The sequence below is a fragment of the Pseudomonas sp. 09C 129 genome, from assembly GCF_002843625.1.
GTDB classification, from domain to species: Bacteria; Pseudomonadota; Gammaproteobacteria; order Pseudomonadales; family Pseudomonadaceae; genus Aquipseudomonas; species Aquipseudomonas chlororaphis.
The window spans coordinates 1-55037 of sequence record NZ_CP025261.1 but is presented as its reverse complement, the minus strand read 5'-3'; the positions used below and the strand labels follow the sequence as shown (position 1 = coordinate 55037).

General features: G+C 64.3%; 51 protein-coding genes and 10 pseudogenes (1 of these 61 running past the window's edge). 26 read left to right on the top strand and 35 right to left on the bottom strand.

Features of this window, described 5'->3' with window-relative positions:
• The 4 genes from CXQ81_RS00300 to CXQ81_RS00285 all read left to right on the top strand — a co-directional run.
• A protein-coding gene (locus CXQ81_RS00300; RefSeq protein ID WP_101336210.1) for a putative 2-aminoethylphosphonate ABC transporter permease subunit crosses the window boundary here: on the top strand, positions 1 to 226 show its 3' end. Its footprint begins 1499 nt before the window's first position; the window shows 226 of its 1725 coding nt (coding positions 1500-1725); its start codon lies beyond the left edge, outside the window; it ends in the stop codon at positions 224 to 226.
• 50 nt (positions 227 to 276) lie between these two features.
• Positions 277 to 1302: a putative 2-aminoethylphosphonate ABC transporter substrate-binding protein gene (locus tag CXQ81_RS00295; protein ID WP_007921284.1), complete on the top strand. Its 1026-nt coding sequence runs from the start codon at positions 277 to 279 to the stop codon at positions 1300 to 1302.
• Between the two features lie 120 nt (positions 1303 to 1422).
• On the top strand, positions 1423 to 2556 hold the full coding sequence (locus tag CXQ81_RS00290; protein WP_101336209.1) for a TIGR03364 family FAD-dependent oxidoreductase: 1134 nt from the start codon (positions 1423 to 1425) through the stop codon (positions 2554 to 2556).
• Entirely contained in the window at positions 2556 to 3110 is a 555-nt protein-coding gene (locus CXQ81_RS00285) for a phosphonate degradation HD-domain oxygenase (RefSeq protein ID WP_101336208.1), read from the top strand. The genes CXQ81_RS00290 and CXQ81_RS00285 overlap by 1 nt, the downstream gene beginning before the upstream one ends.
• A 111-nt stretch (positions 3111 to 3221) precedes the next feature.
• On the opposite strand, the gene CXQ81_RS00280 is transcribed toward CXQ81_RS00285, so the two are convergent.
• Positions 3222 to 4610 (bottom strand): GTPase/DUF3482 domain-containing protein, encoded by a 1389-nt coding sequence (locus CXQ81_RS00280; protein WP_101336207.1) that lies wholly within the window; start codon positions 4608 to 4610, stop codon positions 3222 to 3224.
• On the bottom strand, positions 4603 to 5982 hold the full coding sequence (locus tag CXQ81_RS00275; RefSeq protein WP_101336206.1) for a DUF2868 domain-containing protein: 1380 nt from the start codon (positions 5980 to 5982) through the stop codon (positions 4603 to 4605). The genes CXQ81_RS00280 and CXQ81_RS00275 overlap by 8 nt, the downstream gene beginning before the upstream one ends.
• A 96-nt stretch (positions 5983 to 6078) precedes the next feature.
• Here CXQ81_RS00275 and CXQ81_RS00270 point away from each other — a divergent pair, with 96 nt between their 5' ends.
• Positions 6079 to 6591 carry a dihydrofolate reductase gene (locus tag CXQ81_RS00270; protein ID WP_101336205.1) on the top strand — a complete coding sequence of 171 codons (513 nt, stop codon included), beginning with the start codon at positions 6079 to 6081 and terminating at the stop codon, positions 6589 to 6591.
• A gap of 172 nt (positions 6592 to 6763) precedes the next feature.
• On the opposite strand, the gene CXQ81_RS00265 is transcribed toward CXQ81_RS00270, so the two are convergent.
• Complete coding sequence (locus CXQ81_RS00265; protein ID WP_101336204.1) at positions 6764 to 8155, bottom strand: L-cystine transporter; 1392 nt, start codon at positions 8153 to 8155, stop codon at positions 6764 to 6766.
• A gap of 240 nt (positions 8156 to 8395) precedes the next feature.
• Here CXQ81_RS00265 and CXQ81_RS00260 point away from each other — a divergent pair, with 240 nt between their 5' ends.
• Positions 8396 to 9451, top strand: coding sequence for a phosphorylcholine phosphatase (locus CXQ81_RS00260; protein WP_101336203.1), 1056 nt, complete (start codon positions 8396 to 8398; stop codon positions 9449 to 9451).
• A gap of 169 nt (positions 9452 to 9620) precedes the next feature.
• Here CXQ81_RS00260 and ilvD read toward each other — a convergent pair whose 3' ends face one another.
• On the bottom strand, positions 9621 to 11462 hold the full coding sequence (ilvD, locus tag CXQ81_RS00255) for a dihydroxy-acid dehydratase (RefSeq protein WP_101336202.1): 1842 nt from the start codon (positions 11460 to 11462) through the stop codon (positions 9621 to 9623).
• Positions 11463 to 11772: 310 nt separating this feature from the next.
• On the opposite strand from ilvD, the gene CXQ81_RS00250 reads away from it, so the two are divergent.
• Positions 11773 to 12336 (top strand): hypothetical protein, encoded by a 564-nt coding sequence (locus CXQ81_RS00250; RefSeq protein ID WP_101336201.1) that lies wholly within the window; start codon positions 11773 to 11775, stop codon positions 12334 to 12336.
• 78 nt (positions 12337 to 12414) lie between these two features.
• On the opposite strand, the gene CXQ81_RS00245 is transcribed toward CXQ81_RS00250, so the two are convergent.
• Positions 12415 to 13611: a class I SAM-dependent rRNA methyltransferase gene (locus CXQ81_RS00245; RefSeq protein ID WP_007921262.1), complete on the bottom strand. Its 1197-nt coding sequence runs from the start codon at positions 13609 to 13611 to the stop codon at positions 12415 to 12417.
• A 275-nt stretch (positions 13612 to 13886) separates the two neighbouring features.
• On the opposite strand from CXQ81_RS00245, the gene CXQ81_RS00240 reads away from it, so the two are divergent.
• Together CXQ81_RS00240 and mutM are read left to right on the top strand one after the other, a co-directional pair.
• Complete coding sequence (locus CXQ81_RS00240; RefSeq protein ID WP_164485824.1) at positions 13887 to 14699, top strand: HDOD domain-containing protein; 813 nt, start codon at positions 13887 to 13889, stop codon at positions 14697 to 14699.
• A gap of 34 nt (positions 14700 to 14733) precedes the next feature.
• Positions 14734 to 15546, top strand: a complete 813-nt coding sequence (gene mutM / locus CXQ81_RS00235; protein ID WP_007921258.1) for a bifunctional DNA-formamidopyrimidine glycosylase/DNA-(apurinic or apyrimidinic site) lyase — start codon at positions 14734 to 14736, stop codon at positions 15544 to 15546.
• A gap of 128 nt (positions 15547 to 15674) precedes the next feature.
• Here mutM and CXQ81_RS00230 read toward each other — a convergent pair whose 3' ends face one another.
• From CXQ81_RS00230 to CXQ81_RS00210, 5 genes are all read right to left on the bottom strand, one after another.
• The gene (locus CXQ81_RS00230) at positions 15675 to 15926 is read right to left on the bottom strand and encodes a YfhL family 4Fe-4S dicluster ferredoxin (protein ID WP_007921257.1); all 252 of its coding nucleotides are present in this window, start codon (positions 15924 to 15926) and stop codon (positions 15675 to 15677) included.
• A gap of 157 nt (positions 15927 to 16083) precedes the next feature.
• The gene (gene coaD / locus CXQ81_RS00225; RefSeq protein WP_003229157.1) at positions 16084 to 16563 is read right to left on the bottom strand and encodes a pantetheine-phosphate adenylyltransferase; all 480 of its coding nucleotides are present in this window, start codon (positions 16561 to 16563) and stop codon (positions 16084 to 16086) included.
• Positions 16564 to 16678: 115 nt separating this feature from the next.
• A complete protein-coding gene (locus tag CXQ81_RS00220) occupies positions 16679 to 18274 on the bottom strand; it encodes a GMC family oxidoreductase (RefSeq protein WP_007921255.1) in 1596 nt (531 codons plus the stop codon).
• A 156-nt stretch (positions 18275 to 18430) separates the two neighbouring features.
• Complete coding sequence (locus CXQ81_RS00215) at positions 18431 to 18976, bottom strand: twin-arginine translocation pathway signal protein (protein WP_101336200.1); 546 nt, start codon at positions 18974 to 18976, stop codon at positions 18431 to 18433.
• Between the two features lie 26 nt (positions 18977 to 19002).
• Positions 19003 to 20433: a coniferyl aldehyde dehydrogenase gene (locus tag CXQ81_RS00210; protein ID WP_053263000.1), complete on the bottom strand. Its 1431-nt coding sequence runs from the start codon at positions 20431 to 20433 to the stop codon at positions 19003 to 19005.
• A 145-nt stretch (positions 20434 to 20578) separates the two neighbouring features.
• Between CXQ81_RS00210 and CXQ81_RS00205 the strand changes: the two genes are divergently transcribed.
• Positions 20579 to 21250, top strand: a complete 672-nt coding sequence (locus tag CXQ81_RS00205; protein ID WP_101336199.1) for a TetR/AcrR family transcriptional regulator — start codon at positions 20579 to 20581, stop codon at positions 21248 to 21250.
• A gap of 39 nt (positions 21251 to 21289) precedes the next feature.
• Positions 21290 to 22144, top strand: coding sequence for a sulfurtransferase (locus CXQ81_RS00200; protein ID WP_101336198.1), 855 nt, complete (start codon positions 21290 to 21292; stop codon positions 22142 to 22144).
• 121 nt (positions 22145 to 22265) lie between these two features.
• Here CXQ81_RS00200 and CXQ81_RS00195 read toward each other — a convergent pair whose 3' ends face one another.
• The 5 genes from CXQ81_RS00195 to CXQ81_RS00175 form a co-directional block, all read right to left on the bottom strand.
• A complete protein-coding gene (locus CXQ81_RS00195) occupies positions 22266 to 23099 on the bottom strand; it encodes an AraC family transcriptional regulator (protein WP_053262997.1) in 834 nt (277 codons plus the stop codon).
• Positions 23096 to 24100, bottom strand: coding sequence for a hydrolase (locus tag CXQ81_RS00190; protein ID WP_007921225.1), 1005 nt, complete (start codon positions 24098 to 24100; stop codon positions 23096 to 23098). Before CXQ81_RS00190 ends, CXQ81_RS00195 begins: the two co-directional genes overlap by 4 nt.
• A gap of 63 nt (positions 24101 to 24163) precedes the next feature.
• Positions 24164 to 24784 (bottom strand): 16S rRNA (guanine(966)-N(2))-methyltransferase RsmD, encoded by a 621-nt coding sequence (rsmD, locus tag CXQ81_RS00185; protein ID WP_101336197.1) that lies wholly within the window; start codon positions 24782 to 24784, stop codon positions 24164 to 24166.
• On the bottom strand, positions 24784 to 26274 hold the full coding sequence (locus CXQ81_RS00180) for a pitrilysin family protein (RefSeq protein WP_007921222.1): 1491 nt from the start codon (positions 26272 to 26274) through the stop codon (positions 24784 to 24786). The genes rsmD and CXQ81_RS00180 overlap by 1 nt, the downstream gene beginning before the upstream one ends.
• On the bottom strand, positions 26267 to 27622 hold the full coding sequence (locus CXQ81_RS00175) for a pitrilysin family protein (protein WP_007921220.1): 1356 nt from the start codon (positions 27620 to 27622) through the stop codon (positions 26267 to 26269). The genes CXQ81_RS00180 and CXQ81_RS00175 overlap by 8 nt, the downstream gene beginning before the upstream one ends.
• 356 nt (positions 27623 to 27978) lie before the next feature.
• Here CXQ81_RS00175 and ftsY point away from each other — a divergent pair, with 356 nt between their 5' ends.
• The 4 genes from ftsY to rpoH all read left to right on the top strand — a co-directional run bounded on the left by ftsY (position 27979) and on the right by rpoH (position 32204).
• Positions 27979 to 29547, top strand: coding sequence for a signal recognition particle-docking protein FtsY (gene ftsY, locus CXQ81_RS00170; protein ID WP_101336196.1), 1569 nt, complete (start codon positions 27979 to 27981; stop codon positions 29545 to 29547).
• The gene (ftsE, locus tag CXQ81_RS00165; protein WP_007921216.1) at positions 29544 to 30215 is read left to right on the top strand and encodes a cell division ATP-binding protein FtsE; all 672 of its coding nucleotides are present in this window, start codon (positions 29544 to 29546) and stop codon (positions 30213 to 30215) included. Before ftsY ends, ftsE begins: the two co-directional genes overlap by 4 nt.
• Positions 30212 to 31234: a permease-like cell division protein FtsX gene (gene ftsX / locus CXQ81_RS00160; RefSeq protein WP_009046038.1), complete on the top strand. Its 1023-nt coding sequence runs from the start codon at positions 30212 to 30214 to the stop codon at positions 31232 to 31234. The genes ftsE and ftsX overlap by 4 nt, the downstream gene beginning before the upstream one ends.
• 115 nt (positions 31235 to 31349) lie before the next feature.
• Positions 31350 to 32204: an RNA polymerase sigma factor RpoH gene (gene rpoH, locus CXQ81_RS00155; RefSeq protein ID WP_007921212.1), complete on the top strand. Its 855-nt coding sequence runs from the start codon at positions 31350 to 31352 to the stop codon at positions 32202 to 32204.
• A 148-nt stretch (positions 32205 to 32352) separates the two neighbouring features.
• Here rpoH and mtgA read toward each other — a convergent pair whose 3' ends face one another.
• Entirely contained in the window at positions 32353 to 33075 is a 723-nt protein-coding gene (gene mtgA / locus CXQ81_RS00150; RefSeq protein WP_101339363.1) for a monofunctional biosynthetic peptidoglycan transglycosylase, read from the bottom strand.
• A gap of 73 nt (positions 33076 to 33148) precedes the next feature.
• On the opposite strand from mtgA, the gene CXQ81_RS00145 reads away from it, so the two are divergent.
• From CXQ81_RS00145 to trmB, 4 genes are all read left to right on the top strand, one after another.
• Positions 33149 to 33520, top strand: a complete 372-nt coding sequence (locus tag CXQ81_RS00145) for a DUF423 domain-containing protein (protein ID WP_101336195.1) — start codon at positions 33149 to 33151, stop codon at positions 33518 to 33520.
• A 90-nt stretch (positions 33521 to 33610) separates the two neighbouring features.
• On the top strand, positions 33611 to 33811 hold the full coding sequence (gene thiS / locus CXQ81_RS00140; protein WP_007921206.1) for a sulfur carrier protein ThiS: 201 nt from the start codon (positions 33611 to 33613) through the stop codon (positions 33809 to 33811).
• A gap of 67 nt (positions 33812 to 33878) precedes the next feature.
• Positions 33879 to 34673, top strand: coding sequence for a thiazole synthase (locus CXQ81_RS00135; protein WP_007921204.1), 795 nt, complete (start codon positions 33879 to 33881; stop codon positions 34671 to 34673).
• Between the two features lie 9 nt (positions 34674 to 34682).
• The gene (gene trmB, locus CXQ81_RS00130) at positions 34683 to 35408 is read left to right on the top strand and encodes a tRNA (guanosine(46)-N7)-methyltransferase TrmB (protein WP_016704842.1); all 726 of its coding nucleotides are present in this window, start codon (positions 34683 to 34685) and stop codon (positions 35406 to 35408) included.
• Positions 35409 to 35529: 121 nt separating this feature from the next.
• Here trmB and CXQ81_RS00125 read toward each other — a convergent pair whose 3' ends face one another.
• The 10 genes from CXQ81_RS00125 to CXQ81_RS00080 form a co-directional block, all read right to left on the bottom strand.
• Positions 35530 to 35853, bottom strand: coding sequence for a DUF3392 domain-containing protein (locus tag CXQ81_RS00125; protein WP_007921199.1), 324 nt, complete (start codon positions 35851 to 35853; stop codon positions 35530 to 35532).
• 22 nt (positions 35854 to 35875) lie between these two features.
• A complete protein-coding gene (gene hemW, locus CXQ81_RS00120; protein ID WP_101336194.1) occupies positions 35876 to 37078 on the bottom strand; it encodes a radical SAM family heme chaperone HemW in 1203 nt (400 codons plus the stop codon).
• Entirely contained in the window at positions 37075 to 37671 is a 597-nt protein-coding gene (gene rdgB, locus CXQ81_RS00115) for an RdgB/HAM1 family non-canonical purine NTP pyrophosphatase (RefSeq protein WP_101336193.1), read from the bottom strand. The genes hemW and rdgB overlap by 4 nt, the downstream gene beginning before the upstream one ends.
• Positions 37668 to 38102: a DUF4426 domain-containing protein gene (locus tag CXQ81_RS00110; protein ID WP_007921193.1), complete on the bottom strand. Its 435-nt coding sequence runs from the start codon at positions 38100 to 38102 to the stop codon at positions 37668 to 37670. Before CXQ81_RS00110 ends, rdgB begins: the two co-directional genes overlap by 4 nt.
• Before the next feature lie 24 nt (positions 38103 to 38126).
• Positions 38127 to 38747, bottom strand: a complete 621-nt coding sequence (gene metW / locus CXQ81_RS00105; RefSeq protein ID WP_007921185.1) for a methionine biosynthesis protein MetW — start codon at positions 38745 to 38747, stop codon at positions 38127 to 38129.
• Between the two features lie 7 nt (positions 38748 to 38754).
• Entirely contained in the window at positions 38755 to 39894 is a 1140-nt protein-coding gene (locus CXQ81_RS00100; RefSeq protein ID WP_007921181.1) for a homoserine O-acetyltransferase, read from the bottom strand.
• 209 nt (positions 39895 to 40103) lie between these two features.
• A complete protein-coding gene (locus CXQ81_RS00095; protein WP_053262984.1) occupies positions 40104 to 40397 on the bottom strand; it encodes a DUF167 domain-containing protein in 294 nt (97 codons plus the stop codon).
• Positions 40398 to 40410: 13 nt separating this feature from the next.
• Positions 40411 to 41001, bottom strand: a complete 591-nt coding sequence (locus CXQ81_RS00090) for a YggT family protein (protein WP_007929986.1) — start codon at positions 40999 to 41001, stop codon at positions 40411 to 40413.
• A gap of 10 nt (positions 41002 to 41011) precedes the next feature.
• A complete protein-coding gene (proC, locus tag CXQ81_RS00085) occupies positions 41012 to 41830 on the bottom strand; it encodes a pyrroline-5-carboxylate reductase (protein ID WP_101336192.1) in 819 nt (272 codons plus the stop codon).
• Between the two features lie 34 nt (positions 41831 to 41864).
• Complete coding sequence (locus CXQ81_RS00080; protein ID WP_101336191.1) at positions 41865 to 42563, bottom strand: YggS family pyridoxal phosphate-dependent enzyme; 699 nt, start codon at positions 42561 to 42563, stop codon at positions 41865 to 41867.
• A gap of 57 nt (positions 42564 to 42620) precedes the next feature.
• On the opposite strand from CXQ81_RS00080, the pseudogene CXQ81_RS00075 reads away from it, so the two are divergent.
• Positions 42621 to 43654, top strand: a pseudogene (locus tag CXQ81_RS00075) (type IV pilus twitching motility protein PilT).
• Between the two features lie 76 nt (positions 43655 to 43730).
• On the opposite strand, the gene CXQ81_RS00070 reads toward CXQ81_RS00075, so the two are convergent.
• Positions 43731 to 44363 carry a C40 family peptidase gene (locus CXQ81_RS00070; protein ID WP_007929981.1) on the bottom strand — a complete coding sequence of 211 codons (633 nt, stop codon included), beginning with the start codon at positions 44361 to 44363 and terminating at the stop codon, positions 43731 to 43733.
• A 250-nt stretch (positions 44364 to 44613) separates the two neighbouring features.
• Between CXQ81_RS00070 and CXQ81_RS31385 the strand changes: the two are divergent.
• Positions 44614 to 45032 (top strand): annotated as a pseudogene (locus CXQ81_RS31385) (NINE protein); the annotation flags it as partial.
• A gap of 105 nt (positions 45033 to 45137) precedes the next feature.
• Here CXQ81_RS31385 and CXQ81_RS00060 read toward each other — a convergent pair.
• The 8 genes and pseudogenes from CXQ81_RS00060 to gshB all read right to left on the bottom strand — a co-directional run.
• Positions 45138 to 46305, bottom strand: a pseudogene (locus tag CXQ81_RS00060) (dihydroorotase); the annotation flags it as partial.
• Between the two features lie 52 nt (positions 46306 to 46357).
• Positions 46358 to 46768, bottom strand: coding sequence for a hypothetical protein (locus tag CXQ81_RS31380; RefSeq protein ID WP_256593447.1), 411 nt, complete (start codon positions 46766 to 46768; stop codon positions 46358 to 46360).
• Positions 46702 to 47235: a hypothetical protein gene (locus CXQ81_RS31375; RefSeq protein ID WP_256593494.1), complete on the bottom strand. Its 534-nt coding sequence runs from the start codon at positions 47233 to 47235 to the stop codon at positions 46702 to 46704. The genes CXQ81_RS31380 and CXQ81_RS31375 overlap by 67 nt, the downstream gene beginning before the upstream one ends.
• Before the next feature lie 119 nt (positions 47236 to 47354).
• Positions 47355 to 47602, bottom strand: a pseudogene (locus CXQ81_RS31370) (bifunctional pyr operon transcriptional regulator/uracil phosphoribosyltransferase); the annotation flags it as partial.
• A 335-nt stretch (positions 47603 to 47937) separates the two neighbouring features.
• Positions 47938 to 48105: pseudogene (ruvX, locus tag CXQ81_RS00045) on the bottom strand (Holliday junction resolvase RuvX); the annotation flags it as partial.
• Positions 48105 to 48674 (bottom strand): YqgE/AlgH family protein, encoded by a 570-nt coding sequence (locus tag CXQ81_RS00040; protein WP_053262979.1) that lies wholly within the window; start codon positions 48672 to 48674, stop codon positions 48105 to 48107. The pseudogene ruvX and the gene CXQ81_RS00040, both read right to left, overlap by 1 nt.
• A gap of 224 nt (positions 48675 to 48898) precedes the next feature.
• A pseudogene (locus CXQ81_RS00035) lies at positions 48899 to 49797 on the bottom strand (TonB family protein).
• A gap of 189 nt (positions 49798 to 49986) precedes the next feature.
• Positions 49987 to 50959: pseudogene (gene gshB, locus CXQ81_RS00030) on the bottom strand (glutathione synthase).
• A gap of 235 nt (positions 50960 to 51194) precedes the next feature.
• On the opposite strand from gshB, the gene pilG reads away from it, so the two are divergent.
• From pilG to CXQ81_RS31650, 5 genes and pseudogenes are all read left to right on the top strand, one after another.
• Positions 51195 to 51602 (top strand): twitching motility response regulator PilG, encoded by a 408-nt coding sequence (gene pilG, locus CXQ81_RS00025; RefSeq protein WP_007929962.1) that lies wholly within the window; start codon positions 51195 to 51197, stop codon positions 51600 to 51602.
• 43 nt (positions 51603 to 51645) lie between these two features.
• A complete protein-coding gene (pilH, locus tag CXQ81_RS00020) occupies positions 51646 to 52011 on the top strand; it encodes a twitching motility response regulator PilH (RefSeq protein ID WP_007929961.1) in 366 nt (121 codons plus the stop codon).
• Positions 52012 to 52022: 11 nt separating this feature from the next.
• Positions 52023 to 52558 (top strand): annotated as a pseudogene (locus tag CXQ81_RS00015) (chemotaxis protein CheW); the annotation flags it as partial.
• 98 nt (positions 52559 to 52656) lie between these two features.
• A pseudogene (locus CXQ81_RS00010) lies at positions 52657 to 54738 on the top strand (methyl-accepting chemotaxis protein).
• A gap of 11 nt (positions 54739 to 54749) precedes the next feature.
• A pseudogene (locus CXQ81_RS31650) lies at positions 54750 to 55037 on the top strand (Hpt domain-containing protein); the annotation flags it as partial.

Genomic DNA, 55037 nt, shown 5'->3' with positions numbered 1-55037 from the left:
GGCCATGACCACTGTCTCGGCGGCGATCTTCCTCTACAGCCCCGACACCATCCTCGCGGCGGTGGCGGTGCTGAACATGGACGACGCCGGCAACGTCGGCGGCGCGGCCGCCATGTCGACCCTGATCCTCTTTACCTCGGCGGGCGTGTCCCTGCTCCTGGCCTGGGCTTCGCGCGGTTTGCTGCGCCGCTCCCAGGCCTGGCGGCAGACCGCGCCCGGCCATTGAATCTGCCCAACCCCCACTAACAAGCCCCCACCCCAGAAAGGAACCGCACCATGTTCAAGCCCCTGGCTGTTGCCGCTGCTGTCCTCACTGCCTTCAGCATGAACGCCTTTGCCGCGAAGACCGAACTGACGGTCTATACCGCCCTCGAAGCCGAACAGCTCAAGAGCTACAAGCAAGCCTTCGAAGCCGCCAACCCGGATGTGGAAATCAAATGGGTGCGTGATTCCACCGGGATCATCACCGCCAAGCTGCTGGCGGAAAAAGCCCGGCCGCAGGCGGACGCAGTGTGGGGCCTGGCCGCTTCCAGCCTGGCGATCCTCGATCAGCAGGGCATGCTGCAAAGCTATGCACCGAAGGATCTGGGCAAGATCGGCGGCAACTACCGTGACGCCGCCAACCCGCCGGCCTGGGTCGGCATGGACGTCTGGGCCGCGACCATCTGCTTCAACACCGTCGAGGCACAAAAGCAGGGCCTGACCAAGCCAGTGAGCTGGCAGGACCTGACCAAGCCTGAGTACAAGGGCAAGATCGTCATGCCCAACCCGGCCTCGTCCGGCACCGGCTTCCTCGACGTCAGCGCCTGGTTGCAGACCTTTGGCGAGAAGCAGGGCTGGCAGTACATGGACGACCTGCACCAGAACATCGGCCAGTACGTTCACTCCGGTTCCAAGCCGTGCAAGCTGGCGGCGGCCGGCGAATTCCCGATCGGCATCTCCTTCGAATACCCGGCCGTGCAGCTCAAGCGCCAGGGCGCGCCGCTGGACATCGTGCTGCCCAAGGAAGGCCTGGGCTGGGAAATCGAAGCCACCGCGGTGATCAAGGGCACCCCTCATGAAGAAGCCGCGAAGAAGCTCGCCGACTTCTCCGCCAGCCCCGCGGCCATGGAGCTGTACAAGGAAAACTTCGCCGTGCTGGCCCAGCCGGGGATCGCCAAGCCGCAGACCGAACTGCCGGCCGACTACGAGCAGCGCCTGATCAAGAACGACTTCGCCTGGGCCTCGAAGAACCGCGACGAGATCCTCGCCGAGTGGCGCAAGCGTTATGACGGCAAGTCCGAGAAGGTCGCCGCCCAGTAACCAATAGACCGCTATCGCGAGCAATCGAGCGTCGACCGGCTGCTCCTACAGGGTTGGCCTTTGTAGGAGCGAGCTTGCTCGCGATTGACCTCGTAGGGTCATTTCCCAAGGACCACACCCATGAGCAACCACAACGACCTGCTGATCGTCGGCGCCGGCATCCTCGGGCTGTCCCATGCCTATGCCGCGGCCAAGCGCGGTTTGCGGGTCAAGGTTTTCGAGCGCAGCGCCACGCCCCTGGGCGCGTCGGTGCGCAATTTCGGCCAGGCCCTGGTGACCGGCCAGCCGCCGGGCGTGATGCTCGACCTGGCCAGGGCCAGCCGCGGCATCTGGGGCGACTGGGCACAATTGGCCGGCCTGCCGCTCAAGCGCAACGGCTCTTACCTGTTCGCCCGCACCGAGGCCGAGGAGCAATTGCTGCAGGCCTTCTGCGCCGGACGTGCGCAGGAACACGGCTACCGGGTCGAACTGCTGCGCGGCGCGGCGTTGAACGATCTGTACGGCGGCCGCTTCCGTCATCATCGCGCGGCGCTGCATGGCCTGGATGACCAGCAGCTGTATTCCCGGGAAGCCATCCCGATGCTGATCGACTACCTGCGCCGCGACCTCGGGGTGGAGTTTCATTTTTCCACCCTGGTGCGCGACATCGAGCCCGGCCAACTGCACAGCACCGCCGGCAGCTTTCGCGCGGGGCAGATCCTGGTCTGTTCCGGGCATGACTACCAGACCCTGCTGGCCGAGCCGATTGCCGCGCTGGCGCCGCAGGTCTGCCGCCTGCAAATGCTCTGCGCCCGGCCCGAGGTGTCACTGAACCTGCAACACGCGTTGCTCACCGGCCTGAGCTGCGTGCATTACGGCGCCTTTGCCGACCTGCCCGAAGCGGCGGCGGTACAGGCGCAGATCCTGCGGGACGCGCCGTACCTGCACGAAAACGGCATCCATCTGCTGATCAGCCCGACGCCCTATGGCGAGCTGATCATCGGCGACTCCCATCATTACGGCAGCGACCCGTCGCCGTTCAATGCCGAGCAGGTGGACACCTGGATGCTCGAACTGGCCGAGCACACCCTGGGCTGCAAGGTGCGGGTGATCGAGCGCTGGCAGGGTGTCTATGGCGCCCGCGGCCCGGGGCCGTTTTCGTTCCTGCGCCCGGCCGCCGGGGTCAGCGTGGCGCTGATGCATACCGGCGTGGGCATGAGCGTCGGCCCGGCCATGGCCGAGGGCAATATCGTCCGTTTGCTGGAGGAAGCCTGATGGGGCCTGAGCAGCGGATCGCCCAGTTGTTCGGCCTGTACGAGCGCTTTGGCGACAGCGACTACATCGGCGAGCCGGTGTCGCAGATCGAACACATGTCCCAGGCCGCACAGCTGGCCATGGCCGAGGGCTTCGACGACGAAGTGGTGCTGGCGGCGTTCTTCCACGATATCGGGCATATCTGTGGGCAGGATGCCGAGAACATGGGCGGTTTCGGCGTGGCCGGCCATGAGCGGCTGGGCGCCGACTACCTGCGCCGCGCCGGTTTCAGCGAGCGCCTGGCGCGGCTGGTGGAGTACCACGTGCAGGCCAAGCGTTACCTGACCTGCAAGGAGCCGGGTTACTACGAGCGGCTCAGCCAAGCCAGCCGGCGCACCCTGGAATACCAGGGCGGGGTGATGAGCACCGAAGAGGCTCGGGCCTTCGAGCAGGACCCGCTATGCGCGGTCAGCCTGCGCCTGCGCCATTGGGACGAACAGGCCAAGGAGCTGTGGGTGCCGGTGATGGATTTGCAGGTGCTCAAGGACAAGGCGGCGCGGTTGTTGACTGCCTGACCCTGTGCTGTCTGGACGATAGCTATCGCGGGCAAGCCTCGCTCCTACAGAAGACTGGCGTCTGTAGGAGCGAGGCTTGCCCGCGATGGCGTCCGCGAGAACAGCGCCGACCTAATCCTCGACCACCAGCTTCTGCGCCAATACCTCGATCTGCTCCTGGCGCTCTGCCTGGCTCAGGCGCGGCGCCGGGTTCAGCGACGACCACTGCGGGTGGGCACGGGCCTTGTTCAGCGCCTCTGGCAGCTTGCCCTCGCGCCAGCTCTGGTCCTGGGGCGTGGCCAGCTGGATGCTGCCCAGCGCCGCATGCCCGCGCACATTCAACGCCTGCACCAGTTGCCGTTGGCGCAGGGCCAAGAGGCGCAGCACGCTGTCGTCCACGGTCAGTTCGCGCTGGCCCTTGAGCTTGCCCAGCAGGCGGCCGCCGTAGCTGCGGGCGGTTTGCAGCGCGCCACCGGCAATCGCCCCGGCCAGGGCCGCCGCGCCCAGGGTCAGGCCGCCCACCAGCAGATCGACGCCAGCCCCGGCCGCCGCGCCGGCGGCGATCCCGCCACCGACCCGCACGCCCAGTTGCTTGAGGGTTTCCGGGTTGAACAGGTCATCGCCCCAGCGTCCGTCGAGCAGCGGCACATCGCTGGCGGCGGCATCCTGCGGGCGGAAGGCGTAGAGCTTGAGCAGCGCCTCGACGCAGCGTTGTTCGCGCTGACGCACGGCCTTGCGCAGCTCGCCGATGGCCTGTTGTTCCTGCTCGACCTCGCTGACCACACTGCGCCGGCAGGCGGCGCAATCGATCAGCAGTTCGGCGATCAGTCGCGCGGCGCTTTGCTGGCGAGCCGCGCGCTGCGCCTGCTGGTCGGCGATCAGGCGTTCCAGTTGCGGCCGCGAGCTTTCCAAAAGCAACGCCAGGCTTTCATACAACCGCCGCTCGCCATCCTCCGGCGGCGCCACGCTGTCGAAGCGCACCAGCGCGTGCAGGCCCAGGCGGGCCAGGGCTTCGCGCCAGTCCGGCTCGCGGTGGCTGGCGCTGCTGACGAAATTCAGCACCGGCAGCAGCGGCTTGCCGCAGCTGGCGAGGACTTCCAGCTCGTCGCGGTACTTGGCCAGTACCGGCTCGCGAGCGTCGATCACATACAGCCCGGCGTCGGAGTCCAGCAGTTGGCGCAGTACCTTGGCTTCCTGTTCGAAACGCTGGCGCGCCTCGCTGCCTTCGAGAAACCGCGCCAGGCGGGCCGGGCCGTCCAGGCGCTCGCCGGGGTGCTCCAGGCGTTCCAGGTAGTCGAGCAGGGCGATGGCGTCTTCCAGGCCGGGGGTGTCGTACAGGTCGAGCAGCGGTTCGCCGTCGACCGACAGCCGCGCGCCCTCGACATGGCGGGTGGTGCTGGGGCGATGGGAGACCTCGCCGAAGCCCACATCCCGGGTCAGGGTGCGCAGCAGGGAGGTCTTGCCGACGTTGGTGTGGCCGACCACCGCCAGCTTCAACGGTGGTTTGCGAGGATCAGTCATGCCCGGTCTCCAGCCAGTTCAGCGGTGTGCAATCGGCGAATGGCAGCTCCAGCTGTTGCAGCGCCACGTGCCAGTCGCCCAGGCGTTCGGCGTCCAGCGCTTCGCCGGGCGGCGCCTGCAACAGCCAGACCCGGGTGGCGGTGGCGCTGCGGGCCAGCTCGGCGATCAGCGCCAGGCTGCCACGGTCCGGCGAGCGCCGTGGATCGCAGGCGATGGCCAGGCGCGCCGGCGGAAAGCGGCTCATCTGTTCCAGCAGCTTGTGCCGGGATTCGCGGCTGTCGAGGATGCCGGCGTCCTTCACCGAGGCCGGCAATTGCGGTGGCCAGGGGCGCTGGTCGTCCAGTTCGATGGCCACCAGCAGGGCGCCATCGCTGTCCTGCGCGCTGACGCCGCCTTCGATGCGGTGCAGCAGTTCGGGGGCGGCATCGTTGATCCCCAGGCGTTCGCTGCTGGGCATCAGCGCTTCGCGCAGCTGGCTGTAGCCGGGGAGGTTGAGGTCCAGTCGCAGGCGCGCCTGCCCGTGCCTCCAGCGCCAGCGACAGAACAGCATCAACAGCAGGCGCGGCAGCACGCCGTAAATGATCAGCGAGGCCACCAGCCAGACGGCCCACATCTGGCGCACCAGTTCAGTGTTGTAAACATCCCGGGTGCTGGCGTGAATCATCTCTACGGTCGGTACCCCGAAACCTATGGCCCGGGGTATGGCGCTGAGGGCGTTGGTGATCGCCACGAAGGCATCCGCGCCGAGCAGGGTGCTTTCCCAGTAGAACCCGTAGCGCTTGGTGATCAGCAGCATCAGCAGGATCGCCACGGCGCTGAGCAGGGCCAGCAGCCACAGGCCGTTGACCAGGGTGCCGATGGCCCAGCGATTGAGTTTGCGCCGTTGCAGCAACAGCAGCAGGGCGGGCGCCAGCTGCGCGGCCTTGGCGTCGCGGGCGAGCTTGGCGCTGAGCCACAGCCACAGGCGGCCGAGGCTGGCGCCGTGTTCGCCGGCGAACAGCAGGCCGGTGGCCCAGCTCAGCAGCAGAAGCAGGTTGAGGCCGAGCAGGCTGCCCAGGGCCCAGAACACGTTGACCGGCGCCTGCCCGTTACCCAGGGCGGCGAAGGCCAGGCCGGCACCGCTGACCATGGCCAACACGGCCATCAGCAACAGCGCCAGGCGCGCGCCCTGGACCCAGTGGCGCAGGGCAGCGGCCAGGCCGTCGCGTTCGGCCAGCCACAGCGCGCGGTATTGGAGGCGGCTCGCCAGGTCGCCGCCCGCGGTGCGCGCCAGGCGATTGGCTTCCTGGTCCTCCAGGGCGCCGGCGTGTTCCTCGCGCAGGCGTACGGCTTCGGTGAGCCAGAGTTTTTCCAGTGGGGTCAGTGCTGTCACGCGTCATTCCGTTGCTCAAATGAGCGGTGAGCATAACCGCTGTCACGCTGATCGGGGTACGTTGCGGGGCACCGAGCCTCTGGTATCCTCGCCGGCATGAAAAAATCTCTCCCTCTCAGCCTGATCGCGGCCCTCGGTGAAAACCGCGTGATCGGCGTCGACAACAGCATGCCCTGGCACTTGCCGGGGGATTTCAAATACTTCAAGGCCACCACCCTGGGCAAGCCGATCATCATGGGTCGCAAGACCTGGGATTCGCTGGGGCGTCCGCTGCCGGGGCGGCTGAATATCGTGGTCAGTCGCCAGGCCGACCTGCGGCTCGAAGGCGCCGAGGTGTACCCGTCGCTGGAAGCCGCGGTGGCGCGTGCCGAGGAGTGGGCGCTGGAACAGGGCGTTACCGAGCTGATGCTGATCGGCGGTGCGCAGCTGTATGCCCAGGGCCTGGAGCAGGCCGATCGCCTGTACCTGACACGCGTGGCGCTGAGCCCGGAGGGCGATGCATGGTTTCCGGAGTTCGACCTGAACCAGTGGCAACTGGTGTCGAACGTGCCGAATCCAGCGGAAGGGGACAAGCCGGCCTACAGCTTCGAAGTCTGGGAAAGGGTTTAACCCCGTAGCCCTGTAGCCGCTGCCGAGCCTGCGAGGCTGCGATCGAGGACGAAGTCCTCGCAAAACCCGAGCACGGGGTGTTTCAGGAAGAACAGGTTGTCTGGTTTTACGACTGCTTCGCAGTCGATCGCAGTCCCGTTCCAGGCGTGAACCCGGAACGGGGCTGGAAGGATCAAGCCTGCGCCAGCTCCGCATGCTCATCGGCATCGAGCTTTTCTTTATCGGTCTGCTGCATGATCTGGCTGGTGATCGCCCCGGCGGTCATCGAACCGCTGACGTTCAGCGCGGTGCGGCCCATGTCGATCAGCGGCTCCACGGAAATCAGCAGCGCCACCAGGGACACCGGCAAGCCCATGGCCGGCAGCACGATCAGCGCGGCGAACGTCGCGCCACCGCCTACTCCGGCCACACCGGCCGAACTCAAGGTCACTATCGCCACCAGGGTCGCAATCCACAGCGGGTCCAGCGGGTTGATGCCCACGGTCGGGGCCACCATGACCGCCAGCATGGCCGGGTACAGGCCGGCGCAGCCGTTCTGGCCGATGGTCGCGCCGAACGAGGCGGCGAAGCTGGCGATGGACTGCGGAATGCCCAGGCGGCTGGTCTGCGCCTCGATGCTCAACGGGATGCTCGCGGCGCTGGAGCGGCTGGTGAAGGCGAAGGTCAGCACCGGCCAGACCTTGCGGAAGAAGCGCAGCGGGTTGATCCCGGCCAGCGAAACGAGCAGGCCGTGGACCACGAACATCAGGCCCAGGCCGATGTACGACACCACCACGAAACTGCCGAGCTTGATGATGTCCTGCAGGTTGGAGCTGGCGACCACCTTGGTCATCAGCGCCAGCACGCCGTAAGGGGTCAGCTTCATCACCAGGCGTACCAGGCGGGTGACCCAGGCTTGCAGGGTGTCGATGGCGTTGACCACTTTCTGGCCCTTGTCGGCGTCGTCCTTGAGCAACTGCAGGGCGGCGACGCCGAGGAAGGCGGCGAAGATCACCACGCTGATGATCGAGGTCGGCTTGGCCCGGGCCAGGTCGGCGAAGGGGTTCTGCGGAATGAACGACAGCAGCAGTTGCGGGATATTCAGGTCGGCGACCTTGCCCGCGTAATCGCTCTGGATCACCTGCAGGCGGGCCATTTCCTGGGTCCCGGCCACCAGCCCTTCGGCGGTCAGGCCGAACAGGTTGGTCAGGGCGATGCCGATCAGCGCGGCGATGGCGGTGGTGAACAGCAGGGTGCCGATGGTCAGGAAGCTGATCCGGCCCAGGGACGAGGCGTTGTGCAGGCGCGCCACGGCACTGAGGATCGAGGCGAACACCAGCGGGATCACGATCATCTGCAACAGTTGCACATAACCGTTGCCCACCAGGTCGAACCAGCCGATGGAGGTTTTCAGGACAGGGTTGCCGGCACCGTAGATGCCGTGCAGGGCAACACCGAAAACCACGCCCAGCACCAGCGCCAACAGGACCTTCTTGGCCAGGCTCCAGGTGGTGTGACGGGTTTGTGCCAGGCCCAGCAGCAAGGCGAGGAACACCAGCAGGTTGAGGATCAGCGGCAGGTTCATTAAGGCTCCATAAGACTTGTGCCAATCGCTTATGACTGCGATTGCGAACCGGCAAGCCTAACAGCTTGATATCTAATGAATTAATATCAAAAACGCATTGGGACTGTCGTTTTTGGAATAAGCCGCTGACGTTCAGGCACATGCCGATGACGGGATCAGGACGCGGGCGGTCGCCCACAGGCGAGGATTGTCACAGCGATTTGTTAGCGTCGATCTCTTTAAATCAGGGAGAAAACGCCGATGAAACTCGCTCCGAAATTTCTGGTTGCCGCACTCTGCCTGGGCCTTGCCGGCCAGGTTCTCGCCACCGACTTGAAGCACTGGCCCGCGGACCAGGCCAAGCAACTGGACGCGATGATCGCGGCCAACGCCAACAAGGGTAACTACGCGGTGTTCGACATGGACAACACCAGTTACCGCTACGACCTGGAAGAGTCGCTGCTGCCGTTCATGGAGAACAAGGGCCTGATCACCCGCGAGACCCTCGACCCCTCCCTGAAGCTGATGCCGTTCAAGGACACCGCCGAGCACAAGGAAAGCCTGTTCAGCTATTACTACCGCCTCTGTGAAATCGACGACATGGTCTGCTACCCCTGGGTGGCGCAGGTGTTCTCCGGCTTCACCCTCAAGGAACTCAAGGGCTATGTCGACGAATTGATGGCCTCGGGCAAGCCGGTGCCGGCCACCTATTTCGAAGGCGACGTGGTCAAGAACACCGAGATCAATCCGCCGAAAATCTTCACCGGCCAGAAAGAGCTGTACAACAAGCTGATGGAGAACGGCATCGAGGTCTACGTGATGACCGCCGCCTCCGAGGAACTGGTGCGCATGGTCGCGTCCGATCCGAAGTACGGCTACAACGTCAAGCCGCAGAACGTCATCGGCGTGACCACCTTGCTCAAGGACCGCAAGACCGGCGAGCTGACCACCGCGCGCAAGCAGATCACCGCCGGCAAGTATGACGAGAAGGCCAACCTCGGCCTGGAACTGACCCCTTACCTGTGGACCCCGGCGACCTGGATGGCCGGCAAGCACGCGGCGATCCTGACTTACATCGACGAGTGGAAAAAACCGGTGCTGGTGGGCGGCGACACCCCGACCAGCGATGGCTACATGCTGTTCCACGGTGTCGACGTGGCCAAGGGCGGCATCCACCTGTGGGTCAACCGCAAGGACAAGTACATGGCCCAGATCAACGGCATGATGGCCAAGCACGCCGCGGCCCAGGCCAAGGAAGGGCTGCCGGTGACGGCGGACAAGAACTGGGTGATCGTCAAGCCGGAGGACATTCAGTAAGAACGGGTTGAATCCATCGCGGGCAAGCCTCGCTCCTACAGGATCAGTGCCGCCTGTAGGAGCGAGCGGGCGGCGATCCGACTTACCCGCGACAGGCCTCGCAGAGGCCGATCTCCAGACAAAAAAATGCCCCGCACTTGGCGGGGCATTTTCATTCAGTGGCTGGCAATCACAGACCGTCGAGCATCGCCTTGTTGCGCACCGCGCCCTTGTCGGCGCTGGTGGCCAGCAGGGCGTAGGCCTTCAGGGCAGTGGTCACCTTGCGTGGGCGTTTTTCCACCGGCTTCCAGCCTTTCTTGTCCTGCTCGACACGGCGCGCGGCCAGTTCTTCGTCGCTGACCAACAGGTTGATCGAGCGGTTCGGAATGTCGATCAGCACCTTGTCGCCGTCCTGAACCAGGCCGATGGCGCCGCCCGCCGCTGCCTCTGGCGAAGCGTGGCCGATGGACAGACCCGAAGTACCGCCGGAGAAGCGGCCGTCGGTCAGCAGGGCGCAGGCTTTGCCCAGGCCCTTGGACTTCAGGTAGGAGGTCGGGTAGAGCATTTCCTGCATGCCCGGGCCGCCTTTCGGACCTTCGTAGCGAATGATGACGATGTCGCCTTCCTTCACTTCGTCGGCGAGGATGCCGCGCACCGCGCTGTCCTGGCTTTCGAAGATCTTCGCGTTGCCTTCGAAGACGTGGATCGACTCATCGACGCCGGCGGTCTTCACCACGCAGCCGTCCAGGGCGATGTTGCCGTACAGCACGGCCAGGCCGCCTTCTTTCGAGTAGGCGTGCTCGACACTGCGGATGCAGCCGTTTTCACGGTCGTCGTCGAGGCTCGGCCAGCGGGTCGACTGGCTGAATGCGGTCTGGGTCGGGATACCGGCCGGGCCCGCCTTGAAGAAGTGATGCACCGCTTCGTCGTTGGTCTGGGTGATGTCCCACTTGGCGATGGCTTCTTCCATGCTACGGCTGTGCACGGTCGGCAGGTCGGTGTGCAGCAGACCGCCGCGGGCCAGGGAGCCGAGGATGCTGAAGATGCCGCCGGCACGGTGCACATCTTCCATGTGGTACTTCTGGATGTTCGGCGCCACCTTGCACAGTTGCGGCACGCTGCGGGACAGGCGGTCGATGTCGCGCAGGTCGAAATCGATCTCGGCTTCCTGGGCGGCGGCCAGCAGGTGCAGGATGGTGTTGGTCGAACCGCCCATGGCGATGTCGAGCATCATGGCGTTCTCGAACGCCTTGAAGTTGGCGATGTTGCGCGGCAGCACCGACTCGTCGTTGTCGCCGTAGTAGCGCTTGCACAGCTCGACGATAGTGCGGCCGGCCTGCAGGAACAGCTGTTCGCGGTCGCTGTGGGTGGCCAGGGTCGAACCGTTGCCCGGCAGGGCCAGGCCCAGGGCCTCGGTCAGGCAGTTCATCGAGTTGGCGGTGAACATGCCGGAGCAGGAACCGCAGGTCGGGCAGGCGCTGCGCTCGTACTCGGCGACCTTCTCGTCAGAAGCGCTGGAGTCGGCGGCGATCACCATGGCGTCGACCAGGTCGAGGCCGTGGGCGGCGAGCTTGGTCTTGCCGGCTTCCATCGGGCCGCCGGAGACGAAGATCACCGGGATGTTCAGGCGCAGGGCGGCCATCAGCATGCCGGGGGTGATCTTGTCGCAGTTGGAGATGCAGACGATGGCGTCGGCGCAGTGGGCGTTGACCATGTACTCCACGGAGTCGGCGATGATCTCGCGGCTCGGCAGCGAATACAGCATGCCGTCGTGGCCCATGGCGATGCCGTCATCCACGGCGATGGTGTTGAATTCCTTGGCCACGCCGCCGGCGCGTTCGATTTCGCGGGCGACCAGCTGGCCCAGGTCCTTGAGGTGCACGTGGCCCGGGACGAACTGGGTGAAGGAGTTGGCAATGGCGATGATCGGCTTCTTGAAGTCGTCATCTTTCATCCCCGTGGCGCGCCACAGTGCGCGGGCGCCGGCCATGTTGCGGCCGTGGGTGGATGTTTTCGAGCGGTAATCAGGCATGGAGCACTCCGGGCGGCTAATCAGGTAACAAATGGGGAGTGAGCTTCTATTGACCCCTGGAACACTCAGAAATGGCCGTGTGTCCTGAAGCTGCCGATGACGCCGCGGGATCGCCGCGCGCCTCAGCCTGAGCTCATAAACCCGCCGGGGGATGACTGGCGATGAATCTCGCGATTCTACACCGCTGGCGCCAGGAAGGAATGCCGTGGCCGCTCTACGGCGTCGAATGCCTGGATATGGAAATGGGCAGCCGGCGATCAGGGACTGGTTTAGACTCGCCGGCCTTCGATCACCTTCCAATGGAGCTGGAATGTCCGCGACGCTGCGATCCCTGAGGTTCTACCTTGCCATCGGCCTGGCGCAGGGCCTGCTGCTGATGTGGACCGTCCTCTGCAGCGACTTGTCCGGTGTCGCCATGGCTGCGCTGGCGGCTGCCCTGTTGGCGGGCGGCGGGCTGCTGCAGCTGCTGGCCGAGCAGCGACGCCAGCCGCGGATCTGGATCGCGATGCTGCTGGTGGCGCTGGGTGCGGCGGGGCTGGTGTGGGCCTGTCGTGGCCTGCCCTTCACCCTTGGCGTGGGGTTGGGTGTGATGGCCAGCCTGCTGCTGATGACCCTGCTCAGTGCCACGCTGCTGCGGGGGCGTGCTGACCTGTGGCGGCGCCTGCTGGCTAACGGTGCCTGGGTGCTGCTGGCTTTGCCGATGCCCTGGCTGGTGCAGTGGCTGTTCAAGCTATGGATCCAGCACCGCCACCTCGACCCGTTCAAGAGCGGGTTGCTGTCCCTGGCGTTTTTTGCCGCACCGACCCTCGCGTTCTCCGGCGCCATGTTCCTCGGCAATTTATGGTGCGCGCGCCGTCGGGCGCAGGTCGCCTGAGCGCTGAGTCTTGGGTGAGGAGGGGGCACTCGGCTTGGGCGCCCCTTGCCGCGAGGGGCAAGGGGCGTCCAGTCAGGCTCAGCTGTTAGGCAGCAGGCGGCAGGTGATGCTCTTGATGTAGCGGGTTTCCGGGATGGCCGGGTGCACCGGGTGGTCCGGGCCTTGGCCGCCGCGTTCCAGCAGTTGGATATTGCGGTCCAGGTGGCGGGCGCTGGTGAGCAGGATGTTCTGCAGGTCGTCTTCGGGCAGGTGCATCGAGCACGACGCGCTGACCAGGATGCCGTCCTTGCTGAGCAGGCGCATGGCCTGTTCGTTCAGGCGGCGGTAGGCGCCTTCGCCGTTCTTCAGGTCTTTCTTGCGTTTGATGAAGGCAGGCGGGTCGGCGACGATCACGTCGAAACGCTCTTCGGCGGCCTTGAGTTCTTTCAGGGCTTCGAACACGTCGCCTTCGATGCAGGTGACTTTCTCGGCGATGCCGTTGAGCGCGGCGTTGCGCTCGACACCGTCAAGGGCGAAACCCGAGGCATCGACGCAGAACACTTCGCTGGCACCGAAGGCACCGGCCTGTACACCCCAGCCGCCGATGTAGCTGAACAGGTCCAGTACGCGCTTGCCCTTGGCGTAAGGCGCCAGGCGGGCGCGGTTCATGCGGTGGTCGTAGAACCAGCCGGTCTTCTGGCCTTCCATCACCGGGGCCTCGAACTTCACGCCGTTCTCTTCCAGGGCGACCCACTCCGGCACCAGGCCGAACACGGTTTCCACGTAGCGGTTGAGGCCTTCGGCATCACGCGCGGCGGAGTCGTTCTTGAACAGGATGCCGCTTGGCTTGAGGACCTGGACCAGGGCGGCGATCACGTCGTCCTTGTGCTGTTCCATGGTCGCCGAAGCCAACTGCACGACGAGGATGTCGCCGAAACGGTCGACCACCAGGCCCGGCAGCAGGTCGGAGTCGCCGTAGACCAGGCGGTAGAACGGCTTGTCGAACAGGCGCTCGCGCAGCGACAGGGCCACGTTCAGACGGTGCACCAGCAGCGACTTGTCCAGCGCCAGCTTGGCGTCGCGCGACAGCAGGCGGGCGCAGATCAGGTTGTTCGGGCTCATGGCGACGACGCCCAGCGGCTTGCCGCCGGCGGCTTCCAGCACTGCCTGGTCGCCTGCCTTGAAGCCGTGGAGTGGGGTGGCGGCTACATCGATTTCGTTGCTGTAGACCCACAGGTGGCCGGCGCGCAGGCGGCGATCGGCGTTGGCTTTGAGGCGCAGGCTTGGCAGGGACATGACGTCGCTCCGGAAAAAAGAGCGGGAGTATAACGTGTTGCGCTCGCCGAGAGGCTGGCGAGTGGATATGCGGTGACATGGCAAACTCGCCGTGGATATCCCGCGCCGGCCCGGCATTGCCCCGAGGCGCCCGTTGTAAAGTTCCTTTCGGCTGGCCATGGGCGCCATCTAAAGGGTTAGAATCGCCGCCTAGCCCAGAGTGCGTACCTATGTCCCAAGCGATGTCCCAAGAGCTTTCCGCCGAACAGATTCAACAGGCCCTGCAAGGCATCAGTGTGCCGCCCCAACCGCAGATCATGGTGGATTTGCAGATGGAGCAGTACATGCCCGACCCTGACCTGGAAGTGATCGCGCGGCTGATCTCCCAGGACCCGGGCCTTTCCGGCGCCCTGCTGAAAATCGTCAACTCGCCGTATTACGGGCTGAGCAACAAGATCGCCTCGATCCAGCGCGCGGTGAACCTGCTGGGCAGCCGTTCGATCATCAACCTGATCAACGCGCAGTCGATCAAGGGCGAGATGAGCGACGAAACCATCGTCACCCTCAACCGCTTCTGGGACACCGCCCAGGATGTGGCGATGACCTGCCTGACCCTGGCCAAGCGCACCGGCTCGCAAGCGGTCGACGAGGCTTATGCCCTGGGCCTGTTCCACGATTGCGGCGTGCCGCTGATGCTCAAGCGCTTCCCCGACTACATGACGGTGCTGGAAGAGGCCTACGCCAGCGCGGGCCCCGAGAACCGCGTGGTGGATACGGAAAACCGTGCGTTCAATACCAACCACGCGGTGGTCGGTTACTACACGGCCAAGTCCTGGCGCCTGCCGGAGCACGTGACCAACGCCATCGCCAATCACCACAACGCCCTGGCGATCTTCAGCGACGAGTCGTCGCGCAACAGCCAGCTGAAGAACCTGCTGGCGATCCTGAAAATGGCCGAGCATATCTGCGCGTCCTACCGGGTGCTGGGCAATCAGGTCGATGATCATGAATGGAACAGCATCGGCCATCTGATCCTCGATTACGTCGGTCTGTCCGACTACGACTTCGAGAACCTCAAGGAAACTGTGCGCGAACTGGGCGCGCACTGATTCCCGACCACGTTATAGAGAACACGAGGCGCACATGCCTGAATTACCGGAAGTCGAAACCACCCGGCGCGGTATCGCGCCGCACCTGGAAGGGCAGCGCGTCAGCCGCGTGATCGTGCGCGAGCGGCGCCTGCGCTGGCCGATTCCGGAGGACCTCGATGTGCGCCTGTCCGGCCAGCAGATCGTCAAGGTCGAGCGCCGCGCCAAGTACCTGCTGATCAATGCCGAAGTCGGCACCCTGATCAGTCACCTGGGCATGTCGGGCAACCTGCGCCTGGTGGAGGTCGGCTTGCCGGCGGCCAAGCACGAGCACGTCGACATCGAGCTGGAGTCCGGCCTGGCCCTGCGCTACACCGACCCGCGGCGCTTTGGCGCGATGCTCTGGAGCCTGGACCCGCTCAACCACGAGCTGCTGATCCGCCTGGGGCCGGAGCCGCTGACCGACCTGTTCGACGGCGAGCGCCTGTATCAGCTGTCGCGGGGACGTTCGATGGCGGTCAAGCCGTTCATCATGGACAACGCGGTGGTGGTGGGGGTGGGCAATATCTACGCGACCGAAGCGCTGTTCGCCGCCGGCATCGACCCGCGTCGCGAAGCCAAGGGGATTTCCCGGGCGCGCTACCTGAAGCTGGCGATCGAGATCAAGCGCATCCTGGCCGCGGCCATCGAGCGCGGCGGCACCACCCTGCGCGACTTTATCGGCGGCGACGGGCAGCCGGGTTATTTCCAGCAGGAACTGTTCGTCTACGGGCGCGGCGGGGAACACTGCAAGGTCTGTGGCACGGGGCTGCGAGAGATCAAGCTGGGGCAGCGTGCGAGCGTGTTCTGCCCTAAATGCCAGAGCTGATCGCCTGTAGCCGCTGCCGAAGGCTGCGATAGGTCCGTAGGACCTGTGGCGATCTTACTGGCGTCGCGGCCGTTTCGGCCGATCGCAGCCTTCGGCAGCGGCTACGGTCGCAAGTCTCGATGGCTGTGTTATGCCTTGCCGGTGATCTTCCGGTACTTGGCCATCAACTCTTCTTCGGTTTCCGGGTGGGCCTCGTCCAGCGGGATGCAATCCACCGGGCAGACCTGCTGGCATTGCGGCTCGTCATAGTGGCCGACGCATTGGGTGCACAGGTTCGGGTCGATCACGTAGATCTCTTCGCCTTGAGAGATCGCGGCGTTCGGGCACTCGGGTTCGCAGACGTCGCAGTTGATGCAATCGTCGGTGATGATCAGGGACATGGGGCACTCCGGCCGGGGCGGCGGGCCCAGGCATTTGAAAAACCAATGGCGCAATTGTGCCGCATTGGCGAGCGCAGTGCACGCGGGCGCGATGGGAGGGGCGTTTGCAGGTCGACTGCGCGGGAGCTGGCGCGGGCTGCGCCAGCTCCCGCGGGGGTTATTTCTTGAAGCGCAGAGTCAGGGCGTCGGCCACGGCCGGATGCACGAACTTGCTGATATCGCCGCCCAATGCCGCGATTTCTCGGACCAGGGTCGAGGAAATGAACGAATAACGCTCCGACGGTGTGAGGAACAGGCTTTCCACGTCCGGCGCCAGTTGGCGGTTCATGTTGGCCAGCTGGAATTCGTATTCGAAGTCCGAAACCGCCCGCAGCCCCCGCAGGAAGACATTGGCGTTCTGCTCCTTGGCGAAATGCGCCAGCAGCGTGGAAAAACCGACGACTTCAACGTTCGGCAGATGCTTGGTGACCTCGCGAGCCAGTTCCACACGCTGTTCCAGGGGAAAAAGCGGGTTTTTCTTCGGGCTGGCGGCGACGGCGATGATCACATGATCGAACAGGCGCGAGGCGCGTTCGACCAGATCGCCATGGCCCTTGGTAATAGGGTCGAAGGTACCTGGGTACAACACTCGGTTCATCGCGTCGTCCTGGCGGGAGTCCGTTGGGGAGTCGGATGGTATCGCAGCCTTTCCGGTCGGCCAAGTCGCCTGTAACGGAAGAAAGCACTATAGACGACGAAAATAAGCGGCGTTTTCACCCGCTTTTCAGCCGTTCGGCCAGGGCCGTGGCCAGTTGCGCGGTCAGGCCGTAGACCGACAGTTGCGGATTGGCGCCGATGCTGGTGGGGAACAGCGAACCGTCGTGGATCGACAGATTGGCCAGCTGGTGATGCCGGCCCAGGCTGTCGGCGACGGCGTTTTTCGGGTCTTCGCCCATGGCGCAGCCGCCCATCACATGGGCGCTGCCCAGGCGGGTGCGGTACAGCGCAAGGTTCAGGCCGTCGATCAGTGTCTTGGCCTCGGCCAGGGTCTTCACGTAGCGGGCATCGCTGTGCATCGGCATGACTGCCTTGGCGCCGCCGGCGAACTGGATCTGCGCCATGCTATGAAAGGCCCGGCGCACGCCATCCCAGGCGTAGTCCGAGACCTGATAGTCGAGCACCGGCGAGCCATCGCCGCGCAGTTCCACACTGCCGCCGCTGCTGTCCGGGTGAAAACCGTCGCGCAGCAGCGCGAGCATGGCGTGGGTATGGGGCAACTGCTGCATGTTCAGGGCGCTCTGCGGGCCGAAACCGCCGAGCAGGGTGGCGGCCAGCGCCGGTTGCAGCGGCGGCACCTCGAGTTTGTAGGACATTTTGCCGGTGGTGCCGTCCAGCCACTGGAAATGGTCGGAGTAGATCGACTGCGGCGCCCCGTAAAAGGGGTTGATCACCTGGTCGAACTGCCCGGCGGAAAAATTCACCAGGTGCAGGAAGGTGCGTTTGCCCAGGCGCTTGTGCGGGTCGGCAGCATCGGAGCGCAGCAGCAGGGCCGGGCTGTTGATCCCGCCACCGGCCAGCACATAGTGCCGGGCCTTGACCTTGATGGTGCGCCCGGTGGGCGCCACGCAGCGCTCGTCCATGGCCAGGCAGAGCAGGCTTTCGACCTGGTCACCCTTGATCTGCAGGCGCTCGGCGCGGGCCAGGTACAGCAGCTCGCCGCCTTTCTCCAGGGTCGCGGGAATGGTGGTGACCATCATCGACTGCTTGGCGTTGGTCGGGCAGCCCATGCCGCAATAGCCGAGGTTCCAGCAGCCGCGCACGTTGCGCGGGATCACGTGCCAGCTGTAGCCGAGTTTCTCGCAGCCGATCCTGATCACGTCGTTGTTGGCGTTGGGCGGCATGATCCACGGGGCGATCCCCAGGCGTTGCTCCATCTTCGCGAACCAGGGGGCCATCTCGGCCGGGCTGTGGCCCTTGACGTCGTGCTCCTTGGCCCAGTGCTCCAGGGTCGGCTCGGGGGTACGGAAGCTGGACGTCCAGTTGATCAGGGTGGTGCCGCCGACCGCCCGGCCTTGCAGGATGGTGATGGCGCCATCCTTGCTCATACGGCCGATGCCTTCCTGATAGAGGCTGGCGTAGGCCTGGTCCTCGAGCATCTTGAAGTCGTCGCTGGTCTTGAGCGGCCCTTCCTCGATCAGCAGCACCTTGTAGCCGGCGGCGCTGAGAATCTCGGCGGTGGTGCCGCCGCCCGCGCCGCTGCCGATGATGGCGACGTCCGCTTCGAGGGTCAGGTCCTCCTGCAATTGCGCGCCGTTGTAGGTTTTCCAGCCGCGGGCCAGGCCTTCGCGAAACAGATCGGGTACAGGCATATCAGGCACTCTCTAGTTGTTCTGGGGCTTCTGGGTGCTTGTGTAGCCGCTGCCGAAGGCTGCGACAAGGTCCGTAGGACCTTCCGAGGGCTTCAGGAGCGCGTCTCCTGCGGAGCCGAGCGCAGCCTTCGGCAGCGGCTACAGAGCGAGCAGTCTTCAGATCCTGGGCGGCCCGGGATAACCGCAATGGGCCCAGGATTCGGGGCGGCTGTACCAGGCCATCATCACCAGTTGCAGCAGGGACGCGTGGCCCATGCGCAGCAGGCTGAGGGAGCTGGTTTCCCAGCGCTTGAGAAACTGGCGGATGTCTTCGGCGCTGGCGTTTTCCCAACTGCCCCAGATGCCGGTCAGGGGGCCGCGCGTGATGCCCATGCCCAGCACGTCGAACAGCTGCTGGGTGAGCTTGAGCATTTCCGGCGACAGGTGGTCGAGGCTGTAATCCAGGCTTTTCAGGGTGGCGTCGAGCGCCGCCGGCAACTTCTCGGCGGCCACGGCGCCGTCGAGCATGACCGGGAGCAGCGCCCGCAGAATCGGCAGGTCGCTGCTGCGCAATGCGGCAAAGCCGCTGGCAGGGGTGCCGGACGAGCAACCGCTGAGGCTGGCGCCGAGGCCGGCGGTGGTCAGGAACGCGCTGGCGCACAGGCCGATTTTCAACAGGCCACGGCGCGACAGTACGGGTGCGGCAGGCAGGCTGGGAGTCATTATTGTTATTCCCCGCAATGGTCTGGTTAACGGATGAACAGCTTCTGGATCAGCTTCTGGATCGGTTTGCCATAGGGCGGGTAGATCAGCCGAGCGGCATTCAGGCGCTGCTTGCTCAGCACCCCCTTGGCCTTGCTGAAGGTCAGGAAGCCCTCGTGACCGTGGTAATGGCCCATGCCCGAGTGGCCGATGCCGCCGAACGGCATGTCGTCCTGGGCGACGTGCAGCAGGGTGTCGTTGAGGCAGACCCCGCCCGAGTGGGTTTCGTTGAGTACCCGGTCCTGCTCGGCCTTGTCGTAGCCGAAGTAATAGAGCGCCAGCGGGCGAGGGCGCTGGTTGATGTAGGCGAAGGCCTGGTCCAGGCCGGTGTAGGGCACGATCGGCAGGATCGGGCCGAAGATCTCATCCTGCATCACCGTCATGTCGTCGCTGACATTCAGCATCAGGCTGTGGCCCATGCGCCGTTCCTGGTTCTCTTCGAACAGCGGGATCAGCAGCGCGCCCTTGCTGGTGGCGTCGCTGATGTAGCTGTTCAGGCGCGCCAGCTGCCGCGGGTTGATGATCGCGGTGTAGTCGGGGTTGTCGACCAGGGTCGGGAAGAAACCACGGACCACCTGGCGATAGGCGTCGACGAAGGCGCCGACGCGGTGTTCCGGGACCAGCACGTAGTCCGGGGCGACGCAGGTCTGGCCGGCGTTCATGGTCTTGCCGAAGGCGATGCGTTCGGCGGCGTCCTTGAGCGGTACGTCGTCGGACACGATGGCCGGAGACTTGCCGCCCAGCTCCAGGGTCACCGGGGTCAGGTTTTCCGCCGCGGCGCGCATCACATGCTTGCCGATGCTGGTGGCGCCGGTGAACAGCAGGTGATCGAAGGGCAGCCGGGAGAAGGCCACGCCCACGTCGGCTTCGCCCAGCACCACGGCGACCAGGTCCTCGGGGAACGCCTTGGCCAGCAGGCGCTTGAGCAGCAGGCCGGTGGCGGGGGTCGACTCGCTGAGCTTGAGCAGCACCCGGTTGCCGGCGGCGAGCGCGCCCACCAGCGGGCCGATGGCCAGGTACAGGGGGTAGTTCCACGGCACGATCACCCCGACCACGCCCAATGGCTGGTAGACGACCTTGGCCGAGGCCGGCTGGAAGGCCACGCCGACCTTGCGCCGCGAAGGTTTCATCCAGCCCTTGAGGTGTTTGCTGGCGTAGTGGATGCCATGCAGGCTGGGCATGATTTCGGCGAGCAGGGTTTCGTCGGCGCTGCGATGGCTGAAATCTTCGCTGATGGCATCGATCAGGGCCTGACGTTCGCTGTCGAGCAGTTCGCGCAGGCTCTTGAGCCATTGCTGGCGCTGGGCGGCGGGCGGCATGGGGTTGGCCGCGAAGGCCTGGCGCTGGGCGGCGAACAGACGGTGGAGCTCATCCAGCTGCTGGTGGGCTTCCGGCAAGTAGGCGATTTCGGCAGACATGGGCGGCTCCGGTTTTTGTGGGTGGGAGATTTTTAGAGTTTATGCTCTAAAATGTCAAATGACATCCCGGGCCGGCTTTGATTTATCCCGTTGGGGATAGGTCGTAAGATGCCGGGCAACGCCTTCTCGATTAAAGCCCACGCTCATGGCCCCACGCATAAAAACCCGCGAACGTATCGTCCAGAACAGCCTGGAGCTGTTCAACCAGCAAGGCGAACGCAGTGTCAGCACCAATCACATTGCGGCCCACATGGAGATTTCGCCGGGCAACCTGTATTACCACTTCCCCAACAAGCAGGCGATCATCGCCGTGCTGTTCTGCGAGTACGAAGCCCTGGTCGACAGCTTCCTGCGCCTGCCCCAGGGCCGTACCGTGACCGTCGAGGACAAGCGCTATTACCTGCAGGAGCTGCTGGCCGCCATGTGGCGCTATCGCTTCTTGCACCGTGACCTGGAACACCTGCTCGACAGCGACGCCGAACTGGCCGCCCGTTATCGGCGCTTCTCCCAGCGCTGCCTGATCCACGGCACGGCGATCTACGAAGGTTTCGTCGAGGCCGGCATCCTGCGGATGGACAAGGTGCAGATCGAGTCCCTGACCCTCAATGCCTGGATCATCCTTACCTCCTGGGTGCGTTTTTTGTGCACCACCCGGGAAAACTCCGCGCACCTGAGCGAAGAAGCCATCAAGCGCGGTGTGTACCAGGTGCTGGTGCTGGAGGCCGGATTTGTCACCGACCAGGCCCGGGGGGAGGTCAACGCGCTGTTCGGCGAGTTTTACGTGCCCCTGGGGCAAGCCCTGGAAGAAGTGCAGTAGGATCTGGATCAAGTCATCGTTCAATTACTGGAGCCCGTCATGCCCATCGCGCAACTGATCAGTCCACAGCAATTGGCCGCTCGCCTGGAGCAGCCCGGGCTGGTGATTCTCGATTGTCGTTTTTCTCTGGAAGACCCGGATTACGGCCAGCGCAGTTATGCCGGGGGGCATCTGGCCGGCGCGCATTTTGCCGATCTGGAACGCGACCTCAGTGGCCGGGTGGTCAAGGGCGTGACCGGGCGCCATCCGTTGCCCGAACCGGCGACGTTGATCGCGCGCCTGCAAGCCTGGGGCATCGACGCCGACAGTGACATCGTGCTTTACGACGACGGCCCCGGTGCCTATGCCGCCCGCGCCTGGTGGCTGCTGGCCTGGCTGGGCAAGCGCGACGGCGTATTCATTCTCGACGGCGGCTTGAAAGCCTGGCACGCCGCGGGCCTGCCATTGAGCCTGGATCCACCGACCAATGTCCTTGGCCACTTCACGGGCCTGCCCGACAAAACCCTGTTGTTGAGTGCCGAGCAACTGCAAAAGCGCCTCGGCCAGCCGACCCTGACCCTGCTCGACGCCCGCGGCCAGCCACGTTTTCGCGGCGAGGTGGAGCCGATCGACCCGGTGGCCGGGCATATCCCCGGTGCGCAATGCGCGGCTTTCACCGACAACCTGGACAGCGATGGCCGTTTTCTGCCGGCCGATCAGCTCAAGAAGCGCTTTGCCGCGAAGCTGGGCGAGCGTTCGCCGAGCGAGCTGGTGGCGTACTGCGGCTCGGGCGTGACCGCCTGTCACAACCTGTTCGCCCTGTGCCTGGCCGGTTATCCCCTGGGCAGGCTGTATGCCGGCTCCTGGAGCGAATGGATCACCGATCCGCAGCGCGCGGTCGCCACGGGCGACTGAGGCCCCTCACCGTAGGAGCGAAGCTTGCTCGCGATCCAGGCGCTGCGTTGTTTCTGCAGGGCCACGTCGCCTGAGATATTTTTCGCGAGCAAGCTTCGCTCCTACAGGGGCAGGCGCTGTTTCAGAGGGACTGGCGGGCGCTGCGATAGGCCGCCGGCCCCACGCCGTAGACCTGCTTGAACTGCCGGCTCAGATGGCTCTGGTCGGCGAACCCCAATTGTGTCGCCACTTCCAGCGGCAGGCAGCCGTCGCGCAGCAGTGCCCGGGCCTGGGCGATGCGCTGTTGCATCAGCCAGGTGTGCGGCGGCATGCCGGTGGCGCGGCGGAACACCCGGGCGAAATGGAACGGCGAGAGATTCACCGCCGCGGCCAGTTCCTCCAGGGAGGGCGGGGCGGCCAGCTGCGCTTGCAGCAACTCCTTGGCCTGGACGATCGCCCGGTGTTCCCGCCCGGGTTTGCCCGGCGCCTTGACTCCGGCGTGACGCCGCAGCAGCAAGAGCATCATTTCCCGCCACAGGGTCTGTTGTTGCAGGGCGGTGGCCGGGCTTTCCAGCAGTTGATGCAACTGGCAGAAACCGCTGACCAGATCGGGGTCGCGATACAGCGTGGCACCGAAGGCCGGCAGGCTGTCGGTGGGTAGTTCCAGCTCGCCGAGCATGGCGAGGATCTGCGCGTTGTCCGGATAAAACGCCCGGTACAGCCAGCCGTCCTCGGTGCCTTTGTGGCCGGTGTGCAGCTCGTCCGGGTTGATCAGCACCAGGGTGCCACGCCCCGCCAGATGCTCGGCGCCGCGATAACGGTAGCGCTGGGCGCCGTCCATGATCATGCCGATCACATAGCCGTCATGCACATGGGGCACGAAGCGATGCTCGATGTAGCGCGCGGCCAGCAACTCCACGCCGGCCAGGGGCGCGGTCTGCCAGAAACGGATCGACTCGCCCTGGCCGCCGTTCATCGCAACTCGCCCCCCAGGTTGGACAGCCACTGGGGAATGCGCCGTTCCAGGTAATAACCCGGCGTCTTCACCGAACCCTCGACAAAACCGACGTGCCCACCCTTGGCCTGCAGCTCGAGGTGGGTGCTGTCGGACAGCTCACCGGCTTCCGGCAGGCTGTGGGGGAATACGAAAGGATCGTCCGCGGCCTGGATGATCAGGGTTTGTGTGCGGATTTCCCCGAGGAAATACCGGCTGGAGGCACGCCGGTAATAATCCTGGGCGTCGGCAAAGCCATTCAGCGGCGCGGTGACCCGGCCGTCGAAGTCCCAGAAGGTGCGCATCTTCTCCAGTGGCCCCAGCCGCTCCAGCACGGCCAGGCCCTCATGGCGCCCGTCGTGCTGGAACTGGCGTTGCTTGTCCTTGATGTAGGCCAACATCTCGCGCATGAAATGCGCCTGGTAGACCTTGGAAAACCCCTGGCCGATGCGGTCGGCGCACTGGTCCAGGCGAAACGGCACCGATACCGCGACGGCGCCTTGCAGCTGGCTGGCGCTGCCGCTTTCCCCCAGGTGCTTGAGCAATACATTGCCGCCCAGCGAGTAGCCCACCGCGAACAGCGGGGCCTGCGGGCGTTTGCTGCGCAGGTGGTCGATGGCGGCGGCCAGGTCTTCGCTGGCCCCCGAGTGATAGCTGCGCGGCAGCAGGTTGGGTTCGCCCGAGCAGCCGCGCCAGTTCAACGCCGCGCTGGCCCAGCCCTGGCCCGCCAGGGCCTTTTGCAGGCCGGCCACGTAAGGCGAGTTGGAAGAGCCGGTCAGGCCGTGCAGCACCAGCACCAGGGGCGCGGTAGCGGAGTGCGGGCCGTGCCAGTCGAGATCGAGAAAGTCGCCGTCGTCGAGCCACAGGCGTTCGCGCTGGCGCTCGAGGTGAGTGGTCTTGCGCCATAGCGGGCCCCACAGGGTCTGCAGGTGCGGGTTGCCGAGGCCGAAGGCGGGAATGAAACGATCTGACGGAATAGGCACGGTGATTCTCGTAGCAGCGGTGCGCGGCCCCGGCGGGGCTGCGCACCTTTTCAGGCCAGTGGTTTAACCGGCGATCCCTGCCGTACGTTGCCACAAGGCGTAGTACACCTGCCCGGATTTTTGCTCGCGGTGCAGGCGCCAGTTCGCCGGGAGGGCGAGGGTCGAAGGCGCGGTTTCACTTTCGGTATAGACCCAGGCGTCGTCGGCCAGCCAGTCGCGTTCTTCCAGCAGGGCACAGGCGGCCGGCAGCAGGTTCTGATGGAACGGCGGGTCGAGGAACACCAGGTCGAAACGGCTGGCCGGCTGGGTTTCCAGATAACGCAGGGCGTCGGCGGTCTGCACCTGGCCGACGGTGCAGCGCAGGGTGCCCAGGTGTTCGCGCAGGCGCGACACGGCCAGGTTGCTGGCATCCAGCGCCTGGCCCATGGCGGCGCCACGGGACAGGGCTTCGAGAAACAGCGCGCCGCTGCCGGCGAACAGGTCGAGCACCTTGGCCCCGGCGACATAGGGCGCCAGCCAGTTGAACAGGGTTTCGCGCACCCGGTCCGGAGTCGGGCGCAGGCCCGGCACATCGGGGAAGCTCAGGCGGCGGCTGCGCCACTCGCCGCCGATGATGCGCAGTTGGCCCACACCGTTGTGCTGGTTATGGACGGGTTTCTTGCTGGGACGCGATGGGCTGGCCATTAATGCTCCGGAACCCCGAGCGGCTGCTCGGCGGGTTTGTCAGTTGGGGCCGGCAACGGCTTTTGCGGCACGGTCGGGCCGGCGGTGACGATGACCATCTTGTCGGCGCCCAGGTGCTTGTTCAGCACGTCCCGGACCTGCTCCACGGTCAGGCTCTGGGACTGCTGCATGAAGTCTTCAAGATAGCTCAGCGGCAGGTTGTAGAAGCCGATGGCGCCCAGTTGGCCGACGATGTCGGCGTTGCTGGCGGTGGACAGCGGGAAGCTGCCGGCCAGTTCGCGCTTGGCGTCGTCGAGTTCCTTCTGGGTCGGGCCGGTCTTGAGGTAGTCGGCGAGCACGTCCTGCACCAGCTTGAGGGTGCCCTCGCTCATTTCGGCACGGGTCTGCAGGTTGATCATGAACGGGCCACGGGCCTGCATCGGGCTGAAGCCGGAATAGACGCCGTAGGTCAGGCCGCGCTTCTCGCGCACCTCGCTCATCAGTCGGGTGCCAAAACCGCCACCGCCAAGGATCTGGTTGCCCAGGGACAACGCGGCGTAGTCCGGGTCGTCACGATCGATGCCCAGTTGCGCCAGCAGCAGGCTGGTCTGGCTGGAGGGGTATTCGATATGGCCGATGCTGGCCTGTGGCTCGCTCGGTTGCGGGATTTTCGCCAGCGCCGGGCCTTTGGGCAGGGCGGCGGAGATCTGCGCGGCAATCGCCTCGGCATCGCTGCGCGACAGGTCGCCCACCAATGCGATCACCACGTTGCCGGCGGCATAGGCCTTGGCGTGGAACGCCCGCAGTTGGGCCAGGCTGATCGGCGGCACGCTCTGCGCGGTGCCATCGCTGGAATGGGCATACGGATGGCTGCCGTACAGGCGGTTCATCAGTTCCAGGCTCGCCAGCTTGCCGGGGTTCTGCTTCTGGTACTCGAAGCCGGCGAGCATCTGGTTCTTGATGCGCGCCAGGGAGTCGGCCGGGAAGGTCGGCTTGCCGACGACATCGGCGAACAGCTGCAGGGCCGGCGTGCGTTTGTCCGGTGCGCTGAGGCTGCGCAGGGACGCTATGGCCATGTCCTTGTAGGCACCGTTGCCGAAATCGGCACCCAGGCCCTCGAAACCTTCGGCGATCGCGCCGACATCCTTGCCGGCCACGCCTTCGTTGAGCATGGCGTTGGTCAGCATCGCCAGGCCTGGCGCGTCGCCATCCTGGCTGCTGCCGGCGGCGAAGGTCAGGCGCATGTCGAACATCGGCAACTCATGGGCTTCGACGAACAGCACCTTGGCGCCTTCGGCGGTGCTCCAGGTCTTGATGTCGAGGCTGCGGCGGCTTGGGGCCTTGCCGTCGAGCTCGGTCAAGGATTGCAGCTTCTGGCTGCTCTTGGCCTTGTCCAGCGCCTGGCTGGCGTCGGATTGGTCCGCGCGCAGCAGATAAAGGCCGGCGGCGGTGATCAGGGCCACGAGTGCCAGGCCGAGCAGGACCGGGCTGGCGCTTTTGCGCTTACTCATGAGCGGACTCCTCAGGCAATACGTGGGCAACGCTCAGGCGTTCGCGGGTGAAATAGGTACGGGCGGCCTTCTGAATGTCTTCAGGGGTCACGCTTTGCAGTTCGGCCAGTTCGGTGTCCATAAGCTTCCAGGACAGGCCGACGGTTTCCAGCTGGCCGATGGCGGTGGCCTGGCTGGTGATGGAGTCACGCTCGTAGACCAGGCCGGCGATCACCTGGGCGCGCACGCGTTCCAGTTCTTCAGCGGTCGGCGGGGTGGTTTTCAGCTCTTCGAGCAGGCGCCACAGCCCGGCTTCGGCCTGGGCGATGGTTTTCTTCTTCTGGCTGTTGGGCATGGCCGAAAGCAGGAACAGGCTGTCGCCGCGGGTGTAGGCGTCGAAGCTCGACGAGCCGCCGGACACCAGCTCTTCGCCGCGCTCCAGGCGCGTCGGGATGCGGGCGCTGTAGCCGCCGTCGAGCAGCGCGGCGATCAGGCGCAGGGCGTGCACCGAATGCTTGTCTTCGGCAGTGGCGATGCTTGGCACGTTGAAGGCCAGCATCACGCTCGGCAGCTGGGTCTTCACCCGCAGGGTGATCTGCCGCTCGCCGGGCTCGGCCAGTTCCAGGGGAATCTTCGCCGCGGGCACGGCGCGCTTGGGAATGGCGCCGAAATAACGTTGGGCCAGGGTTTTGACTTCGTCCGGGGTCACGTCGCCGACCACCACCAGGGTGGCGTTGTTCGGCACGTACCAGGATTCATACCAGTGGCGCAATTCCTCGACCTTCATCCGGTTGAGGTCGGCCATCCAGCCGATGGTCGGCGTGTGGTAGCCGCTGGCCGGGTAGGCCATCGCCTTGAAGCGCTCGAAGGCCTTGGACATCGGCTTGTCGTCGGTGCGCAGGCGGCGCTCTTCCTTGATCACTTCGATTTCGCGGCTGAACTCGTCGGGCGGCAGGCGCAGGCTGGCCATGCGATCGGCTTCCAGCTCGAAGGCCACGCCCAGGCGGTCACGGGCCAGCACCTGGTAATAGGCGGTGAAATCGTCGCTGGTGAAGGCGTTCTCTTCGGCGCCCAGGTCGCGCAGGATCAGCGAGGCTTCGCCGGGGCCGACCTTTTCGCTGCCTTTGAACATCATGTGTTCCAGGGCGTGGGACAAACCGGTCTGGCCCGGGGTTTCGTAGCTGGAGCCGACTTTGTACCAGACCTGGGAGACCACGACCGGAGCCCGATGGTCTTCGCGGACCACGACCTTGAGACCGTTGTCGAGGGTGAATTCGTGGGTGGGTTGTGGATCGGCAGCCAAGGCTGAAAGGGGCAGACAAACCGTACTGAGCAGCAGGCCTGCGGCGCGGCGGGCTAGAGCATTCATTCGTTTTTTAAACCTGTTGGACTGCCCGCTTGGTCTTAGCCTACGGGCGAGGAGGTGCTAGGATACTGATCCGTTTTACTGGCGGCCACGCCTATCAGGCCTTCACAGATCAGAGTGTGCTTGATCAGGTTGTATGGGTTTCCGGCAAGAAGTCTGGATTTACCAGCTAAACTTCGACTTTTCGCCGATTTTGCCGTTTCAGTCCTTTAGTAAAATCGATCCTTGAGATGCCATTGGGCACCTCGACAAAATGTTGCGCGTGAACAAGCCGGCGGAAACGCAGTCTGTTCTGCATCGAATATTTATTTGCCGGTGCGCCTTGATGGCGCGTCGCTACCTTGAGATAGCCGTCCTCCATGTTTGGTTCCAACGACGACAAGAAGACCCCAGCCGCGGCTGGCGAGAAGAAAGGCCTGTTCGGATGGCTGCGCAAAAAGCCGCAGGAAACCGTCGTCGAACAGCCACAAGTCCCTACCGAGCCTGCCCCGGCTCCTGCTCCCGTGATAGAACAAGCCCCGGTTGCCGAAGTCGCCGCTCCTGTGGTGTCGCCGATCGCCGAGCCGATCCGGCAGCCTGAACAGCCCGCACCAGCGGCCGAGCCCGCTCCCGCGCCGGAACTGCCGCTGACCCCCGATCCCGAGCACAAGCCCTGGCTGACCCTGCCGGTGGCGGAAGAACCGGTGGCGTTGGTGGAAGACGAGCAGGCGCCGCACATCACCCCACCGATTCCGGCCGCGACCGATCTGCAGCAAGCCGCCGAGCTGTTGGTGGCCGAGTTGGCACACAGCAGCGAGCCAGCTGAAGCCCAGGCGCAGATTGAAGAAGAGGATGTGCCACAACCGGTGATCGCGGCTTTCGTGAAGCCCGAACCTGTACCAGAACCGGAGCCTGCCCCGGTTGTCGTTGCTCCAGTTGCTCCAGTTGCTCCAGTTGCTCCAGTTGCGGCGGTCGAAGCGCCCGCTGTCGCTGAGCCGCCCCGTGCCGAGGAAAACAAGGTCGGCTTCTTCGCCCGCCTCAAGCAGGGCCTGTCCAAGACCAGCGCCAGCATCGGCGAAGGCATGGCCAGCCTGTTCCTGGGCAAGAAGACCATCGACGACGAACTGCTGGAAGATATCGAAACCCGCCTGCTGACCGCCGACGTGGGCGTGGAAGCCACCGCGGTGATCATTCAGAACCTGACCCAGAAGGTCGCGCGCAAACAACTGACCGACGTCGATGCGCTGTACAAGTCGCTGCAGGCCGAACTGGCGAGCATGCTCAAGCCGGTGGAGCAGCCGCTGCGGATCGCTTCGCAAACCAAGCCGTTCGTGATTCTGGTGGTGGGCGTCAACGGCGCCGGCAAGACCACCACCATCGGCAAGCTGGCCAAGAAGCTGCAGCTCGAAGGCAAGAAGGTCATGCTCGCCGCGGGCGATACCTTCCGCGCCGCGGCGGTGGAACAGCTGCAGGTCTGGGGCGAGCGCAACAAGATCCCGGTCATCGCCCAGCACACTGGCGCCGATTCGGCTTCGGTGATCTTCGACGCCGTGCAGGCTGCCAAGGCTCGTGGCATCGATGTGCTGATCGCCGACACGGCTGGTCGCCTGCACACCAAAGACAACCTGATGGAAGAGCTGAAGAAGGTTCGCCGGGTAATCGGCAAGCTGGACGCCGACGCGCCGCACGAAGTGCTGCTGGTGCTCGACGCCGGTACTGGCCAGAACGCCATCAACCAGGCCAAGCAGTTCAACCAGACGGTCGAGCTGACCGGCCTGGCCCTGACCAAGCTCGATGGCACCGCCAAGGGCGGGGTGATCTTCGCCCTGGCCAAGCAGTTCGGCCTGCCGATCCGCTACATCGGCGTCGGTGAGGGCATCGACGACCTGCGTACCTTTGAAGCCGAACCCTTTGTCCAGGCACTGTTTGCCGAGCGGGAGCGTTCATGATTCGTTTCGAACAGGTCGGTAAGCGTTACTCGAATGGCCATGTCGGCCTGCACGAGCTGAGTTTCCGGGTTCGTCGCGGCGAGTTTCTGTTCGTCACCGGCCACTCCGGCGCCGGCAAGTCCACGCTGCTGCGGTTGCTGCTGGCCATGGAGCGCCCAACCAGCGGCAAGCTGCTGTTGGCCGGTCAGGACCTGAGCACCATCAGCAATGCGCAGATTCCGTTCCTGCGGCGGCAGATCGGCGTGGTGTTCCAGAACCACCAACTGCTGTTCGATCGCACCGTTTTCAACAACGTCGCCTTGCCGCTGCAGATCCTCGGCCTGTCCAAGGCTGAAATCGCCAAGCGCGTGGACTCGGCCCTGGAGCGCGTGGCGCTCTCGGACAAGACCGATCTCTACCCGGGCGACCTGTCCACCGGTCAGCAGCAGCGCGTCGGCATTGCCCGCGCCATCGTGCACCGCCCGGCCTTGCTGCTGGCGGACGAACCCACAGGTAACCTCGACCCGCGTCTGGCGGCGGAAATCATGGGCGTATTCGAAGATATCAACCGTCTGGGCACCAGCGTGCTGATCGCCAGTCACGACCTGGCGCTGATCGCGCGCATGCGTCACCGCATGTTGACCCTGCAACGCGGCCGATTGATCGGCGACGGGGAGGCTGGCGTATGAGTGCGACCCGCAGCCCCAAAGTGGCCGAACGCGTGGCTCCGAAAGCCTCGGACCAGCCGCCGCAGAAGAAAAAGCGCGACGAAGACGACGGTCCGGATTTCGGCACCCTGCTGCACGCCTGGATCGAAAGTCATCGCGCCAGCCTGCTGGACAGCCTGCGTCGCCTGGGCAAGCAACCGATCGGCAGCTTCTTCACCTGCCTGGTGATGGCCGTGGCCCTGAGCCTGCCGATGGGCTTGTCGTTGTTGCTCAACAACGTCGAGCGCCTGGGCGGTTCCTGGCAGCGCGCGGCGCAGATTTCCCTGTACCTGGAGCTCGACGCCAGCGCCACCGAGGGCGAAAGCCTGAGTGAGCAGATCAAGGCCATGCCGGGCGTGGCGGATGCCGAGTTCATCAGCAAGGACAAGGCCCTGGACGAGTTCCAGCAGCAGTCCGGGCTGGGCGAGGCGCTCAAGGAGTTGCCGCAGAACCCGCTGCCGGGCGTGGTTCTGGTCACGCCGAACGAAGTGGACAAGGCAACCCTGGAAGCCTTGCGTCAGCGCCTGGCAGAAATGCCCAAGGTGCAACAGGCGCAACTGGACCTGGTGTGGGTCGAGCGGCTGGCGGCGATCCTCAAGCTGGGCGACCGGTTTGTCTTCGGTCTGACGGTGTTGCTGGTTTCTGCATTACTTTTGGTGATAGGCAATACCATTCGTCTTCATATTGAAAACCGCCGCACCGAGATAGAAGTGATTAAACTCGTCGGCGGCACGGACAGTTATGTGCGGCGTCCCTTCCTTTATATGGGCGCCCTGTATGGCTTCGGTGCGGGGATTCTGTCCTGGGGTGTTCTGGCGTTCGGCCTCGACTGGCTGAACGACGCGGTGGTGGGGCTGGCCGGTTTGTACGGCAGTGATTTTGCCTTGGCTGGCGTGCCGGTCGCCGATGGTCTATCACTCTTGCTTGGCGCGGTGTTGTTGGGGTATATCGGTGCGTGGATTGCGGTCGCCCGCCACTTGCGGGAGCTGGCGCCGAAATAGTGTCTTTTTGCTTGTATTGACCTTTTAGAATTTTTGGGAACTTGTTTTGCGGTTTCCGGTCAATTTTCAGCAGTGCTGAATAAGCACGAGTTATGTGAGTCGGAGGTTTTTTCGTATGACCACTTCTTTGCAACCTGCTTATGCCTTGGTCCCGGGTGCGAACCTGGAGGCCTATGTGCACACGGTGAACAGCATTCCATTGCTGACGCCCGAGCAGGAGCGTGAACTGGCCGAGAGTCTCTACTATGAGCAGGATCTTGAGGCGGCTCGGCAGATGGTGCTCGCCCACCTGCGTTTTGTCGTACATATCGCCCGTAGCTATTCCGGCTACGGTCTGGCCCAGGCCGACCTGATTCAGGAAGGCAATGTCGGGCTGATGAAGGCTGTAAAACGCTTCAACCCGGAAATGGGTGTGCGTCTGGTTTCGTTCGCCGTGCACTGGATCAAGGCGGAAATCCACGAGTTCATCCTGCGCAACTGGCGCATCGTGAAAGTCGCGACCACCAAGGCCCAGCGCAAGCTGTTCTTCAACCTGCGCAGCCAGAAGAAGCGTCTGGCCTGGTTGAACAACGAAGAAGTCCATCGTGTGGCGGAAAGCCTCGGTGTGGAGCCGCGCGAAGTGCGCGAGATGGAAAGCCGCCTGACCGGCCATGACATGGCCTTCGACCCAGCCGCCGAAGCGGATGACGACAGCGCCTTCCAATCGCCGGCCAACTACCTGGAAGACCACCGGTACGATCCGGCCCGTCAGCTGGAAGACGCCGACTGGACCGACAACTCCACCAGCAACCTGCACGAGGCGCTGGAAGTGCTGGACGACCGCAGCCGCGACATCCTCTACCAGCGCTGGCTGGCGGAAGAGAAAGCCACGCTGCACGACCTGGCGCAGAAGTACAACGTGTCGGCCGAGCGTATCCGTCAGCTCGAGAAGAGCGCGATGAACAAGCTCAAGCTATCGATTGCCGCGTAATACACCACGCAATAAAAAACGCCCCGATTCGATCGGGGCGTTTTTGTTTGTGGCGTTGGCGCGGTGGTGTCTGTGGGGACGTTATCGCGAGCAAGCTTCGCTCCTACAGAGGAAGACGCGGGCCTGTGGCGCGATCAGATCCTGGGCGTCACTGCGCCCACAGCGCCTTGCGCGAATCGTTCAGGCCCAGCAGGTAGCTGTCGCCACCCAACTGGCTCATCTGTCGGCGGATCCAACCGGCCCGTTGTGCCACGTAGCCGCTCGGATGGCTGGCGCTCCATACCCGAGGGTTGGGCAGGACCGCAGCCAGCAGGCTGGCCTGTTGCCGCGACAGCGAGCCCGCGCTGACACCGAAGTGGTGCCGCGCCGCGGCCTCGGCGCCAAATACGCCTTCGTCCCACTCGACGCTGTTGAGGTAGACCTCGAGAATCCGTTGCTTGGGCCAGAAGATCTCGATCAGCCCGGTGAACCAGGCTTCCAGCCCTTTGCGCAGCCAACTGCGCCCGGACCACAGGAACAGGTTCTTCGCCACCTGCTGGCTCAGGGTGCTGGCGCCGCGAATCGAGCCGCCGCGCTCGTTGTGGGCGAAGGCGGCCTGGATCGCGCCAATGTCGAACCCCCAGTGTTCAGGGAACTTCTGGTCTTCGCCGGCGATCACCGCCACCTTCAGGTCGTCGGAGATTTCGTCCCAGGGTTTCCAGCTGCGTTGCAGGTCGATGGGCTCACCATCGATCCAGGATTCGATCTTGCGTTCGACCATCAAGGCCGTGCCCGGAGGCGGCACGACGCGGAACACCAGCACCAGCAAAACGCTGCCGACGGCGAACCAGAACAGGGCTTTAGATAAACGACGGAAAAATAAACGCAGCATAGAGATGGCTTGGCCGAACCCGTTGAGCGCGCCATTATACAGGCCCGACCGACGATTCTGACTGGAGTTCCTCATGCTGCGTGGCTTCCTGATGCTGGCCGCCTTTTTCGGCTTTACCGGCGTTGCCCTGGGCGCATTTGCCGCCCACGGCCTGAAAAATCGCCTGAGCGCGGAATACCTGGCGATTTTCCATACCGGCGTCACCTACCAGCTGGTGCACACTCTGGCGCTGCTGGGGGTGGCGCTGCTGGCCACGCAGATTCCCGGCCGCCTGGCGACCTGGGCCGGCGCTTCGTTCGCCATCGGCATCCTGCTGTTTTCCGGCAGCCTCTACCTGCTGACCCTGACCGGTTTCAGCAAGCTGGGCATAGTCACTCCCTTCGGTGGTCTGGCCTTCCTGGTCGGATGGTTGTGCCTGGGTCTTGCCGCCTGGCGGTTGAGCTGACCGGCAGGTCCATTTCGAGACGAATGGCTTGGGTCGGCCAGACTGATCGGGCTAGAATGCTGGCCCCTAAAAATGATGGCGGCATTCGGCATGCGCATTCAGTTGAACGGCGAATCCTTTGAACTGCCCGACGGCGAAACCGTTGCGGCCCTGCTGACCCGTCTGGACCTGACCGGACGCCGGATCGCGGTCGAACTCAACCTGGATATCGTCCCGCGCAGCCAGCACGCCGAGACCACCCTCAACGAGGGCGATCAGGTCGAAGTGGTACACGCCATCGGCGGCGGCTAGCCACCCGGGCCAGGGCTGGCCCCACCCACGCATTCTGCAAGAACCTCACCCCAACAGAGGATTTCCGATGAGCAACGTTCGTAGCGACAAGCCTTTCGTCCTGGCCGGTCGTACTTACCAGTCGCGTTTGCTGGTAGGCACCGGCAAGTACCGTGACATGGAAGAAACCCGCCTGGCCATCGAAGCCTCGGGGGCCGAGATCGTCACCGTCGCCGTGCGCCGGACCAATATCGGGCAGAACCCGGGCGAACCGAACCTGCTGGATATCCTGCCGCCGGATCGCTACACCATCCTGCCGAACACCGCTGGCTGCTATGACGCGGTCGAGGCCGTGCGCACCTGCCGCCTGGCCCGTGAGCTGCTCGACGGTCACAATCTGGTGAAGCTGGAAGTGCTGGCCGACCAGAAAACCCTGTTTCCCAACGTGCTGGAAACCCTCAAGGCCGCCGAAGTGCTGGTCAAGGAAGGTTTCGACGTGATGGTGTACACCAGCGATGACCCGATCATCGCTCGCCAACTGGCGGAAATGGGCTGCATCGCGGTCATGCCGCTGGCCGGCCTGATCGGTACCGGCCTGGGGATCTGCAACCCGTACAACCTGCAGATCATCCTCGAAGAAGCCAAGGTCCCGGTGCTGGTGGATGCCGGTGTCGGCACTGCCTCCGACGCTACCATCGCCATGGAACTGGGTTGCGAAGCGGTGCTGATGAACTCGGCCATCGCCCATGCGCAACAACCGGTGCTGATGGCCGAAGCCATGAAGCACGCCATTGTGGCAGGCCGCCTGGCGTACCTCGCCGGCCGCATGCCGAAGAAACTCTATGCCAGCGCCTCCTCGCCGCTGGATGGTCTGATCAAGTAAGAGCCATTGATGACTGAATCAAACGACACGCCAATCCAGCCGGAAGCCGGCGACGAGCGCCAACACCGCCGCATCAAGAGTTTCGTGATGCGCGCCGGGCGCATGACCGAAGGCCAGCAGCGCGGCCTGGAGCAGGGCGCGCCGCTGTATGTGCTGCCGCTGGCCGACGCGCCGGTGGATTTCGATCAGGTGTTTGGCCGCTCGGCGCCACGCTCCCTGGAAATCGGCTTCGGCATGGGCCACTCGCTGCTGGAAATGGCCGCGGCCGCGCCGGAGCAGGATTTCATTGGTGTGGAAGTGCACCGTCCGGGTGTCGGCGCGTTGCTCAACGGCGTACTGACCCAGGGCCTGACCAACCTGCGGGTCTACGATTGCGATGCGATCGAGGTGCTCAACCGCTGCATCGCCGATAACAGCCTGGATCGCCTGATGCTGTTTTTCCCCGATCCGTGGCACAAGAGCCGTCACCACAAGCGGCGTATCGTCCAGGCGTCCTTCGCCGAGCTGGTGCGCAGCAAGCTGAAGGTCGGCGGCATCCTGCATATGGCCACCGACTGGGAGCCTTACGCCGAGTACATGCTGGAAGTGATGAATGTCGCACCGGGTTACCGCAACCTGGCCGAAGACGGCAAGTGCGTGCCACGCCCGGCCGAACGCCCGATCACCAAGTTCGAGCGCCGCGGCGAGCGCCTGGGCCATGGGGTGTGGGATCTGAAGTTCGAAAAGCTGGCGTAAGCCCTGCTGTGTAGGAGCATCCGTTCGATGCTCGATTGCTCGCAATCAGCTGCCAGGCTGAAAGATAGCGGCGCTGCGAAGTCCGCTATCGCGAGCAAGCTTCGCTCCTACGGGGCGTGGTTTATCGGCGGTCGGCGACGACGCCGATCAACACCAGCACCACCAGCAGCACCGGCGCCAGGCTGTAGTTGTTGAACTGGCTCAGGCCGCGGACGATCCATGGCGTGGCGTAGATCAGCGCGGCACCGCTGCCGATCATGCACAGCAGCGCCATCATCGGTACGCGCAGGGCGCCGGCGAGGCCGCCCAGGCGTGCTTCGACCCAGCCCTTGATATCGGCGCCGAACAGCACCAACAGGCAGCCGACGAGGGCCAGGGAGATTTCTGAAAGGTTGCTGCGACTCCAGCGGGACACGGTAGCGAGCAGGTCGAGTATCAAATCCATTCGTTTTCCCTTAGGGCTGAAATCAGCTCAGAAATTTCTGCAGCAAGTCATTGAGGAACAGCTGGCCGCGCGGGGTGGCGGCCAGGCGTGACGGTTCGACCTGTAACAGGCCGCTTTGTTCGGCGTCGCGGCGACCTTCGGCGAGGCTTTCCAGGGGCAGCCCGGTACGCTCCGGATACAGCCGCGCCTCGACGCCTTCGGTCAGGCGCAGGGCGTTCATCAGGAACTCGAACGGCAGCTCTTCGTTGCTCAGGTCCTTTTCGCCGGCCTTGAAGTGTTTCGCCGGGTTGAGGTAGTCCTTGGGCAGGCGGGTCTTCCAGGTGCGCACGATGCGCCCGTCCGGATGGCTGAGCTTGCCGTGTGCCCCGGCGCCGATGCCGATGAAGTCGCCGAAGCTCCAGTAATTGAGGTTGTGCCGGGCCGCCCGACCGGGCTGGGCATAGGCCGAGACTTCGTACTGGGCGTAGCCGTGCTCGGCCAAAAGCGCCTGACCGGCTTCCTGGATGTCCCACAGGGTGTCGTCTTCCGGCAGCGTCGGCGGCTGGTTCCAGAACACCGTATTGGGTTCCAGGGTCAACTGGTACCAGGACAGGTGGGTCGGCTTCATGGCGATGGCCTGGCGCAGGTCGCCCAGGGCGTCGTCCAGGGACTGGTCGGGCAGGCCGTGCATCAGGTCCAGGTTGAAGTTGTCGAACCCGGCCTGGCGCGCCATGCCGGCGGCGCGCACGGCTTCGTCGCCATTGTGGATGCGGCCCAGGGCCTTGAGCTTGTCTTCCTGGAAACTCTGGATGCCGATCGACAGGCGATTGATGCCCAGGGCGCGATAGGCGGTGAACTTCTCCTGTTCGAAGGTCCCGGGGTTGGCTTCCAGAGTGATCTCGATGTCGCGGGCGAACGGGATGCGTTGCTCCACGCCTTTGAGCAACCGGCCCAGGACCTGGGCGCTGAACAGGCTCGGTGTACCGCCGCCGAAGAAGATCGAACTCAGCTCGCGGCCGTAGACGGCGGCCAGGTCCTGGTCGAGGTCGGCCAGCAGGGCGTCGACGTACTCTTCTTCCGGCAGCACCGGGCTGGCGGCGTGGGAGTTGAAGTCGCAGTAAGGGCATTTGCGTACACACCACGGGATGTGGATGTACAGCGCCAGGGGCGGCAGCTGGGGCAGGGCCGCCCGGGGCGTTTGCGCACCGCCGAGAATCAGCGGTGGCGCGGACGAATCAATGGTCATTGCAGGCTCAGGCGTTGCCGCAGAATGGCCATGGCGCGGGCGCGATGGCTGAGTTGGTTCTTTTGGATCGGGTCCAGCTCGGCGCTGGAGCAGTTGCGCTCCGGCACCCAGAACAGCGGGTCGTAGCCGAAACCGTGTTCGCCGCTGGCGGCCGTGAGGATGCGCCCGTGCCACAGGCCTTCGCAGAGGATCGGCAGCGGATCCTCGGCATGTCGCACCAGCGCCAGGACGCAGACGAACTGCGCGCCGCGCTCGGCCTCGGGAACGTCCTTCAGGGCGTCCAGCAGCTTGGCGTTGTTCGCCGCGTCGCCCTGGCCGTCGGCGTAGCGCGCCGAGTAGATGCCCGGCGCGCCGCCGAGGAAGTCCACCGCCAGGCCGGAATCGTCCGCCAGCGCCGGCAGGCCGGAAATGCGCGAAGCGTTGCGGGCCTTGAGGATGGCGTTCTCGATGAACGACAGGCCGGTTTCTTCCGGTTCGACGCTGCTGAACTCGCCGATCGAGCGCAGGTGCACCGAGTCGCCGAGCATGGCCTGGAGTTCCTTGAGCTTGCCGGCGTTATGGCTGGCCAGTACGAGTTGGGTAAAAGTCATCATTCGCCGGGGAAAAGCTCTTGGTTGAAGTTGATGGTGTTGATCGCGTCACCGGTCTGCACCTTGATTTCGAAGGTGCGGGTTTCCTGCTGTTCCACCGGGTACTGGGCGATGTAGTAGATCGCGCCCTGTTCGGTGACCTGCTTGAATTTCAGCGGCACCGACTGGCTGGTCAGGTCCTTGACAGTCCCGGTGACCTGGGCGACCAGCGGTTTGCCGGCCTTGAGCACGGAAACGTTGATCACGCCCTGGTTCTTGCTGCGCACCAGCTCCGCAGCCTTGGCGATATCCGGTTGCAGGAAGGTGGAGTTGAAGGTGTTGTAGTGCACGGTCACGTCACCGAACACTTCCTGGCGCTCGCCCTTGATGGGCTCGGCGGCCATCGCCGATGCGCTCAGGCACGCTGCCAATAGAAAAGTAACCAAGCGACCCATGATCGTTCTCCTTTTGAACCTGGTTTATACCGCGATCTGGTGATCCTGCAGGCCGGGGCTGCTGACGCGGTAGATGCCGATCTCACCTAACAGATTAGGCCATAGCTTACTGGCCCACCCGTGCCGGTGCTGTTGATCCACCGCAAGGCGATCGATGACCTTGGCTTCACGTTCGCGGCAAAGCTCTTCAAAGTCCTCGAACGTGCAGAAGTGGATGTTCGGCGTGTTGTACCAGGTGTACGGCAGGAATTCGGAGACCGGCATCCGTCCCTTGCTGGCCAGGTACCAGCGGCAGCGCCAGTGGCCGAAGTTGGGGAAGGTGATGATGCACTGGCGGCCGACCCGCAGCATTTCGTCGAGGATCCGATCCGGGTAGTGCACGGCCTGCAGGGCCTGGGTCATGACCACGATATCGAAGCTGTTGCTGGCGAAGTTGCCCAGGCCCTTGTCCAGGTCCTGCTCGATGACGTTGATGCCCTTGGCCACGCACTCGGCGATGTTGTCCGGGTCGTTTTCCAGGCCATAGCCGGTGACTTGCTTGTGATCGCGCAGCCAGCTCAGCAGTTCGCCATTGCCGCAACCGAGGTCGAGCACGCGGCTGCCGGCGGGGATCCATTCTTGGATGATTTCCAGATCGGCTCTCATGGCGTCCTCACAGCGTTATACGGTTCATGTAGTTGCCGAACGCCTGCAGGTAACGCGGGATCGGAATCAGAAAGGCGTCGTGGCCCTGTGGGGCATCGATTTCCAGGTAGCTGACGTCCTTGCGCGCGGCCATCAGGGCATCCACCAGCTCCCGCGAGCGGGCCGGGGAGAAGCGCCAGTCGGTGGTGAAGGACATCACGCAGAACTTGGCCTTGGCGCCTTCGAAGGTTTTCGCCAGGTTATCGTCGAAGTTCGCCGCCGGATCGAAGTAATCCAGGGCCTTGGTCATCAGCAGGTAGGTGTTGGCGTCGAACCGCCCGGAGAACTCCTCGCCCTGATAACGCAGATAGCTTTCGACCTGGAACTCGACGCTGTGGAAGTCGTAGTTGAGCTTTTCGCTCTTCAGGCCACGGCCGAATTTCTCGCCCATGGAGTCGTCGGACAGGTAGGTGATGTGCCCGACCATCCGCGCCAGCATCAGCCCGCGCTTGGGGATCACGCCCTGTTCCTGGAACGAACCGCCGTGGAATTCGGGGTCGGTGAGGATGGCCTGGCGCGCCACTTCGTTGAAGGCGATGTTCTGCGCCGACAGCTTGGGTGCCGAGGCGATGGCCAGGCAATGGCGCACACGGTCCGGGTAGGTGATGGTCCATTGCAGGGCCTGCATGCCGCCCAGGCTGCCGCCGATCACGGCGGCCCACTGGTGGATGCCGATGCGGTCGGCCAGGCGCGCCTGGCTGTGCACCCAGTCTTCCACGGTCAGCACCGGGAAATCGGCGCCGAACGGCTTGCCGGTGTCCGGATTGACGCTACTTGGGCCGGTGGAACCGTTGCAGCCGCCGAGGTTGTTCAGGCTGACGACGAAGAACTTGTTGGTGTCGATCGGCTTGCCCGGGCCGATGCAGCTGTCCCACCAGCCCGGCTTGCGGTCGTCGGGGCTGTGGTAGCCAGCGGCGTGGTGATGGCCGGACAGGGCGTGGCAGATCAGCACGGCATTGCTCGCCGTGGCGTTCAGCTGGCCGTAGGTCTCGTAGATCAGATCATAGGCTGGCAGGGAGCGGCCGCAGGCCAGGGCCAGGGGCTCGCTGAAATGCGCCACTTGCGGCGTCACCAGACCAACGGAATCGGCGGGAAAGGCAGTTGGCATCGACCCTGCTCTCGTTTAAATGAGGCGTAAGTCTAAAGACCGCTGCCCCCAGCGGCAAGCAAAGGCCGGGGCTGATTCTCCCGCGACCTGTGACGAACCTTGTAGCCGCTGCCGCAGGCTGCGATCGGCTCCGCAGGAGACGTGCTCTTGAGGGCCTCGAAGGGCCTTCGGCCCTTATCGCAGCCTACGGCAGTGGCTACAGAGAGTGATCAGGATGGACGCTGTAATTCCGGCAGGTCCGGGAGTTTTTTCGGTGCGTTGATCCGCACCCGTTTCTGCCGGTTCAGCTCGCCGCTGATCAGGCTGACCTGGCTCTTGGACACGCCGAAGGCCTTGGCCAGGAACGCCATCAAATAAGCGTTGGCCTTGCCCTCCACCGGTGGCGCGGTGAGGCGGATCTTCAGGCGCTCACCATGTAGCCCGGCGAAATCATCGCTACGGGCCGCAGGTTGCAGGTGGCACTCCAGGATCAGGTCGTCGCCGTCCCAGCGAAAGTAACTCATCACAGAGGCCGGGTCAGATCAGCAGACGCAGGATTTCCGGCATCATGGTCATGGCCGCCAGGTTGTTGATCACCAGCATGTCGATCAGCTTGAGCACCATGAACGCCAGGATTGGCGAGATATCCAGGCCGCCCATGCTCGGCAGGATGCGGCGGAACGGCGCCAGGGCCGGCTCGCAGATCTGGTTGACCAACTCGGCGCCCGGGTTATGGCTGCCCGGGGCGACCCAGGAAAGGATCACGCTGATGATCAGGGCGAAGAAGAAAATCTTCATGAACAGCGCGGTCACGCCAATGATCGACCAGATCAGCAGTTGCAGCGGGTTGCCGGTGGTGCCGTAGGTCAGCAGCAGGGTCAGGGCCATCAGCAGCAGTTGCACGACGATCGCCAGGATCAGCGACGACATGTCCAGGCCGAACAGGCTCGGGATGACCCGGCGCATCGGCTTGAGCAGCGGCTGGGTGGCGCGCACGGCGAACTGGCACAGCGGGTTGTAGAAGTCGGCGCGTACCAGTTGCAGCACGAAGCGCAGCAGCACGATCAGCAGGTACAGGCTGCCCAGGGTTTGCAGCACGTACACCGCCGCAGTGTTCAATCCAATCATCATTGCCTCCTTATTGGCCCAGTTGTTCGGCCATCTCGGCCGAGCGGTGCGCGGCGGCACCCAATGCTTTTTCCACCAGGGCTTCGAAGCCACTGGCCTGGAACGACTTGATCGCGGCTTCCGTGGTCCCGGCCGGCGAGGTCACGCGGCGGCGCAGTTCAGCCGCGTCCACGTCGCTGGAGGCCGCCATGTGCGCCGCGCCCAGCGCGGTCTGCAGGGTCAGTTGGCGGGCGGTTTCCCGTGGCAGGCCGAGTTTCTCGCCGGCGGCGGTCATGGCTTCGATCAGCAGGAAGAAATACGCCGGACCGCTGCCGGACACGGCGGTCACCGCGTCCAGTTGCTGCTCCTGTTCCAGCCACAGGACGATGCCCACGGCCGACAGCAGTTCTTCGGCCTGCTGGCGTTGCGCCGCGCTCACCGCAGCGGTGGCGTACAGGCCGCTGGCACCCTGGCGCAGCAGGGCCGGGGTATTGGGCATGCAACGCACGATCGGCTGCTCGCCGAGCCACTTGTTCATGCTGGCGCAGGTGATGCCGGCGGCGATGGACACGATCAACTGGTGCGGTTTCAGGCTGGGGCGCAGGGCTTCGCACACGGCCTTCATGGCCTGTGGCTTGACCGCCAGCACCACCACGTCGACGCCGGCGATAGCCTCGGCATTGTCGGCGAACAGTTCAATGCCGTGCTCGGCCTGGACCTTGGCGCGGGTTTCGGCGCCCGGGTCGCTGGCGCGGATCTGGCTGGCGTCCAGGCCCTTGGCGCGCAGGCCGCCGATCAAGCTGGCAGCCATGTTGCCGGCGCCGATAAAGGCGATACGAGTCTTGCTCATGACAGGTCCTTATTCAGAGGTGAGGCCGCCACAGTCATGGCTGGCCATAATCGCGTGCGCCAAACAAAGCGGTACCGATACGTACCCAGGTGGCGCCCTGGGCAATGGCCGCTTCGAGGTCGTGGCTCATGCCCATGGAAAGTGTGTCGGTTGGCAGGTCCAGGCTTTCGCGCAGGTTGTCGTTCAGGCTGCGCACGGCCGCGAAGGCGGCGTCCTGGGCGGCACGATCTTCGGTCGGCTCGGGAATCGCCATCAGCCCGCGCAGTTGCAGGCGCGGCAAGGCGCTGATGGCGCTGGCCAGGGCCGGCAGGTCGGCCGGTGTGCAGCCAGATTTGCTGGCCTCGCCACTGACATTGACCTGAATGCAGATGTTCAGCGGCGGCAAGTCGGCCGGGCGTTGCTCGGACAGGCGTTGAGCGATTTTCAAGCGATCCACGGAATGCACCCAGGCGAAGTTCTCGGCGATAGCTCGCGTCTTGTTCGACTGAATGGGGCCGATGAAGTGCCAACTCAAGGGCAGGTCGCCAAGTTCCGCCTGTTTGCCCAGGGCTTCTTGCAGGTAGTTCTCGCCGAAGTCGCGCAGACCGGCCGCGTAGGCTTCACGCAGCGCCGCGGCGGGCTTGGTCTTGCTCACGGCCAGCAGATGGATGCTGCTTTCGTCACGTTGCGAGGCCTGCGCCGCGGCACGGATCCGTGCGCTAACCAGGGCGATGTTGTCTGCTATCGTGGACATTCGATGTACGCCAGCGGGTCTTGGGTTCGCGGCATTCTACTGGAATTGGGGAACGCTATGGATATCACTGAGTTGCTGGCCTTCAGCGTCAAACAGGGCGCTTCGGACCTGCACCTCTCGGCCGGTTTGCCGCCGATGATTCGCATCGACGGCGATATTCGCCGGATAAACCTGCCGGTGCTGGAGGCGCAACAGGTGCATGAGCTGATCCTGGCCAGCATGACTGATCCGCAACGGGCCGAGTTCAAGGCCGCGCTGGAAATCGACTTTTCCTTCGCGGTGCCGGGCCTGGCGCGCTTTCGGGTCAATGCCTTCAACCATCAGCGCGGCGGTGGCGCGGTCTTTCGCAGCATTGCGGCCAAGGTGCCGGGCCTGGACGAACTGGGCATGGGTGAGGTCTTTCGCCGCATCAGCGAAGTGCCCCGCGGCCTGGTGCTGGTGACCGGGCCGACCGGCTCGGGCAAGTCGACCACCCTGGCGGCGATGATCGATCACCTGAATCAGCACCGGCACCAGCACATCCTCACCATCGAGGACCCCATCGAGTTCATCCACGAATCGAAGAAGTGCCTGATCAACCAGCGCGAGGTGCATCGCGACACCCGCAGCTTCTCCACGGCCTTGCGCTCGCCTTGCGCGAAGACCCGGATGTGATTCTGGTAGGGGAAATGCGCGATCTGGAAACCATTCGCCTGGCGCTGACCGCCGCGGAGACCGGGCATCTGGTGTTCGGCACCCTGCACACCACGTCGGCGGCGAAAACCGTGGATCGGGTGGTGGACGTGTTCCCGGCCGAGGAGAAGGCGATGGTTCGCTCCATGCTCTCGGAATCGCTGCAGGCGGTGATTTCCCAGACGCTGGTGAAGCGTATCGGTGGAGGCCGGGTAGCGGCTCACGAGATCATGCTGGGCAGCGCGGCGATCCGTAACCTGATCCGCGAGGACAAGGTGGCGCAGATGTACTCGGCGATCCAGACCGGCGGGGCGCTGGGGATGCAGACCCTGGACATGAGCCTGAAGGCACTGGTGGATGCGGGGCTGGTCAGCCGGGAGCACGCCCGGGAAAAGGCGCGGGCGCCGGACAGTATTTGAAGAGGTATCGGGGCGGCCAATGCAATCGCGAGCCATCGAGCGTGGTGGCTCGATGATTCGCGATCAGGGAGGGCGATCAGCGCTGAACGATGCGCAGGGTGTTCTGCTCTTTTGGCAGGACCCGCTTGGCCACTACGTAGTTCTTGTCCCAGTACGGCTTCTTCAGGGTATCGATGGTCACCGACTTGCCGCGACGCGGCGCGTGGATGAAGCGATCGTTGCCCAGGTAGATGGCGACGTGGTTGACCCGACGGCTCTTGAGGTTGAAGAACAGCAGGTCGCCAGGCTTGAGGTCCTTGCGCTCGACTTTCTGCCCGTGACCGCTGGCCATGGCGTTCGAGGTGCGCGGCAGATCGACGGCGGCGACGTCGTTGAAGGCGTATTTCACCAGGCCGCTGCAGTCGAAGCCTTTACTTGGGCTGCTGCCGCCCCAACGGTAAGGAGTACCCAGTACGTTGACGGCACGGCTGAGCACGGTGCTGCTCTGCTTGGCCGCCATCTGCGGTACCGGCTTGCTGCTGACGCTGCTCAGGTGAGTCGGGCGTTTGACCGACAGCTTGTTCTTGGAGCTGTTCTTGCTGATTTGGGTGACGTGGGCTTTTGGAGTGAAGCCGTTCACGTTGGGAAGACGTTGCTCACGATTGGTGGCGTGGGCAGCCAGTGGCATCAATAGGCAAATGGTTAGCCATGTCTTGAAAAATGGACGCATTAGGCAAGGCTCATATGGGTTAGCGCGCAACTTTATAACAGCTTTTTTGTCACTTCTCAGGCCGTTGGTCGATTCAACCTGGAGGTCAAATTCGCTGAAGAGGCGGCAAATTGACGCAATTGTCCGACAGAAGTCAGGCAGTACAAGGGTTTCATGGCAGCGACCTTAACATTTGCCACACGTCGGCTGCCTGTAAAAAAGTCACAAAGAATTAAAGAAAATTTATCTATTGCGTGGAACGAGGTACTCAATGAACACCTATCGCCCGGACGGTTCGACCCATGACACCCACAGCAAGGTGATCGGTTACCTGTTGTGGATTTTCGGTTTTACCGGCTCCCACCGCTTCTATTACGGCAAGCCGGTTACCGGAACCATCTGGTTTTTCACCCTGGGCTTGCTGGGCATCGCTGGCTGATCGACCTGTTCCTGATCCCGGCCATGGACCGCGAGGCCGACCTGCGTTTTACCCCGGGACCCATCGAATACAGCGTCGCCTGGATCCTCCTGACCTTTCTCGGGATCTTCGGTGTGCACCGCATGTATCAGGGCAAATGGATCAGCGGCCTGCTGTACCTGCTGACTGGCGGGGTGTTCTTTCTGGGGGTCTTGTATGACTTCTGGACGCTGAACGACCAGGTGTCGTTGCGTAACGCGCAGCGGCGTTTGAATACAGGAGCGCCATCGCGAGCAAGCTCGCTCCTACCGAAGAAGTGCGGCGCCAATGGGTCTGCGCCGTACCTGTAGGAGCGAGCTTGCTCGCGATCATGGCCGTCAGCCCTTGTGGCTGATCCGTCCATCCACCAGGGTGTAGCGCACCACGCCCGGCAGCTATGGCCGAGGAACGGGCAGTTCTCGCCTTTCGACAACCAGTGTTCGCCAGCCACCGTGGACGTGCTCGGGTCGAACAGCACCAGGTCCGCCGGAGCGCCCACCGCCAGCTTGCCGGCTGGCAGGCGCAGGCGTCGGCCGGGCCGCTGCTCAGGCGGGCCAGCAGGGTCGGCAAGTCGAGCAGACCGTCTTCCACCAGGGTCATGGCCAGTGGCAGCAGCAGCTCGACGCTGCTGATGCCCGGCTCGGTGGCGCCGAAAGGCGCCAGCTTGGCGTCGCGTTCGTGGGGCTGGTGATGGCTGGAGATGGCCTGGACCACCCCGGACTTCACGGCCTCGCGCAGGCCTTCGCGGTCGGCGCGCGAGCGCAGCGGCGGCTGGACGTGATAGAGGCTGGAGAAGTCGATCAGCGCGTCGTCGGTGAGGATCAGCTGGTACAGCGCCACGTCGGCGGTCACCGGCAGGCCGCGGGCCTGGGCTGGGCGATCAGGGCCACGCCCCGGGCGCTGGTCAGCTGGCTGAAGTGGGCGCGCACGCCGCTTTGCTCCACCAGCAGCAGGTCACGGGCCAGGCCACGGTTTCCGCGGTTTCCGGAATGCCCGGCAGGCCGAGGAAGCTGGCGGTGGCGCCTTCGTGGGCCAGGCCGCCTTCGGCCAGGTCGCGGTCCTGGGAGTGGAAAATCACCGTCAGGTCGAAGGTCGCCGCGTATTCCAGCGCCCGGCACAGGGTGCGGGTGCTGCGAAAGCCCTCCAGGCCGTTGCCGAAGGCCACGCAACCGGCGTCGCGCAGGGCGATCAACTCGGCCAGCTGTTCGCCGTCCAGGCCTTTGCTCAGGGCGCGATTGGGAACACCTTGGTGTTGCGGCCTCGCGGGCGCGATCGAGGATCAGCTCGGCCACCGCCGAGGTGTCCAGCACCGGCTTGGTGCGCGCGGGCAGCACAGGCTGGTGACGCCACGGCCGGCGCGGCGGCGCGGGTTTCGCTGGCGATGGTGCCTTTGCGGCTGTAGCCCGGCTCGCGCACGTTCAGGTCCACCAGCCCGGGCGCGGCCACCAGGCCCTTGGCGTCGAGGCTTTCAACGCTGAAAACCGCCGGGCGCGGCGCGCCGATGGCGGCCGGGATGACTTCCGCTGGCCGATGACACGGGCGCCGAGAATGCTGAGCTTCACTGGGCGTTCTCCTGCTCGAATTGTCGCTGGGCGGTCTGCCCGCTCATGGCCATGGACAGTACGGCCATGCGTACCGCGATGCCGTAGGTCACCTGGTTGAGGATCACCGAGTGCGGACCGTCGGCCACCGCCGATTCGATCTCCACGCCGCGGTTGATCGGGCCCGGGTGCATGACGATGGCGTCCGGCTTGGCGCCGGCCAGGCGCGCGGTGGTCAGGCCGAACAGGCGGTAGAACTCGCCCTCGCTCGGCAGCAGGCCGCCCTGCATGCGCTCGCGCTGGCGCAGCATGATCACCACGTCGACATCTTTCAGACCTTCGGCCATGTCGGTGTAGACCTTCACCCCGTATTGCTCGATGCCGATCGGCAGCAGGGTCTTGGCGCGATCACGCGGATGTCCGGGCAACCCAGGGTTTTCAGGGCCAGCATGTTCGAGCGCGCCACCCGTGAGTGCAGGATGTCGCCGACGATGGCCACCGAGAGGTTTTCGAAACCGCCCTTGTGCCGACGGATGGTGAGCATGTCGAGCATGCCCTGGGTCGGGTGGGCGTGGCGGCCGTCGCCTTGATGATCGCCACCTGCGGGCACACATGCTCGGCGATGAAGTGCGCGCCCGGAGTCGCCGTGGCGCACGACGAACATGTCGGCGGCCATGGCTTCGAGGTTGCGCAGGGTGTCGAGCAGGGTTTCACCCTTGCTGGCCGAGGAGGTGGACACGTTGAGCGTGATCACGTCCGCCGACAGGCGCTGGGCCGCCAGTTCGAAGGTGGTGCGGGTACGGGTGGAGTTCTCGAAGAACACGTTGCACAGCAAAGGGACTTTCTTCACCGCCCGGGCGCCGACTTCGAGGAAGGAGTCGGCGGTGTCGAGGATTTCCGTCAGCAGCTCGCGACGCAGACCGTCGAGCGAGAGAGAGCTGGCCCTGATCGTTGAGCTGCAGCGGGCGCTTGGCGTCTAGAGGCGTCAATGGACTCTTTAGGGCGAATTAAAGGAAGCTCGAGTTGAAGCGGCGCAGGACCGGACAATTTTACCCGCTCGTGGGCGGCCAGCGACAGGGTGGCGCCGACCACGTTCGGACGAATCGGCAGCTCGGGCGTCCAGGTCCAGCAGGCAGACCAGGGTCACGCTGGCCGGAGTCGAACAGTCGTTGAGGCAGCGCGGTGATCAGCACGTCGTCGATCAGGATCAAGCCCTCGAAACGGCAGCTCGTTGCTTCTGGCTGAAGTCGTCGCGGTATCCCAGCGGCGCGTCGCTGGCCAGTTCGGATGCGAGAACCGGCGGATGCCGCGCGATGGGAGGGTGGGCGGTGAGACGCACGGCTCTGGCTGATCTTCGGCGGGATTGGCAGGCTCATGATTGCTTCGTGGGCCCGCGCCTGGTTGCATGCAGCAAGGCGCAGGTCTTACGGCTGGTGTTGTGGCCAGGAGGCCCGGGGGTGACGCATCTTTTCGGCGTTTCAGTTGCACAGCGCTGCGTTTTCGTCGAGCCAGCAGGGCGCGCACCGGGTTTCGCAACTGCCTTGTTTTTTGGCCGAGATTCGTCATGGGTTCAGATCTGCGACGTCGCCATACCGTGATCCGGCTTCCATTCCTTGATCAGGGCTTCGACCTGATTCCAGTCCGGCACGCCGTTCTGCGCCTTAAGGGTGCACAACTCGCGGGCCTGGCCGGTGATGGCCTGGCCGACCGCCACGCCGATCTGCTTGGTGCCGTAGTCGAACCCGAGGATCAGTCGCAGGGCCATCAGGCGTGGCCCGCCTGGCTGGTCAGCAGGGCGAGGTTGATGCCCAGGTGCCTGGCCGCTGCTTCCAGGCGCAGTTCGCTGCTGGTGTTGAACAGGATGTCGGCGTCGAACGGGCAGGTCAGCCAGGCGTTGTCCGCCAGCTCGGCTTCCAGCTGCCCGGCTTCCCAGCCGGCATAACCGAGGGCGATCAGGCTTTTGGCCGGGCCGACGCCATCGGCGATGGCGAACAGCACGTCCTGGGACGTCGACAGCGACAGGCCGTCCAGCTCGACCGTGGCCTGGAAGGTCGGGCCGCTGGGGTGCAGGACAAAACCGCGATCGGTCTGCACCGGGCCGCCGATGAAGATCGGCACATGCTGGCAGAGCGCTGGCGGGTCGATCTCGGGGCGCAATTGCTCGAGGATATCGGCGAGGTTCAGGTCCTGCGGACGGTTGACCACCAACCCCATGGCGCCATTGGCATTGTGCTCGACGATGTAGGTCAAGGTGTGCGCAAAGTTCGGGTCGGCCATGTGCGGCATGGCGATCAGGAAGTGATGCTTGAGGTAGCTGGGGCTGACGTTTTTCATGAGCGCTAGTGTGGCGGTGGAGGGGCGAACTGACAAGCTGGGGATGCTCTCATTCCCCACGAATCCTGTAGCCGCTGCCGAGCCTGCGAGGCTGCGTACGACTGCGCGGCAGGCGCAAATCTGCCTGCACGTTTTGCCTGGCACACCGCATGGACATTTTTTGCGGCCGCTACGCGCCCGTACGCAGCCTCGCAGGCTCGGCAGCGGCTACAAGAGGCAGGGAATCAGTTGCTGGACAGCCGGTCGCCGCGGGCGAACTTCCAGGTGCGGATGATCTCCAGGCGGTCGATATCCGACAGGTCGCCGGTAAAGGGCGCGAACGGTGCCGCCAGGCGTACGATGCGTTGCGCCGCCTGGTCCAGCAGCGGCTGGCCGGAGGACTCCAGCACCAGCACCTCGTACAGAGAACCGTCGCGGTTGATCGAGACCATCAGCCGCAGGTTGCCGTAGATCTGCTTGCGCCGGGCTTCTTCCGGGTAGTTGAGGTTGCCGATGCGCTCGACCTTCTTGCGCCACTCATCCTTGTACCAGGCGCCCTTGTCGCGCATGGTCGAGGCCGCGCTCAGGCGGTGGATGCGCGGGCGCTTGGCGTACAGCTGCTGCTCCTGGGCCAGTTCGGCCTCCAGGCTGGCGATGTCGCTGGACAGCTGCTCGCTGTCGAACGTCGGCACGGGAACCTTGGGTTTGGCCTCGGTCTTGACCTCTTCACGCTTGGTGACGGTCTTTTTCGGCTTCGGCGCGGTAGTGGCGACCGCGGCCTTGGGCGCGGCTTCCTTGACCTCGGTCTTCGCCGGAGGCGGCGGGGTGACCTTATTGACCTTGTTTTCCTGGAACGGCGCCACTTCGGTGGTCTTCGGGATCGCTTTCTTGTCCAGGGTGCCACTGCCTTGCTGGTTTTCCTGGGCGAGGAAATCGGCCTTCTTCGGCTTGGTCTCGCTCTTGAAGGTGGCCAGGGTGATTTCCAGGGTCTTGCTGATCTGCTTGGGTTCGGCGAAGGAGAAACCCAGGCCGAGAATCAGCGCGATATGCAGCAGGGCAGCCAGGAACAGGGTAAACCCCAGGCGATCGGCCGGCGCACGCCGCTGTGAGCCAGCTCGGGGGGCAGATCGGAAGGGAGAGCCATCAGCGTTTACAAAAGTCATCAGCGGTTTACAAAAGTCATCAGCGGTTCACAAAAGTCATCAGCGGTTCAACATCACAAAAAGCATCACAAGACCAACATCGCGCGTTTCACAGGCGGCGCATGATAGCGCAATGTTGGTTTCAAGCCGTAAGCCTCAAGCTTCAAGCGACAAGCTGCATGTGACGCCGATCAAGCTTGTGGCTTGCGGCTTGCGGCTTGCAGCTTCTTCTCGATGGCATCCATCAGCATTGCGCCGATGTTGGTGCCAAAGGCGTTGTCGATCTCGCGGATGCAGGTCGGGCTGGTGACGTTGATTTCGGTCAGGTGCTCGCCGATCACGTCGAGCCCCGAACAGCAGGCCTTTCTCGCGCAGGGTCGGGCCGACCTGTGCGGCGATCCAGCGATCTTTCTCGGTCAGCGGCCGGGCTTCGCCACGGCCACCGGCGGCGAGGTTGCCACGGGTTTCACCTTGGGCGGGAATCCGTGCCAGGCAGTAATCCACAGGTTCGCCGTCGATCATCAGGATGCGTTTGTCGCCATCGACGATGGCCGGCAGGTACTCCTGGATCATGATCTGCTGCTTGCCGTGCTGGGTCAGGGTTTCGAGGATCACCGAGAGGTTCGGGTGGCCGGCGGTGTGGCGGAAGATCGACGAGCCGCCCATGCCGTCCAGCGGTTTGAGGATCACGTCGCCGTGATGGTCGGCGAATTCGCGCAACACGTCCGGACGACGGCTGACGATGGTCGGCGGCGTGCACTGCGGGAACAGGGTGGCGAACAGCTTTTCATTGCAGTCACGCAGGCTCTGCGGCTTGTTGACCACCAGCACGCCGTCGCGCTCGGCCTGCTCCAGCAGGTAGGTGGAGTAGACGAACTCCATGTCGAACGGTGGGTCCTTGCGCATCAGGATCACGTCCAGCTCGCTCAGGGCGCTGTCGGTCTCGGCTTCCAGTTCGAACCACTTGTGCGGGTCGGCGAACACCTTCAGCGGGCGCATCCGCGCCCGGGCCACGCCACCGGTCGCCTGGTACAGGTCGCGCTGTTCCATATAGAACAGGGTCCAGCCGCGCTCCTGGGCGGCCAGCAGCATGGCCAGCGAGCTGTCCTTCTTATAGGAGATGCTGGCGATAGGGTCCATGACAATCCCGACGCGAACGCTCATGGGCGGTTTCCTCGAAAATTAGTGGGCGCAATGGCTTGCAAAATTGGCGTCAGAGTGGCGTCCGGGCGGTTCCCGGTCAAGGAAAAACCACCGCGCCGGTCGCCGATAGATTGCATGGGGAGAGTATGCTAAAAAGGCTCGCATGCCGTGCTCAGGCCTTGAACATCAAGGGCTTGAGGCATTGGCCACCAGTACGGGCAGAAAATCGATTCGCTGTGGCGATGGTAGAGCAGATATGGAACAGCAATCCAGCGCCCTCAAGGTGATGGTGATCGATGATTCGAAGACGATTCGCCGCACGGCCGAAACGCTGCTGAAGAATGTGGGCTGTGAAGTCATCACCGCGGTCGACGGTTTCGAGGCCCTGGCCAAGATCGCCGACAACCACCCGGGCATCATTTTCGTCGACATCATGATGCCGCGGCTCGATGGCTATCAGACCTGCGCGTTGATCAAGAACAACAGCGCGTTCAAGTCCACGCCGGTGATTATGCTGTCCTCCAAGGACGGTCTGTTCGACAAGGCCAAGGGTCGCATCGTCGGCTCTGACCAGTTTTTGACCAAGCCTTTCAGCAAGGAAGAGCTGCTGAGCGCGATCAAGGCCCATGTGCCGGGGTTCGCCGCAGTAGAACAAGCACATTGAGGTTCGGCCGGCGGGCCGCACGCCTATTCGTATGGGGAAGACCATGGCTCGTATTCTGATCGTCGATGACTCGCCGACTGAAATGTACAAACTGACTGGCATGCTGGAAAAGCATGGCCATGAAGTCCTGAAGGCCGAAAACGGCGCCGACGGCGTGGCCCTGGCGCGCCAGGAAAAGCCCGACGCGGTCCTGATGGACATCGTCATGCCCGGCCTCAATGGTTTCCAGGCGACCCGTCAGTTGACCAAGGACGCGGAAACCAGCCATATCCCGGTGATCATCATCACCACCAAGGATCAGGAAACCGACAAGGTCTGGGGTACTCGCCAGGGTGCCAAGGATTACCTGACCAAGCCGGTCGACGAAGACACCCTGATCAAGACCCTGAACAGCGTCCTGGCCGGCTGACCGCCTGCGCCATGGCCGAGTCGCAAACCGCCTTCGAACTGCTGCTCGAGATCGACCAGCGCTGCCGCCTGCTGGCAGCCGACCTGCCTTCCCAGGAAACCCGCCAGCACGGCTGGAGCGGTATCGGCTTTCGCATCGGCGAGCATTGGTATGTGGCGCCGATGGGCGAAGTCAGCGAAGTCCTGCACGAGCCCCGTTACACCCTGCTGCCCGGGTCAAGCCCTGGGTGAAAGGCGTGGCCAACCTGCGCGGACGGCTGCTGCCGATCATGGACCTGTGCGGGTTCTTCGGCCATGAGCTGTCGGCCCTGCGCAAGCAGCGGCGGGTGCTGGTGGTCGAGCACAAAGAGGTGTTCGCCGGCTTGATGGTGGACGAGGTGGCCGGCATGCAGCACTTCGAGCAGAGCAGCCTGGAAACCGCGGCCAGCGCTAGCGGACAGGGCGCCATCACGCCGTACCTGCGGGGGTATTTCCCGTGTGAGCAGGTCTGGTGGGTATTCAGTCCCTTCGCCCTGGCGCAGTCGCCGGGGTTCCTGGATGTGGCGCTAGGCGCGAGACCTGCTCGCGATGAATATTGCGCGATGAACCTGCAGGACCGCGCCGTCCATGGCGCGGGCAACAGAACAACCGGAGTTCAGGTGTGCAGATGCTAAAAGCCAACCCAGGCAAGCCAATGGAAGGATCGCGCAGCCGCTCGCAGATCATCGTGCTGTTCATCGCCCTGATCGTGTTCATCATGCTGCTGTTCGCCAACTTCGCTTATCTCAACACCCAGGCCACGTACGACAAGCAGTACATCGGCCACGCCGGCGAGTTGCGGGTGCTGTCCCAGCGCATCGCCAAGAACGCCACGGAAGCCGCGGCGGGCAAGGCCGCGGCATTCAAGCTGCTGGGCGATGCGCGCAACGATTTCGCCCAGCGCTGGGGCTACCTGAAAAAAGGCGACCCGGCCACCGGGCTGCCCGCCGCGCCGGTGGCGGTGCGTCAGGAAATGCGCGCGGTGCAGCAGGACTGGGACAAGCTGCTGCACAACGCCGACGCGATCCTGGCCAGCGAACAGACCGTATTGTCCCTGCATCAGGTGGCCGCGACCCTGGCGGAAACCGTGCCGCAGTTGCAGGTCGAGTATGAAAAGGTCGTGGAAATCCTCCTGCAGCGCGGCGCTCCGGCGGCCCAGGTGGCCATGGCGCAACGCCAGTCGTTGCTCGCCGAGCGCATTCTCGGCGCGTGAATACTGTGCTGGCCGGCGACGAAAACGCGGTGCAGGCCGCGGATGTCTTCGGCCGTGACGCGGCGCGTTTCGGCCAGGTGCTCAGCGGCATGCTCCAGGGCAACCCGACCCTGAAGATCAGCCAGGTCGAGGACCGCGATGCGCGGGCGCGCCTGACCGAGATCAGCGAGCTGTTCCAGTTCGTCTCCGGCTCAGTGGACGAAATTCTCGAAACCTCCCCTGAGCTGTTCCAGGTTCGCGAATCGGCGAGCAATATCTTCAGCCTGTCGCAGACCCTGCTCGACGAGGCCTCGCACCTGGCCATCGGCTTCGAGAACCTGGCCGGCGGGCGTTCGCTGGACACCATCGGCGGTTATGTCCTGGGCCTGGCTGCGCTGGCCTCGATCATCCTCATTGGCCTGGTGATGGTCCGTGAAACCAATCGCCAGTTGCACGAGACTGCGGAGAAGAACGAGCGCAACCAGAACGCGATCATGCGTTTGCCTGACGAGATCGAAGACCTGGCCGACGGCGACCTCACCGTGACCGCCTCGGTGACCGAGGACTTCACCGGCACCATCGCCGACTCGATCAACTATTCCGTGGACCAGCTGCGCGACCTGGTGGCGACCATCAACCTCACCGCCGGCCAGGTCGCCGGCGCGGTGCAGGAAACCCAGGCCACCGCGATGCAACTGGCCGAAGCCTCGGAGCATCAGGCCCAGCAGATTTCCGAAGCCTCCACCGCGATCAACGAAATGGCCCAGTCGATCGATCAGGTGTCGGCCAACGCCGCCGAGTCCTCGGCGGTAGCCGAGCGTTCGGTGGAGATCGCCAACAAGGGCAACGAGGTGGTGCACAACACCATCCACGGCATGGACAACATCCGCGAGCAGATCCAGGACACTGCCAAGCGCATCAAGCGCCTGGGCGAGTCGTCCCAGGAAATTGGCGACATTGTCAGCCTGATCGATGACATTGCCGACCAGACCAATATCCTCGCCCTCAACGCGGCGATCCAGGCCTCCATGGCCGGGGATGCCGGGGGCGCGGCTTCGCGGTGGTGGCCGATGAGCTGCAGCGCCTGGCGGAACGTTCTTCGGCGGCGACCCGGCAGATCGAGACCCTGGTGCGGGCGATCAGACCGACACCAACGAGGCGGTGATCTCCATGGAGCAGACCACCTCGGAAGTGGTGCGCGGCGCTCGGCTGGCGCAGGATGCCGGGGTGGCCCTGGAAGAAATCGAAGGCGTCTCCAAGACCCTGGCGGCGCTGATCCAGAGCATCTCCAACGCCGCCCAGCAGCAGACGTCGTCGGCCGGACAGATATCCTTGACCATGAACGTGATCCAGCAGATCACTTCACAGACTTCGTCCGGCTCGACCGCGACGGCCGAGAGCATCGGCAACCTGGCGAAAATGGCCAGCCAGCTGCGGCGCTCGGTGTCCGGTTTCACCTTGCGGCCGGTCGCGAGCAGACGCCGCGGGACAACCGCTGAGGCCGGAGCACGACTTTGATGGGAATGGTAATGGGTGATCGGCACGACTATGTGGCCCTGGAATGGGTCAAGGGCGAAATTGCCGAAACGCTGAAGCAGGCCCACCAGGCGCTCGATCATCTGGTCGACGAGCCGCAGGCGGTGGAAGCGCTCGAGCAGTGCCTGGACTGCATCCATCAGGTCCACGGCAGCCTGCAGATGGTCGAGTTCTATGGTGCGGCGCTGCTCGCCGAAGAAATGGAAGCCCTGACCCTGGCCCTGCGCGAGTACCGCGTGGCCGGCGGGACGAGGCGATCTATCTGCTGCGCCAAGCCATCA

Excerpts from the sequence above, each read along its gene's own strand:
- CXQ81_RS00295 (WP_007921284.1), top strand. The coding sequence starts at position 277 with ATGTTCAAGCCCCTGGCTGTTGCCGCTGCTGTCCTCACTGCCTTCAGC.
- CXQ81_RS00290 (WP_101336209.1), top strand. The coding sequence starts at position 1,423 with ATGAGCAACCACAACGACCTGCTGATCGTCGGCGCCGGCATCCTCGGG.
- CXQ81_RS00285 (WP_101336208.1), top strand. The coding sequence starts at position 2,556 with ATGGGGCCTGAGCAGCGGATCGCCCAGTTGTTCGGCCTGTACGAGCGC.
- CXQ81_RS00280 (WP_101336207.1), bottom strand. The coding sequence starts at position 4,610 with ATGACTGATCCTCGCAAACCACCGTTGAAGCTGGCGGTGGTCGGCCAC.
- CXQ81_RS00270 (WP_101336205.1), top strand. The coding sequence starts at position 6,079 with ATGAAAAAATCTCTCCCTCTCAGCCTGATCGCGGCCCTCGGTGAAAAC.
- CXQ81_RS00265 (WP_101336204.1), bottom strand. The coding sequence starts at position 8,155 with ATGAACCTGCCGCTGATCCTCAACCTGCTGGTGTTCCTCGCCTTGCTG.
- CXQ81_RS00260 (WP_101336203.1), top strand. The coding sequence starts at position 8,396 with ATGAAACTCGCTCCGAAATTTCTGGTTGCCGCACTCTGCCTGGGCCTT.
- ilvD (WP_101336202.1), bottom strand. The coding sequence starts at position 11,462 with ATGCCTGATTACCGCTCGAAAACATCCACCCACGGCCGCAACATGGCC.
- CXQ81_RS00250 (WP_101336201.1), top strand. The coding sequence starts at position 11,773 with ATGTCCGCGACGCTGCGATCCCTGAGGTTCTACCTTGCCATCGGCCTG.
- CXQ81_RS00245 (WP_007921262.1), bottom strand. The coding sequence starts at position 13,611 with ATGTCCCTGCCAAGCCTGCGCCTCAAAGCCAACGCCGATCGCCGCCTG.
- mutM (WP_007921258.1), top strand. The coding sequence starts at position 14,734 with ATGCCTGAATTACCGGAAGTCGAAACCACCCGGCGCGGTATCGCGCCG.
- CXQ81_RS00230 (WP_007921257.1), bottom strand. The coding sequence starts at position 15,926 with ATGTCCCTGATCATCACCGACGATTGCATCAACTGCGACGTCTGCGAA.
- coaD (WP_003229157.1), bottom strand. The coding sequence starts at position 16,563 with ATGAACCGAGTGTTGTACCCAGGTACCTTCGACCCTATTACCAAGGGC.
- CXQ81_RS00220 (WP_007921255.1), bottom strand. The coding sequence starts at position 18,274 with ATGCCTGTACCCGATCTGTTTCGCGAAGGCCTGGCCCGCGGCTGGAAA.
- CXQ81_RS00215 (WP_101336200.1), bottom strand. The coding sequence starts at position 18,976 with ATGACTCCCAGCCTGCCTGCCGCACCCGTACTGTCGCGCCGTGGCCTG.
- CXQ81_RS00210 (WP_053263000.1), bottom strand. The coding sequence starts at position 20,433 with ATGTCTGCCGAAATCGCCTACTTGCCGGAAGCCCACCAGCAGCTGGAT.
- CXQ81_RS00205 (WP_101336199.1), top strand. The coding sequence starts at position 20,579 with ATGGCCCCACGCATAAAAACCCGCGAACGTATCGTCCAGAACAGCCTG.
- CXQ81_RS00200 (WP_101336198.1), top strand. The coding sequence starts at position 21,290 with ATGCCCATCGCGCAACTGATCAGTCCACAGCAATTGGCCGCTCGCCTG.
- CXQ81_RS00195 (WP_053262997.1), bottom strand. The coding sequence starts at position 23,099 with ATGAACGGCGGCCAGGGCGAGTCGATCCGTTTCTGGCAGACCGCGCCC.
- rsmD (WP_101336197.1), bottom strand. The coding sequence starts at position 24,784 with ATGGCCAGCCCATCGCGTCCCAGCAAGAAACCCGTCCATAACCAGCAC.
- CXQ81_RS00180 (WP_007921222.1), bottom strand. The coding sequence starts at position 26,274 with ATGAGTAAGCGCAAAAGCGCCAGCCCGGTCCTGCTCGGCCTGGCACTC.
- CXQ81_RS00175 (WP_007921220.1), bottom strand. The coding sequence starts at position 27,622 with ATGAATGCTCTAGCCCGCCGCGCCGCAGGCCTGCTGCTCAGTACGGTT.
- ftsY (WP_101336196.1), top strand. The coding sequence starts at position 27,979 with ATGTTTGGTTCCAACGACGACAAGAAGACCCCAGCCGCGGCTGGCGAG.
- ftsE (WP_007921216.1), top strand. The coding sequence starts at position 29,544 with ATGATTCGTTTCGAACAGGTCGGTAAGCGTTACTCGAATGGCCATGTC.
- ftsX (WP_009046038.1), top strand. The coding sequence starts at position 30,212 with ATGAGTGCGACCCGCAGCCCCAAAGTGGCCGAACGCGTGGCTCCGAAA.
- rpoH (WP_007921212.1), top strand. The coding sequence starts at position 31,350 with ATGACCACTTCTTTGCAACCTGCTTATGCCTTGGTCCCGGGTGCGAAC.
- mtgA (WP_101339363.1), bottom strand. The coding sequence starts at position 33,075 with ATGCTGCGTTTATTTTTCCGTCGTTTATCTAAAGCCCTGTTCTGGTTC.
- CXQ81_RS00145 (WP_101336195.1), top strand. The coding sequence starts at position 33,149 with ATGCTGCGTGGCTTCCTGATGCTGGCCGCCTTTTTCGGCTTTACCGGC.
- thiS (WP_007921206.1), top strand. The coding sequence starts at position 33,611 with ATGCGCATTCAGTTGAACGGCGAATCCTTTGAACTGCCCGACGGCGAA.
- CXQ81_RS00135 (WP_007921204.1), top strand. The coding sequence starts at position 33,879 with ATGAGCAACGTTCGTAGCGACAAGCCTTTCGTCCTGGCCGGTCGTACT.
- trmB (WP_016704842.1), top strand. The coding sequence starts at position 34,683 with ATGACTGAATCAAACGACACGCCAATCCAGCCGGAAGCCGGCGACGAG.
- CXQ81_RS00125 (WP_007921199.1), bottom strand. The coding sequence starts at position 35,853 with ATGGATTTGATACTCGACCTGCTCGCTACCGTGTCCCGCTGGAGTCGC.
- hemW (WP_101336194.1), bottom strand. The coding sequence starts at position 37,078 with ATGACCATTGATTCGTCCGCGCCACCGCTGATTCTCGGCGGTGCGCAA.
- rdgB (WP_101336193.1), bottom strand. The coding sequence starts at position 37,671 with ATGATGACTTTTACCCAACTCGTACTGGCCAGCCATAACGCCGGCAAG.
- CXQ81_RS00110 (WP_007921193.1), bottom strand. The coding sequence starts at position 38,102 with ATGGGTCGCTTGGTTACTTTTCTATTGGCAGCGTGCCTGAGCGCATCG.
- metW (WP_007921185.1), bottom strand. The coding sequence starts at position 38,747 with ATGAGAGCCGATCTGGAAATCATCCAAGAATGGATCCCCGCCGGCAGC.
- CXQ81_RS00100 (WP_007921181.1), bottom strand. The coding sequence starts at position 39,894 with ATGCCAACTGCCTTTCCCGCCGATTCCGTTGGTCTGGTGACGCCGCAA.
- CXQ81_RS00095 (WP_053262984.1), bottom strand. The coding sequence starts at position 40,397 with ATGAGTTACTTTCGCTGGGACGGCGACGACCTGATCCTGGAGTGCCAC.
- CXQ81_RS00090 (WP_007929986.1), bottom strand. The coding sequence starts at position 41,001 with ATGATTGGATTGAACACTGCGGCGGTGTACGTGCTGCAAACCCTGGGC.
- proC (WP_101336192.1), bottom strand. The coding sequence starts at position 41,830 with ATGAGCAAGACTCGTATCGCCTTTATCGGCGCCGGCAACATGGCTGCC.
- CXQ81_RS00080 (WP_101336191.1), bottom strand. The coding sequence starts at position 42,563 with ATGTCCACGATAGCAGACAACATCGCCCTGGTTAGCGCACGGATCCGT.
- CXQ81_RS00070 (WP_007929981.1), bottom strand. The coding sequence starts at position 44,363 with ATGCGTCCATTTTTCAAGACATGGCTAACCATTTGCCTATTGATGCCA.
- CXQ81_RS00040 (WP_053262979.1), bottom strand. The coding sequence starts at position 48,674 with ATGAAAAACGTCAGCCCCAGCTACCTCAAGCATCACTTCCTGATCGCC.
- pilG (WP_007929962.1), top strand. The coding sequence starts at position 51,195 with ATGGAACAGCAATCCAGCGCCCTCAAGGTGATGGTGATCGATGATTCG.
- pilH (WP_007929961.1), top strand. The coding sequence starts at position 51,646 with ATGGCTCGTATTCTGATCGTCGATGACTCGCCGACTGAAATGTACAAA.